The sequence below is a fragment of the Streptomyces sp. NPDC049837 genome (assembly GCF_040674455.1).
Taxonomy (GTDB): Bacteria; Actinomycetota; Actinomycetes; order Streptomycetales; family Streptomycetaceae; genus Streptomyces.
This window is the reverse complement of the sequence record NZ_JBFAMP010000004.1, coordinates 282,832-339,934: the sequence shown is the minus strand read 5'-3', so window position 1 is coordinate 339,934 and position 57,103 is coordinate 282,832. Positions and strand designations below refer to the sequence as shown.

General features: G+C 72.0%; 48 protein-coding genes (2 of these 48 running past the window's edge). 20 read left to right on the top strand and 28 right to left on the bottom strand.

The window, feature by feature from the left end; genetic code table 11:
* From AB0J57_RS12975 to AB0J57_RS12965, 3 genes are all read left to right on the top strand, one after another.
* Positions 1 to 1,296, top strand: the 3' portion of a protein-coding gene (locus AB0J57_RS12975) for an FUSC family protein (protein ID WP_366128114.1). 654 nt of this gene lie to the left of the window's left edge; the window shows 1,296 of its 1,950 coding nt (coding positions 655–1,950); its start codon lies off the left edge, out of view; the stop codon is at positions 1,294 to 1,296.
* A 165-nt stretch (positions 1,297 to 1,461) separates the two neighbouring features.
* Entirely contained in the window at positions 1,462 to 2,988 is a 1,527-nt protein-coding gene (locus tag AB0J57_RS12970) for an APC family permease (protein WP_366128113.1), read from the top strand.
* A gap of 48 nt (positions 2,989 to 3,036) precedes the next feature.
* Entirely contained in the window at positions 3,037 to 4,014 is a 978-nt protein-coding gene (locus AB0J57_RS12965) for a hypothetical protein (protein WP_366128112.1), read from the top strand.
* 9 nt (positions 4,015 to 4,023) lie between these two features.
* Here the strand turns inward: AB0J57_RS12965 and AB0J57_RS12960 are convergent, their stop codons facing one another.
* The gene (locus tag AB0J57_RS12960) at positions 4,024 to 6,072 is read right to left on the bottom strand and encodes a PhoX family protein (protein WP_366128111.1); all 2,049 of its coding nucleotides are present in this window, start codon (positions 6,070 to 6,072) and stop codon (positions 4,024 to 4,026) included.
* 259 nt (positions 6,073 to 6,331) lie between these two features.
* Between AB0J57_RS12960 and AB0J57_RS12955 the strand changes: the two genes are divergently transcribed.
* Positions 6,332 to 7,837: a VWA domain-containing protein gene (locus tag AB0J57_RS12955; protein WP_366128110.1), complete on the top strand. Its 1,506-nt coding sequence runs from the start codon at positions 6,332 to 6,334 to the stop codon at positions 7,835 to 7,837.
* Here the strand turns inward: AB0J57_RS12955 and AB0J57_RS12950 are convergent.
* The gene (locus tag AB0J57_RS12950; protein WP_366128109.1) at positions 7,834 to 8,931 is read right to left on the bottom strand and encodes an ATP-binding protein; all 1,098 of its coding nucleotides are present in this window, start codon (positions 8,929 to 8,931) and stop codon (positions 7,834 to 7,836) included. The two genes, AB0J57_RS12955 and AB0J57_RS12950, sit on opposite strands and share 4 nt — an antisense overlap.
* A complete protein-coding gene (locus AB0J57_RS12945) occupies positions 8,928 to 9,584 on the bottom strand; it encodes a response regulator transcription factor (RefSeq protein ID WP_366128108.1) in 657 nt (218 codons plus the stop codon). Before AB0J57_RS12945 ends, AB0J57_RS12950 begins: the two co-directional genes overlap by 4 nt.
* 92 nt (positions 9,585 to 9,676) lie before the next feature.
* On the opposite strand from AB0J57_RS12945, the gene metG reads away from it, so the two are divergent.
* Together metG and AB0J57_RS12935 are read left to right on the top strand one after the other, a co-directional pair.
* Positions 9,677 to 11,284, top strand: a complete 1,608-nt coding sequence (gene metG / locus AB0J57_RS12940) for a methionine--tRNA ligase (RefSeq protein ID WP_366128107.1) — start codon at positions 9,677 to 9,679, stop codon at positions 11,282 to 11,284.
* Positions 11,285 to 11,403: 119 nt separating this feature from the next.
* The gene (locus AB0J57_RS12935) at positions 11,404 to 11,988 is read left to right on the top strand and encodes a hypothetical protein (RefSeq protein WP_366128105.1); all 585 of its coding nucleotides are present in this window, start codon (positions 11,404 to 11,406) and stop codon (positions 11,986 to 11,988) included.
* Positions 11,989 to 12,031: 43 nt separating this feature from the next.
* Here AB0J57_RS12935 and AB0J57_RS12930 read toward each other — a convergent pair whose 3' ends face one another.
* Positions 12,032 to 12,415, bottom strand: a complete 384-nt coding sequence (locus AB0J57_RS12930; RefSeq protein ID WP_366128104.1) for a MerR family transcriptional regulator — start codon at positions 12,413 to 12,415, stop codon at positions 12,032 to 12,034.
* 66 nt (positions 12,416 to 12,481) lie between these two features.
* Between AB0J57_RS12930 and AB0J57_RS12925 the strand changes: the two genes are divergently transcribed.
* Positions 12,482 to 13,591 carry an alkene reductase gene (locus tag AB0J57_RS12925; RefSeq protein ID WP_366128103.1) on the top strand — a complete coding sequence of 370 codons (1,110 nt, stop codon included), beginning with the start codon at positions 12,482 to 12,484 and terminating at the stop codon, positions 13,589 to 13,591.
* 54 nt (positions 13,592 to 13,645) lie between these two features.
* Here AB0J57_RS12925 and aspS read toward each other — a convergent pair whose 3' ends face one another.
* Entirely contained in the window at positions 13,646 to 15,412 is a 1,767-nt protein-coding gene (aspS, locus tag AB0J57_RS12920; protein ID WP_366128102.1) for an aspartate--tRNA ligase, read from the bottom strand.
* Between the two features lie 131 nt (positions 15,413 to 15,543).
* Here aspS and AB0J57_RS12915 point away from each other — a divergent pair, with 131 nt between their 5' ends.
* The gene (locus AB0J57_RS12915; protein WP_366128101.1) at positions 15,544 to 17,637 is read left to right on the top strand and encodes a SpoIIE family protein phosphatase; all 2,094 of its coding nucleotides are present in this window, start codon (positions 15,544 to 15,546) and stop codon (positions 17,635 to 17,637) included.
* Between the two features lie 381 nt (positions 17,638 to 18,018).
* On the opposite strand, the gene AB0J57_RS12910 is transcribed toward AB0J57_RS12915, so the two are convergent.
* The 3 genes from AB0J57_RS12910 to AB0J57_RS12900 all read right to left on the bottom strand — a co-directional run bounded on the left by AB0J57_RS12910 (position 18,019) and on the right by AB0J57_RS12900 (position 21,105).
* Positions 18,019 to 18,825 (bottom strand): class I SAM-dependent methyltransferase, encoded by an 807-nt coding sequence (locus AB0J57_RS12910; protein ID WP_366128100.1) that lies wholly within the window; start codon positions 18,823 to 18,825, stop codon positions 18,019 to 18,021.
* A gap of 141 nt (positions 18,826 to 18,966) precedes the next feature.
* Positions 18,967 to 20,004 (bottom strand): AI-2E family transporter, encoded by a 1,038-nt coding sequence (locus AB0J57_RS12905; RefSeq protein ID WP_366128099.1) that lies wholly within the window; start codon positions 20,002 to 20,004, stop codon positions 18,967 to 18,969.
* A gap of 108 nt (positions 20,005 to 20,112) precedes the next feature.
* The gene (locus AB0J57_RS12900) at positions 20,113 to 21,105 is read right to left on the bottom strand and encodes a pirin family protein (protein WP_366128098.1); all 993 of its coding nucleotides are present in this window, start codon (positions 21,103 to 21,105) and stop codon (positions 20,113 to 20,115) included.
* Between the two features lie 196 nt (positions 21,106 to 21,301).
* On the opposite strand from AB0J57_RS12900, the gene AB0J57_RS12895 reads away from it, so the two are divergent.
* Positions 21,302 to 22,549 carry a histidine kinase gene (locus AB0J57_RS12895; RefSeq protein ID WP_366128097.1) on the top strand — a complete coding sequence of 416 codons (1,248 nt, stop codon included), beginning with the start codon at positions 21,302 to 21,304 and terminating at the stop codon, positions 22,547 to 22,549.
* Here AB0J57_RS12895 and AB0J57_RS12890 read toward each other — a convergent pair.
* The 10 genes from AB0J57_RS12890 to AB0J57_RS12845 form a co-directional block, all read right to left on the bottom strand.
* The gene (locus AB0J57_RS12890) at positions 22,495 to 23,235 is read right to left on the bottom strand and encodes a methyltransferase domain-containing protein (RefSeq protein WP_366128096.1); all 741 of its coding nucleotides are present in this window, start codon (positions 23,233 to 23,235) and stop codon (positions 22,495 to 22,497) included. The two genes, AB0J57_RS12895 and AB0J57_RS12890, sit on opposite strands and share 55 nt — an antisense overlap.
* Positions 23,236 to 23,277: 42 nt before the next feature.
* Positions 23,278 to 23,979: a response regulator transcription factor gene (locus AB0J57_RS12885; RefSeq protein WP_366128095.1), complete on the bottom strand. Its 702-nt coding sequence runs from the start codon at positions 23,977 to 23,979 to the stop codon at positions 23,278 to 23,280.
* A gap of 95 nt (positions 23,980 to 24,074) precedes the next feature.
* Positions 24,075 to 24,473 carry a hypothetical protein gene (locus tag AB0J57_RS12880; protein ID WP_366128093.1) on the bottom strand — a complete coding sequence of 133 codons (399 nt, stop codon included), beginning with the start codon at positions 24,471 to 24,473 and terminating at the stop codon, positions 24,075 to 24,077.
* Between the two features lie 11 nt (positions 24,474 to 24,484).
* Positions 24,485 to 25,492, bottom strand: coding sequence for an LLM class flavin-dependent oxidoreductase (locus AB0J57_RS12875; RefSeq protein ID WP_366128091.1), 1,008 nt, complete (start codon positions 25,490 to 25,492; stop codon positions 24,485 to 24,487).
* 32 nt (positions 25,493 to 25,524) lie between these two features.
* Positions 25,525 to 27,363 (bottom strand): ABC transporter ATP-binding protein, encoded by a 1,839-nt coding sequence (locus AB0J57_RS12870; RefSeq protein ID WP_366128090.1) that lies wholly within the window; start codon positions 27,361 to 27,363, stop codon positions 25,525 to 25,527.
* The gene (locus tag AB0J57_RS12865) at positions 27,356 to 30,505 is read right to left on the bottom strand and encodes a lantibiotic dehydratase (protein ID WP_366128089.1); all 3,150 of its coding nucleotides are present in this window, start codon (positions 30,503 to 30,505) and stop codon (positions 27,356 to 27,358) included. The genes AB0J57_RS12870 and AB0J57_RS12865 overlap by 8 nt, the downstream gene beginning before the upstream one ends.
* Positions 30,506 to 30,523: 18 nt before the next feature.
* A complete protein-coding gene (locus tag AB0J57_RS12860; RefSeq protein WP_366128088.1) occupies positions 30,524 to 31,816 on the bottom strand; it encodes a lanthionine synthetase LanC family protein in 1,293 nt (430 codons plus the stop codon).
* Positions 31,817 to 31,884: 68 nt separating this feature from the next.
* Positions 31,885 to 32,067 (bottom strand): hypothetical protein, encoded by a 183-nt coding sequence (locus AB0J57_RS12855; RefSeq protein WP_126884103.1) that lies wholly within the window; start codon positions 32,065 to 32,067, stop codon positions 31,885 to 31,887.
* A gap of 169 nt (positions 32,068 to 32,236) precedes the next feature.
* Entirely contained in the window at positions 32,237 to 32,824 is a 588-nt protein-coding gene (locus AB0J57_RS12850) for a hypothetical protein (RefSeq protein WP_366128087.1), read from the bottom strand.
* Positions 32,825 to 32,900: 76 nt separating this feature from the next.
* Entirely contained in the window at positions 32,901 to 33,344 is a 444-nt protein-coding gene (locus AB0J57_RS12845) for an SseB family protein (RefSeq protein ID WP_073756645.1), read from the bottom strand.
* A gap of 1,041 nt (positions 33,345 to 34,385) precedes the next feature.
* On the opposite strand from AB0J57_RS12845, the gene AB0J57_RS12840 reads away from it, so the two are divergent.
* Positions 34,386 to 36,212 carry an acyl-CoA dehydrogenase gene (locus AB0J57_RS12840; protein WP_366128086.1) on the top strand — a complete coding sequence of 609 codons (1,827 nt, stop codon included), beginning with the start codon at positions 34,386 to 34,388 and terminating at the stop codon, positions 36,210 to 36,212.
* Between the two features lie 109 nt (positions 36,213 to 36,321).
* Here AB0J57_RS12840 and AB0J57_RS12835 read toward each other — a convergent pair whose 3' ends face one another.
* Positions 36,322 to 36,768 carry a DUF6083 domain-containing protein gene (locus AB0J57_RS12835; protein WP_366128085.1) on the bottom strand — a complete coding sequence of 149 codons (447 nt, stop codon included), beginning with the start codon at positions 36,766 to 36,768 and terminating at the stop codon, positions 36,322 to 36,324.
* Between the two features lie 133 nt (positions 36,769 to 36,901).
* Between AB0J57_RS12835 and AB0J57_RS12830 the strand changes: the two genes are divergently transcribed.
* The 3 genes from AB0J57_RS12830 (at position 36,902) to AB0J57_RS12820 (ending at position 38,912) form a co-directional block, all read left to right on the top strand.
* Positions 36,902 to 38,194 carry a M18 family aminopeptidase gene (locus AB0J57_RS12830; RefSeq protein WP_366128084.1) on the top strand — a complete coding sequence of 431 codons (1,293 nt, stop codon included), beginning with the start codon at positions 36,902 to 36,904 and terminating at the stop codon, positions 38,192 to 38,194.
* A gap of 69 nt (positions 38,195 to 38,263) precedes the next feature.
* Positions 38,264 to 38,488: a DUF6458 family protein gene (locus AB0J57_RS12825; RefSeq protein WP_366128082.1), complete on the top strand. Its 225-nt coding sequence runs from the start codon at positions 38,264 to 38,266 to the stop codon at positions 38,486 to 38,488.
* Between the two features lie 52 nt (positions 38,489 to 38,540).
* Complete coding sequence (locus AB0J57_RS12820) at positions 38,541 to 38,912, top strand: hypothetical protein (RefSeq protein ID WP_366128081.1); 372 nt, start codon at positions 38,541 to 38,543, stop codon at positions 38,910 to 38,912.
* Positions 38,913 to 38,915: 3 nt separating this feature from the next.
* Here AB0J57_RS12820 and AB0J57_RS12815 read toward each other — a convergent pair whose 3' ends face one another.
* Complete coding sequence (locus tag AB0J57_RS12815; RefSeq protein ID WP_366128080.1) at positions 38,916 to 40,766, bottom strand: NHL domain-containing thioredoxin family protein; 1,851 nt, start codon at positions 40,764 to 40,766, stop codon at positions 38,916 to 38,918.
* A gap of 31 nt (positions 40,767 to 40,797) precedes the next feature.
* Positions 40,798 to 41,862: a cobalamin-independent methionine synthase II family protein gene (locus AB0J57_RS12810; RefSeq protein ID WP_366128079.1), complete on the bottom strand. Its 1,065-nt coding sequence runs from the start codon at positions 41,860 to 41,862 to the stop codon at positions 40,798 to 40,800.
* Between the two features lie 248 nt (positions 41,863 to 42,110).
* On the opposite strand from AB0J57_RS12810, the gene AB0J57_RS12805 reads away from it, so the two are divergent.
* Positions 42,111 to 42,593 carry an LURP-one-related family protein gene (locus AB0J57_RS12805; RefSeq protein ID WP_366128078.1) on the top strand — a complete coding sequence of 161 codons (483 nt, stop codon included), beginning with the start codon at positions 42,111 to 42,113 and terminating at the stop codon, positions 42,591 to 42,593.
* Positions 42,594 to 42,768: 175 nt separating this feature from the next.
* Here AB0J57_RS12805 and AB0J57_RS12800 read toward each other — a convergent pair whose 3' ends face one another.
* Positions 42,769 to 43,566 (bottom strand): carbon-nitrogen family hydrolase, encoded by a 798-nt coding sequence (locus AB0J57_RS12800; protein WP_366128077.1) that lies wholly within the window; start codon positions 43,564 to 43,566, stop codon positions 42,769 to 42,771.
* Positions 43,567 to 43,701: 135 nt separating this feature from the next.
* Here AB0J57_RS12800 and AB0J57_RS12795 point away from each other — a divergent pair, with 135 nt between their 5' ends.
* Entirely contained in the window at positions 43,702 to 44,526 is an 825-nt protein-coding gene (locus tag AB0J57_RS12795; RefSeq protein WP_366128076.1) for a maleylpyruvate isomerase family mycothiol-dependent enzyme, read from the top strand.
* Positions 44,527 to 44,551: 25 nt separating this feature from the next.
* Here the strand turns inward: AB0J57_RS12795 and AB0J57_RS12790 are convergent, their stop codons facing one another.
* Positions 44,552 to 45,850: an MFS transporter gene (locus AB0J57_RS12790; protein WP_366128075.1), complete on the bottom strand. Its 1,299-nt coding sequence runs from the start codon at positions 45,848 to 45,850 to the stop codon at positions 44,552 to 44,554.
* Positions 45,847 to 46,488, bottom strand: a complete 642-nt coding sequence (locus AB0J57_RS12785; protein WP_366128074.1) for a GntR family transcriptional regulator — start codon at positions 46,486 to 46,488, stop codon at positions 45,847 to 45,849. Before AB0J57_RS12785 ends, AB0J57_RS12790 begins: the two co-directional genes overlap by 4 nt.
* Before the next feature lie 249 nt (positions 46,489 to 46,737).
* On the opposite strand from AB0J57_RS12785, the gene AB0J57_RS12780 reads away from it, so the two are divergent.
* On the top strand, positions 46,738 to 47,667 hold the full coding sequence (locus AB0J57_RS12780; RefSeq protein ID WP_366128073.1) for a serine hydrolase: 930 nt from the start codon (positions 46,738 to 46,740) through the stop codon (positions 47,665 to 47,667).
* 65 nt (positions 47,668 to 47,732) lie between these two features.
* Here AB0J57_RS12780 and AB0J57_RS12775 read toward each other — a convergent pair whose 3' ends face one another.
* From AB0J57_RS12775 to pdhA, 3 genes are read right to left on the bottom strand one after another with little or no spacing between them, the layout of a single operon-like run.
* Positions 47,733 to 49,166: a dihydrolipoamide acetyltransferase family protein gene (locus tag AB0J57_RS12775; protein WP_366128513.1), complete on the bottom strand. Its 1,434-nt coding sequence runs from the start codon at positions 49,164 to 49,166 to the stop codon at positions 47,733 to 47,735.
* A gap of 29 nt (positions 49,167 to 49,195) precedes the next feature.
* Positions 49,196 to 50,176: an alpha-ketoacid dehydrogenase subunit beta gene (locus AB0J57_RS12770; protein WP_366128072.1), complete on the bottom strand. Its 981-nt coding sequence runs from the start codon at positions 50,174 to 50,176 to the stop codon at positions 49,196 to 49,198.
* A gap of 2 nt (positions 50,177 to 50,178) precedes the next feature.
* A complete protein-coding gene (gene pdhA, locus AB0J57_RS12765; protein ID WP_366128071.1) occupies positions 50,179 to 51,342 on the bottom strand; it encodes a pyruvate dehydrogenase (acetyl-transferring) E1 component subunit alpha in 1,164 nt (387 codons plus the stop codon).
* A gap of 357 nt (positions 51,343 to 51,699) precedes the next feature.
* Here pdhA and AB0J57_RS12760 point away from each other — a divergent pair, with 357 nt between their 5' ends.
* From AB0J57_RS12760 to AB0J57_RS12750, 3 genes are all read left to right on the top strand, one after another.
* Complete coding sequence (locus tag AB0J57_RS12760) at positions 51,700 to 52,362, top strand: response regulator transcription factor (RefSeq protein ID WP_366128070.1); 663 nt, start codon at positions 51,700 to 51,702, stop codon at positions 52,360 to 52,362.
* Between the two features lie 112 nt (positions 52,363 to 52,474).
* The gene (locus tag AB0J57_RS12755; protein ID WP_366128069.1) at positions 52,475 to 52,933 is read left to right on the top strand and encodes a pyridoxamine 5'-phosphate oxidase family protein; all 459 of its coding nucleotides are present in this window, start codon (positions 52,475 to 52,477) and stop codon (positions 52,931 to 52,933) included.
* A gap of 15 nt (positions 52,934 to 52,948) precedes the next feature.
* Positions 52,949 to 53,971: a phosphotransferase gene (locus tag AB0J57_RS12750; RefSeq protein ID WP_366128067.1), complete on the top strand. Its 1,023-nt coding sequence runs from the start codon at positions 52,949 to 52,951 to the stop codon at positions 53,969 to 53,971.
* A gap of 23 nt (positions 53,972 to 53,994) precedes the next feature.
* On the opposite strand, the gene AB0J57_RS12745 is transcribed toward AB0J57_RS12750, so the two are convergent.
* The gene (locus AB0J57_RS12745; RefSeq protein ID WP_366128066.1) at positions 53,995 to 55,677 is read right to left on the bottom strand and encodes a protein kinase; all 1,683 of its coding nucleotides are present in this window, start codon (positions 55,675 to 55,677) and stop codon (positions 53,995 to 53,997) included.
* Positions 55,678 to 56,037: 360 nt separating this feature from the next.
* On the opposite strand from AB0J57_RS12745, the gene AB0J57_RS12740 reads away from it, so the two are divergent.
* Positions 56,038 to 57,103: the 5' portion of a protein kinase gene (locus AB0J57_RS12740; RefSeq protein WP_366128065.1), read on the top strand. The gene runs 539 nt beyond the window's last position; 1,066 of the gene's 1,605 nt are visible here — the first part of the coding sequence; it begins with the start codon at positions 56,038 to 56,040; its stop codon lies off the right edge, out of view.

Below are 57,103 nucleotides of genomic sequence, written 5' to 3'. Positions count from 1 at the left end.
GTACGCCAACTCGCCCAGCTCAACGCCCTGATGCCGATCGTCGAGGCGGCCCCCGCCGCCCACCTGGCCGCCCAGGGCAGTGGCCGGCCACTCCCGGCGGAGGTCCCGGCGGCGGTCCGCGCCCTCGCGGCGGCCGTCGAAACCCCCGGCCGGGGCCACCACGACCGCCCCGGCACGCCCGGCGGCATCGACCCGTTCTCCCTCCCCCCGCCCGCCACACCCTCCGAACGGGCCGTCGACCAGGCACTGCGGCACGCCGCCACCGTCATCCACGGCGCCGAGCCCGACCCGCACAACATCGACGACCTCCTCGGCCGCCCCGCCTCCCTCCGCGTCCGCGCCCGCCGAGCCGTCCGCGACGCGCTGCTCTCGCGCGGCTCCTGGCGCTACGGGCTGCGCCTGGCGCTGTGCATCGGGCTCGCCCAGGCGCTGGTGTCGCTGATCGCCGTGCCACGCTCGTACTGGGTGGCCCTCACCGTCACCTTCGTCCTCAAGCCCGACTTCGGCTCCGTCTTCTCGCGCGCCGTGCTGCGCGCGCTCGGCACGGTGGCCGGGCTGGTCGTCGCGGCGCTCGTCCTCGCCGAGGTGCCGCGCGGGTGGTGGGACGTGCCGGTGATGCTGGTGCTGGCAGCGCTGATCCCGGCGTCCACCGCGAAGGGGTACGCCTTCCAGACCGCCGCCATCACACCCGTCATCCTGCTGCTGTCCGACTGGCTCAACCGGCAGGGCTTCGACCTCGTGCTGCCGCGCCTGTACGACTCGCTGCTGGGCTGCGCGATCGTGCTGGTCGCCGGGTACCTGCTGTGGCCGGAGAGCTGGCACACCCGCATCGGTGACCGGCTCGCCGACACCGTCGCGGACGCCGCCCGCTATGTGGCGTGCGCGTTCGGTCCGGAGGCGGAGGCGGACCCGGCGGCGCGCGGGCGGGCCAGGCGGCGGCTGTACCGGGACCTGTCGACGGTACGCAGCGAGTTCCAGCGCGCCCTGACCGAGCCACCGCCCACCGGGACGCGCGCCGCCGCGTGGTGGCCGCTGTGCGTGGCGGTCGAGCGGATCGTGGACGCCACGACGGCCGCCCGGGTACGCGTCAGCCATGGCGCGCCGCCGCCCGCGCCGGAGGAAGTCGCGGACGTCGAGCGGCAGTTGCGCGAGCTGGCGGCGGGGCTGCGCACCAGCCACGTCCTGGTGGAGGTACGGACGGACCTGGAGGGCGACGACCAGGGCGTACTGGCCGCGCTGCGCCAGGAGGTGAAGGCGGCGCGCGCCATCGCCTCACCACGGCCGGACCGGCCCTGAACCGGCGCGCGGCGCCCTTCCGGACGTCATCCTTCCGGGTGCCGTCACCGCACCGCGTCCGCCCGACTACGATGCGCACGACTCACGCGTGCCGCCACATGCCGCAGCATGCGCGGTCTGCTCCTGCTCTACCGCCATATGCCGTGCCATACAAGGACATTCGCCATGCGCAGCGTTTCCAGCAAGGCTCACAGCGGGGCTCCCGGGCGGAGTCCTGGGCGGGGCCCCGGGCGGGGGCTCCAGCCCAATGTCCTCGGCACGTTCGACACGATCGTGATGGCCGTGGCGGGCAGCGCGCCCGCCTACTCCGTGGCGGCCACCACCGCCGTACTCGTCGGGGCCGTCGGCCTGGCCGCGCCCGCCGCGCTGCTGTACTGCGCGATCCCGATGCTCGGCATCGTGCTGGCGTTCAGCCGGCTCGGCCGGATCGACGTCAACGCGGGCGCCAGCTACTCCTGGGTGGGCCGGACGCTCCACCCCGCCCTGGGTTTCCTGTCCGGGTGGGCACTGATCGTCGCCGCGACGATCTTCATGGTGGCCGGGTCGCTGCCGGCCGGGCAGCTCACCCTGGCGCTCGTCGCCCCCGGCACGGCCGACGACACCGCACTGGCCACCGCCGTGGGTGCCGGCTGGTTCCTGCTGATGCTGCTGGTGGTACTGGGCGGCGCCCGGCTCACCGTGCGGGCGCAACTTCTGCTCACGGGCGTGGAGTTGCTGATCCTGCTCCTGTTCATCCTGGGCGTGGTCATGCACCGGGGCGCCGCCACCGCCTTCGACTGGTCCTGGCTGGGCTTCGGGCACTTCGACGGGGTGTCCGGCTTCGCGTCCGGGGCGCTGATCGCCGCGTTCTACTACTGGGGCTGGGACGTCACCAGCAACCTGAGCGAGGAGACCCGCGACAGCCGCCGCACGGCCGGGCTCGCGGCCCTCGTCGGCATCGGGGTCGTCTTCCTCCTCTTCGAGGCGTTCACCATCGCCGTCAACGTCGTCCTGTCGGCGGGGGAGATCCGCGCGGGCGGCGCGAACGTGCTGGTGCTGCTCGGCGACGCCGTGTGGCCCGGCGTCGGCGGCAAACTGCTGATCGTGGCGGTGATGCTGTCGAGCATCGCCACCCTGGAGACCACGCTGATCCAGGTCACCCGGTCGCTGTTCGCGATGGGCCGGGACCGGACGATGCCGGCCGCCCTCGGAGCCGTGCACCGCCGCTGGAACACCCCGTGGGTGGCGATCACCGTGGTCGGGGCGGTGGCGCTGGTGATGTTCGTGGCGGCGACGGCGCTCGGCTCGGTCGGCGACATCCTGGGCAGCGCGGTCAACGCGATGGGGCTCCAGATCGCCTTCTACTACGGGCTCGCCGGCATCGCCGCCGTGGTGGCCTACCGTGGGATGCTGCTGAGGTCCGTACGCGACTTCGTCCTGGGCGGCGCGTGGCCGCTGCTCGGCGCCGCCTTCATGTTCTGGGTCTTCTTCGAGTCGCTGGGCGGGCTGACCGGCACGGCCGTCGCGATCGGCCTGGGCGGGCTGGGGGCCGGGGTCGTGCCGATGATCTGGTACTGGCGCAAGGGCAGCTCGTACTACCGTCCGGCACGGCTGGACGCGGCCCGCGCGATGGCGGCGGCGGGGCCGTACGACGTGCCGCGGCAGCACCACCACCGGGCCGGTGGGAACGAAACGCTGTCGACGGACTTCTAAGAGGGCAACCGGGCTCGTACACCGCCTTTCTGACGGGGGGACAGAGAATTGGCCGTACGCCGCAGCCGCCGCTCCACACGTTTCGAGCCGGACTTCGACCCGGACTTCGGCGACCGGGCGCTGAGCCACGCCCGGCACGACATCGTTATCGGCCGCTGGCAGGGCGTACGCGACCTGCTGCGCGACACCGGCGACGACTGGGCCCTCCGCACGCACCGGCTGCGGCTGCTGTCCCACGCGGCCGCCGGGAGCACCGCCGTCGAGGCGTGGCGGGCGGCCGAGCCCGGCGACCCGGACGCGGCGGTGCTGCGGGCGGCGACCGAGGTCGTCCGCGTCTTCAACGAGGCCATCGCGGTGGGGCGCGGCGGGGCGGTGGACCGGGCGCGGCTCGACGTCACGGTCATGGCCTGCCTGGGCGCCGCCGACGCCCGGCCGACCGACCCGATGCCGTGGGTGTCGCTGCTGACGGTGGCGCGGCTGTACGAGGGCGGGGTGGGCCGGGCGGAGCTGCGGCGCTGGTGGGACGAGCTGCGGCGGCGGGACCCGCACAACCTGGAGGGCCATGTGCAGGTGCTGCGGTACCGGTCGGCGCGGTGGCACGGTACGCACGGCTCGATGTACGACTTCGCGCGGGACGCGGCGGGGGCGGCGCCGCCCGGGTCGCCGCTGCCGGTGCTGGTGCAGATCGCGCGGGTGGAGGAGTACCGGTACATCGCGGACGCGGCGCGCGGCAAGGGGCCGGTGCGGGGCTTCGACCAGCACTGGAAGCACGAGCTGGCGGCGACGGAGGTACGGCGCACCCGGGAGCGGTGGCTCGGCGGGCGGCCGCCCGGACCGGTGCGCCCGGAGGAGGTCGAGCCGCTGAACTACCTGGCGCACGCCGCCTGTTACGCGGGCCTGCCCGAGGTGTACGGGGAGCTGTTCCGGCTCCTGGAGGCGCGGGCCTCGTGGGTGCCGTGGGCGTACACGGGTGACCCGGCGGAGCAGTTCACGAGGTGGCGCGGGGACGGCCGCGCCACCTCGTGACCCCGTGCGTCAGACGCCGATGTCGCGGCCGTCCTTGCGGTACACGGCGACGACCGACGGGCGGACGAGCTTGCCGGGGCCGTCCGGCCAGGCGGACGCCGGCTTCTCGACGGACGCCCCGTCGACCTCGCCCGGGTGCTGTACGGCGACGAGGACGCGGCGCTCCTGGATGATCGGGCCGCACGTCTCGGCGCCGGCCGGCACGGTCAGGAACTGCTTCAGCTCACCGCGCCGCTCGCCCTGCACGGCCACACCGAACAGGCCGTCGTGCGAGCCGAGCTGGTTGCCGTCCGTGGAGATCCACAGGTTGCCGTACGGGTCGAACGCCACGTTGTCGGGGCAGGAGATGGGGCTGACCTTCTCCTTGGGGTAGCCCGCGAAGTACGTGGCCGGGTCCTCCGGGTCGCCCGCGACGAGGAACAGCCGCCAGGCGAAGCCGTCGGAGGCGGGGTCGTCCCAGTGCTCGGCCAGCTCCAGGACCTGGCCGTGCTTGTTGTTGTTGCGCGGGTTGGCCTCGTCCGCGCCGGCCTTGCCCGCCGCGCCACGGTCCTTGTTGTTGGTGAGGGCGACGTACACGCGGCCGGTGCGCGGGGACGGCTCGACGTCCTCGGGCCGGTCCATCTTCGTGGCGCCGACCTTGTCACCGGCGACGCGCGTGAAGACGTACACCTCTTCGGCGGTCATACCGGGGACGTGGCTCTTGTCGCCCGTCGCGAGCGGGATCCAGTGACCGCTGCCGTCGAACTCGCCGTCGTTCGGGAGCTTGCCGGTGCCGTCGATGTCCTGCGGGCTGTCGCCGGTGAGCTTGGCGACGTACAGCGTGCCCTCGTCGAGGAGGGTGAGGTTGTGCTCGCGGGCGCGGCGGGAGTCGCCCTTCATCATCCGCTTGGACGAGACGAACTTGTAGAAGTAGTCGAACCGCTCGTCGTCGCCCATGTAGACGACCGGGCGGCCGTCGGCGGTCAGGCGCGGCTGGGCGGCCTCGTGCTTGAAGCGGCCGAGCGCGGTGCGCTTGCGGGGTGTGGAGTCCGGGTCGTACGGGTCGAGCTCGACGACCCAGCCGAAGCGGTGCGACTCGTTGGGCTCCTGCTTGGCGTCGAAGCGCTTGTCGAACCGCTCCCACTTGCGCTCGGTGGCGCCGGAGCCGATGCCGTACCGCTTGTCGGTCGCGGACGACCCGTTGGCGAAGTACTGGTTGAAGTTCTCCTCGCCGTGGAGCGTGGTGCCCCAGGGGGTGGTGCCACCGGCGCAGTTGTTGAGCGTGCCGAGGACCTTGCGGCCGGTCGGGTCGGCGCTGGTCCGCAGCAGCGCGCTGCCCGCCGCCGGGCCGGTGAGCTCGAACTCGCTGGTCGCGGTGAGGCGGCGGTTGAGCGGGTGGCGGGTGACCGGGGTCAGCCGGCCGTCACGGTGCTGTTCCTGGACGACGACCACGGACAGGCCGTGCGCGGCCCAGGCGATCTCGGCCTGCTCGCGGGTGGGGTTCTCGGGGTCGTACCCCTTGAACATCAGCACTTCGTCCGTGTACTCGTGGTTCGCCACGAGTACCTGGCGGCCGTGCTCGCCCTTGAGCGGCAGCAGGGACAGGAAGTCGTTGTTGTACCCGAACTGCCCGGCCTGCGCCTTCGCGGTCTGCTTGTCCGGGTCGAAGGCGGGCGCGCCACGGAGAATCGGTTCGCCCCAGCGGATGACGACGCTCTGGGCGTAGCCCTCGGGGACGGTCACCTTGTCGTCCGTGTTGGGCGCGACGGGCGTGAAGCGCAGCCCCCGGGCGCCGGCGCTCTTCCCCGCGGTACGGGGCGTGGCGGCGGCCGCCTCCGGCCCGGCCGCCGCCTGCGCGACGACGGCTCCGCCGGCCGTGGCGGCGACGGTGACGACGGCGGCGGCACGCATCATCGAACGGCGCGACAGGGCACCGGCTATGACGTCACCGACGTACTCGTTGTCGCTGGTGTTGGGCACCTCGTGGAAGCAGGCGTCACCGCACCGGTAACGGCAGGTGAGGGCGGACCTGCCGCCCCCGTGCGGGTTGGTGCTCAGCAGCGGGAGCAGCTTGCGCACTTCGTCCTCCTCCGGCGCGGGCTGCGCCGACATGGTGTCGGGAATCGGTCCGGCGGTGACGTTAGGCGCGTAGATGTGCAGGTCGGCGGCTGCGGGGTGAACGGTGGATGAATCCGGTGCGTCAGGGGTGGGGTTGACGCGAATGCCCCTTGCCTTTACGCGCCACTCGGGGCGGCTAACCTTACGTGTCCGCCCTGGCCAGGGATGATTCCTAGCAGTACGGACATACACGGCACCCAACATGCGAAAGGCCTCGCCCATGGGCATTCGGAGCTTGCTGCGCAAGGTGTTTGGACGCGACCGTGCGGAGCGCAACGAGACGGCAGCCGCCTCCGTCCCGCCCCAGACGGAACGCACGGTGCCCCAGGAGGAGCCCACGGCGACGGTTCCGTCCCCGTCCGCCCCCTCCCCGGCGGAGACGACGGCCGAGCGGACGGCCGAGAAGTCCGCCGAGCGGTCCGCCGAACGGTCCGCCGAACGGTCCGCCGAGCGGTCTGCCGAGCAGACGGCGGCGGAACTGGTGGCGGCGTCGTTCGACAACCCCCAGCCCCGCCGCGCCTCGGTCCCGGCGGCCCGCGAAGCCACCCAGGAACCGGCCACCACCCCGAAGGCCGACATCCCGCCCCAACCGGACGCGTCCCCCACGACGGAGGCCCCTTCCCCGGCCGAGGCCCCGGAACCGGAGGCCGCCGCCCCGGCGGAAGAGCCGGAGGCGAACGCCGAGGCCACCGCCCCCGAGCCCGCCGCAGCCGCCACGCCGGAGCCCGAGCCCGAGCCCGAGCCGCAGCCGGAAGCCGCCGTCACCGCCGCGGAACCGGAGCCGCAGGCCGAGGCCACCGCCCCGGAACCGGCCCCCGAGCCGGAGGCCGCCGCCGAGACCGCCACCGAGCCGGCAGCCGAGCCCGAGCCCACCGCCCCCGAGCCCGTGCCCGCCACAGCCGCAGCCGCAGCCGCCACCGACGTCCCGCAGCCGGAAGCGACCGCCCCCGAGCCGGAAGCCGAAGCAACCACCCCGGAGGAGCCCGCCCCCGCTCCGGAGGTGAACGTCCCGGAGGCCGAGCCCGCCGAGGCCACCACCCCCGCCGACGGCCCGGCGCCCAAGCCGGCGCTGTCGGGCGCGCGCGTCAAGGCGCGGGCGCCGCAGCTCAGCGAGGCGTACAAGGCGGCCGGGGCGGCCCTCCGCAAGCGCGGGCTCGTGGGGGCGCGCGCGACCGTGTACCTGGTGCTCGACCGGTCCGGGTCGATGCGGCCGTACTACAAGGACGGCAGCGCCCAGCACCTCGCCGAGCAGGCACTCGCGCTGGCCGCGCACCTCGACGACAAGGCGACCGTCCCGGTCGTCTTCTTCTCGACCGAGATCGACGGCACCGGTGAGGTCACCCTCGACGACGTCGACGGCAGGATCGAGGCGCTGCACAGCGCGCTCGGCCGGATGGGCCGGACCAACTACGACCGCGCGATCCGCGAGGTGCTGGCCCACCACGAGAAGTCGGACGCGGCGGACCGCCCCGCTCTCGTCCTGTTCCAGACGGACGGCGCGCCCGAGTCCAAGACGGCCGCCACCCAGGCGCTTGCCGACGCGGCGACCAGCGCCAAGGACGTGTACTGGCAGTTCGTGGCGTTCGGCGAGGAGGACTCCAAGGCGTTCGACTACCTCCGCAAGCTGGAGGCGCCCAACGCCGGGTTCTTCCACGCGGGCCCCGCCCCCCGGGACGTCCCGCACGCCACCTTCTACCGCGAGGTCCTCGCGACCTGGTCGGTCTAGGGCCGCACGGGGGCCTGGTCGTCGACGGGCAGCCGTACCGTCACGACCAGGCCTCCGCCGTCCCGGGCCACGGCCGACACCGTCCCGCCGTGCGCGGCCGCGATCGACCGGACGATGGACAGCCCGAGCCCCGCGCCAGGCCCCATCCGGTCCCGCCCCTCACCCCGCCGGAAGGGCTCGAAAAGCCCGGGTATGTCCGCCTCCGCGACCACCGGCCCGGTATTCGCGACCGTCAGTACGCCCCCGTCGACGGTCACGCGGACCCACCCCGCACCGTCCGGAAGGTTGTACGCGACCGCGTTCGCGACGAGGTTCCGGGTGAGCTGTGCGAGCAGCACCCGGCTGCCGCGCACCACCCCACCCGTACCGGACACCTCCACCCCATACGCGTCGCACTCCTCCGCCACCACATCCCCCAGCCGGACGGCCTCCCGCTCCTCCAGGCCGCGCTCGCTGCGCGCCAGAACCAGCAGCCCGTCGATGAGCCGCTCACTGCGCCGGTTGCTGTCCAGCAGCACCTGCTTGACCGACGCCGGGACCGAGTCGTCCAAGCCCACCTGGATCGCCGTGCGCTGCGTGGCCAGCGGCGTCCGCAGCTCGTGGGAGGCGTTCGCGATGAACCGCCGCTGGCTGTCGAACGCCGCCTCCAGCCGCCCCAGCAGCGCGTCGATCGTGTCGCCCAGCTCCTTCAGCTCGTCGTCCGGCCCGCGCACGCCGAGCCTCTCGTGCAGGTTCCGCTCCGAGAGCCGCCGCGCCCGGGCCGTCATCTCGTGTACGGGGCGGAGGACGCGCCCCGCCGTCCACCACCCGACCACCACGGCGCACAGCGCCATGACCAGCAGCGCGCCACCGGACCAGATCAGGAGCTGCTCGGAGGCCGCGCGGCTGATGTCACCCGTGACCTGTTCCACCCGGATGACGTCCGGGCCCTCCACCCGCGCCGCGATCGCCTCCGCCTCACCGCGCGTCCCGGCCCCGGAAAGCAGGTTCACCACGCCCAGCAGACAGCCGCCCAGCACCAGGAAGACAGCGCCGTACACGAGGGCGATCCGGGTCCGTATCGTCGACCCGGAGCCGATGCCCGGCCCGATCACAGCGCGTACCCCACGCCCTGCACGGTACGGATGACCGCCGGCTCCCCCAGCTTCCCGCGCAGCTTGCTCATGCACACCCGCACCGCCCCCGTGAACGGGTCGGCGTGCGCGTCCCAGGCCCGCTCCAGCAGCTCCTCCGCCGACACGACCGCGCCCTCCGCCTCCAGCAGGATCTGGAGCACCGCGAACTCCTTCGGCGACAGTTCCAGGTCCCGCCCGTCCCGCTCGGCGGTCCTGCGGACCGTGTCCAGCCGCACCCCGTGCCGTTCCAGCAGCGGCGGCACGGGCGGCCGGGCGTTGCGCCGCCGCAGCGCGCGCACCCGCGACACCAGCTCGGGAAACTCGAACGGCTTCCCCAGGTAATCGTCAGCACCCAGATCCAGCCCCCGCACGCGGTCCTCCAGCCCCGCCGCGGCGGTCAGCATCAGGATCCGGGTCCGCGCCCCGCCGGCCACGAGCCGCCGCGCCACCTCGTCGCCGTGCACCCGGGGCAGGTCGCGGTCGAGGACGACGACGTCGTAGTCGTACAGCCCCAGGTAGGCGAGGGCGGCGTCCCCGCTGTAGACGGTGTCGACGGCGAATCCGGCACGCCGCAGCCCGGCGGCGACGAGCTCGGCGAGGACGGTCTCGTCCTCGGCAACCAGTACACGCATGCCCCCACTCTCCATCCCCCGGCATTTCGCAAACGTCTCTCCCCTCGAAACGAAGGTGAGGGCAGTTCCCGCGGCCGGATAGGATTTCGACCATGGCGGCCACTGGATCCGAGAAGCAGGGGGCGAAGGCGTACTACGTCTCGACCCCCATTTACTACGTCAACGACGCTCCTCACCTGGGCCACGCCTATACGACCGTCGCAGGCGACGTGCTCACCCGCTGGCACCGTCAGCGCGGCGAGAAGGTGTGGTACCTCACCGGCACGGACGAGCACGGTCAGAAGATCATGCGCACGGCCGACGCGAACGGCGTCACTCCCCAGGAGTGGTGCGACAAGCTCGTCGAGGAGGCCTGGAAGCCCCTCTGGGAGCACCTGAACATCGCGAACGACGACTTCATCCGCACGACGGAGAAGCGGCACACGGACCGTGTGCAGGAGTTCGTGCAGGACCTGTACGACAAGGGCGAGATCTACAAGGGCGGGTACGAAGGCCCGTACTGCGTGGGCTGCGAGGAGTACAAGCTCCCCGGCGACCTGATCGAGGACGAGCAGGGCGTGAAGCTCTGCCCGGTCCACAAGAAGCCGGTGGAGATCCTCAAGGAGGAGAACTACTTCTTCAAGCTCAGCGAGTACGGCCCGAAACTGCTCGACTTCTACGAGAAGAACCCCGGCTTCATCCAGCCGGAGTCCGCCCGCAACGAGGTCGTGAACTTCGTCAAGCAGGGCCTCGAGGACCTCTCCATCTCCCGCTCCACCTTCGCCTGGGGCATCCCGATCCCCTGGGACGAGAAGCACGTCATCTACGTGTGGGTCGACGCGCTCCTGAATTACGCGACGGCCGTCGGCTACAACGAGAACCCGGCGAAGTTCGACGAGACCTTCCCGGCCAACGTCCACCTGATCGGCAAGGACATCCTGCGCTTCCACGCGGTGATCTGGCCGGCGATGCTGATGGCGCAGGGCCTGCCCGTGCCCGGCAAGGTCGCGGCGAACGGCTGGCTGATGGTCGGCGGCGAGAAGATGTCGAAGTCGAACCTGACCGGCATCAAGCCGCAGGACCTCACCTCGCACTTCGGCGTGGACGCCTACCGCTGGTACTTCCTGCGGGCCATCGCCTTCGGCCAGGACGGCTCGTTCTCGTGGGAGGACTTCACCGCCCGCTACACCTCCGAGCTGGCCAACGACTACGGCAACCTCGCCTCGCGCGTCGCGGCGATGGTCGGCAAGTACTTCGAGGGGTCCCTCCCGGAGGCCACCGCCTCCGGCGAGGCCGAGCAGGCCATCCAGGAAGGCCTGGCCAAGGCCGTCGCCGAAGCCGACCGGAAGATCGGCGAGGAGCTGGACTTCCAGGGCGGCATCCTGGCGATCTTCGACTTCGTGAAGCAGGTCAACGGCTACATCACGGAGCAGGAGCCCTGGAAGGTCGCCAAGGACGACTCCGACGAGGGCCGCGCCCGCCTGGCGACGATCCTCTACACCGCCGCCGAGTCGCTCCGCGCGGTCGCCGTGCTCCTCAACCCGGTCATGCCGGAGACCTCCCAGAAGCTCTGGGACTCCCTGGGCGCGGAGCCCGTCCTCGGCCCCCTCGCCGACCAGCACATCCAGTCCACCGCCACCTGGGGCCAGCTCCCCACCGGCGCGACGGTAACCAAGGGCGCGGTCCTCTTCCCCCGCCTGGAGGACCCGAAGAAGGCCTGACGTCCCCCCGCACCCCCAGGACCGCCGCCCTCCCCGGAGGCCGGCGGTCCTGTGGCGCGGCTGCTGGATTTACTGGTGCCGAAGCTGGGTGTTCCGGCGGGGCAGAGAGGAGTTCGAACGTGCGGGAATTCCTTTCCTCCGGCGACTCTTACGGCACCCGCGATCCTTGGACGCCGGTCAATGGGACGGTCAGCGTTTCGATCAGTGATTTGGAGCGGCAGGTCACTGATCTACCTGCCACGGCCACGTCACCGGAGTCCTGGGAGCAGCTCCGCGACTGGTGCGTAGGCCGGATGCAGTCTCCTGTCTGCTCCGCGGCCCTTCGCGCACGGTGGGGGCATCTTGCCCTGATCGCGATCTCCAGGCAGCACAAGGCGGGCACCGATGACGCGCAGAAGGCAGTGGCCGACACGGCTCGCATACGCGCATACATGATCCAGGAGCTGGGGGTGAGCGCCTCCGACGAGGCGCGACAGCCAGCCGCGCTGTGTGCGTATGTATTGGAGAGCATCGGCCTGCCCATCGACGAGGTGACCCGCCTGGCCGGCGAATGGCGCACCGCACCAAGGGAACAGGCCCTCCTATTGCGCCGCCTGAAGAATATGCTCACGCCCTTGGTGCACATTCAGGATCTCGTGAACCCGGATGACGCCGTTCGGCATGAGATCACGCCCTGGTTGGCGCTGATTCCGAAGCTGCCCTGATCCGAACGCGACAGGGGCCACGACGGCCGGGTTTCAGCACGGGTCAGCTCGGCCCGGCCCCACGGAGGGGGGCCTCCGACGCCGTGGCGATCGCCTCGTCGAGGATGTCGCGGGAGCGGAGGAGGTCGGTGATCAGGCGGTCGAGGCGGGAGCGTTCGGTGGTGAGGTCGGCGACGAGGCGGGCGGTGGCGATGGCGGAGGGGCCGCCGTCCGTGTCGCGCATGCAGGGGAGGAGTTGGGCGATCTTCTTGCTGTGGAGGCCGGCCGCGTAGAGCGCCTGGATGCGGATGACGCGGTCGACGGCCCATTCGCCGTAGGTGCGCTGGCCGCCCGGGGTGCGGTCGGCCGTGAGGAGGCCCTGGGTCTCGTAGTAGCGGAGCGACCGCTCGCTCACGCCCGTGCGACGGGCCAGTTCACCGATACGCATTGCCCACCTCGCCTGCCCGTCAGGGGACTTGAACCTGACATTGATGTCAACTCCTACCGTACCGGCATGACGAACACACCGGAGAAGTCCCGCCTGTTCCAGCCCGCCCGGCTCGGTGCGCTGCACCTGCCCAACCGCCTGGTCATGGCGCCGTTGACCCGTAACCGCGCCGGTGCCGACGGGGTGCCACAGGCGATCATGGCGACGTATTACGCACAGCGCGCCTCCGCCGGGCTGATCATCGCCGAGGCGACGACGCCCAACGCCGTGGGGCAGACGTACCCCAACATCCCCGGGATTCACAGCGACGCCCAGGTGGGTGGATGGCGGCGGGTCACCGACGCCGTGCGCGACGCGGGCGGGCGAATGTTCCTTCAGCTCCAGCACGGCGGCCGGGTCGGGCACCCGGACAACAGCGGGCTGGTACCGGTCGCGCCGTCGCCGGTCCCGCTCCCGGAGACCATCCACACCCCGGGTGGGCGCAAGGATGCCGTGGTGCCCAGGGAGATGTCTCTCGACGACATCCGGTCCACCGTGGCGGACTTCGCCTCCGCCGCCCGCAACGCCATCGACGCCGGTTTCGCCGGGGTGGAGGTGCATGCCGCGAACGGCCACCTGCTGCACCAGTTCATGGCCAGGAACACCAACCACCGCACCGACGCCTACGGCGGCCCGGTCGCCGCCCGCATCCGGTTCGTGGTGGAGGTGGTGCGGGCCGTGGCCGCGGCCGTCGGCCCCGAGCGGATGGGGCTGCGGATCTCCCCCCGGGTCACCGTCAACGGCATCGAGGAGGGCGACACCGAGTACCTCTACCCGGCTCTCCTCGACGCCCTAGCCGACGACGGCCTGGCCTACCTGCACACCGTGTTCGCCGACCCGGACGACGCCCTGTGGCAGGACCTCCGCAAGCGGTGGTCCGGCACGCTGATCGCCAATCCGGCGCTCGGCTGGGGCGGTCCGCTGCCCGCCGACGGCGGCAAGGAGGCGGGCGAGCGGCTGCTGGCCGCCGGTGCGGACCTCATCTCGCTGGGCCGGGCGTTCCTCGCCAACCCGGACCTGGTGGAGCGGCTCCGGATCGGCGCCCCGCTCAACCCGCTGCGGGACGAAGGCTGGATGTACGCCGGCGGCGAGACCGGGTACACCGACTACCCGACGCTCGCCGCACAAGCCGCATGAGAGCGAAAGGGCCCCGGGACCGTGTGTACGGTTCCGGGGCCCTTCGCGTGAGGCTTACTTGTCCGCGACCGGCTTGCGGAGCGCGATGTTGAGCTCCTTGAGGCGGGCCTCGTCCAGCTCCGTCGGGGCGCCCATCATCAGGTCCTGGGCGTTGCCGTTGAGCGGGAAGGCGATGGTCTCGCGGATGTTGGGCTCGTCGGCGAGGAGCATCACGATGCGGTCGACGCCCGGGGCGATGCCGCCGTGCGGGGGGGCGCCGTACTGGAAGGCCTTGAGCATGCCGGAGAACTCGCGCTCGACCGTCTCGCGGTCGTAGCCCGCGATCTCGAAGGCCTTGAACATGATGTCCGGCTCGTGGTTCCGGATGGCGCCGGAGGACAGCTCGACGCCGTTGCAGACGATGTCGTACTGCCAGCCGAGGATGTCCAGCGGGTCCTGGGTCTCCAGGGCCTCAAGCCCACCCTGCGGCATCGAGAAGGGGTTGTGCGAGAAGTCGATCTTGCCGGTCTCCTCGTCCTTCTCGTACATCGGGAAGTCGACGATCCAGCAGAAGCGGAAGACGTTCTCCTCGAAGTGGCCGGCCCGCTTGGCGGCCTCGACGCGGACCGCGCCCATGATCTTGGAGACCTCGTCGAAGTCGCCCGCACCGAAGAAGATCGCGTGGCCGGGCTCCAGGCCGAGGCGCTCGGTGAGGACCTTGACGTTCTCCTCGGTGAGGAACTTGGCGATCGGGCCGGTGAGGGTGCTGTTCTCACCGACGCGCACCCAGGCCAGGCCCTTCGCGCCCTGCTCGACCGCGAAGTCGCCCAGGCCGTCGAAGAACTTGCGCGGCTGGTCGCCCGTGTTCGGCACCGGCAGGGCGCGGACGTGCTTGCCGGCGAAGGCCTTGAACTCGGAGCCCTCGAAGACGTCGGTGACGTCGACGAGCTCCAACTGGGCGCGCAGGTCCGGCTTGTCGGAGCCGTACTTCAGCATGGCCTCGCGGAACGGGATCCGCGGGAACGGCGAGGTGACGTGGCGGCCGCCGCCGAACTCCTCGAAGAGCTCGGTCATCAGCTTCTCGATCGGCTGGAAGACGTCCTCCTGCTCGACGAAGCTCATCTCGACGTCGAGCTGGTAGAACTCGCCCGGCGAGCGGTCGGCGCGGGCGTCCTCGTCGCGGAAGCAGGGCGCGATCTGGAAGTACCGGTCGAAGCCGGAGATCATCAGCAACTGCTTGAACTGCTGCGGAGCCTGCGGCAGCGCGTAGAACTTGCCCGGGTTCAGGCGGGACGGGACGACGAAGTCACGGGCGCCCTCGGGGGAGGTCGCGGTGAGGATCGGGGTCGCCATCTCGTTGAAGCCGAGGGCCGTCATCTTGTGACGGATGGCGGAGATGACCGCCGTACGCAGCATGATGTTGCGGTGCATGCGCTCGCGGCGCAGGTCGAGGAAGCGGTACTCCAGGCGCCGCTCCTCGTTGACGCCGTCGTCCGTGTTGATCGTGAACGGCAGCGGGGCGGACGCGCCCAGCACCTCGACCTCGGAGACCTCGACCTCGATCTCACCGGTCGGGAGGTCGGAGTTGATGTTCTCGGCACCGCGCGAGACGACCTTGCCGTCGACGCGGACGACCGACTCCTTGGTCTGCTTGTCGAGCGCCTCGTACGCGGCGGTGCCGGGACGGGCGACGAGCTGCGTGATGCCGTAGTGATCGCGCAGATCGATGAAGAGGATGCCGCCCAGGTCGCGCCGATTGTGCAGCCAGCCGCTCAGCCGGACGTCGCTGCCGACGTCAGAGGCGCGGAGCTCGCCGCAGGTGTGGGACCTGTACCGATGCATCGTCGTTCATCCAGTCTTCGCGGATCGGGGTCTGTGTTTCACGTGAAACTTCACCCAGGGTACCGGTCGTCCCGTGATCGCCGGGCGCAGCTCGGTGGCGGTTGATCCGTTCATCTTCTTAGAGTGGGGCAATGCGCACCGAGGACGTCCTGGCCGCCATCGCGACCGGCCTGTGGCGCTGGGACAACGCATCCGGGATCGTCACCCTCGACGCGGAGGCCGCCCGGCTGCTCGGGCTGCCCGCCGAGCCGGCCGAGCTGACCGAGGCCGCCGTGCGCTCCCGATTCCACCCCGTCGACTGGAACGAGATCGACGGGATCGTGAACCTCGCCGTGGCGGAGGGCACCCTCGCCGAGGCCCGGCTGCGGATCATGGACGAGAACGGCCGGGTGATCCGTACCGTACGCAGCAGGTCGAAGCCGTTCGTCGAGGGGAACGACTACCAGCTCGTCGGCACCCTCCAGGAGGTCGCCGAGCCGCAGCCCGGCACCGCCTCCCGTACGCCCGTCACGGGTGACTGGCGCCGCTCGCGCGAGGCGTTCCTGCTGGACGCGGGGCGGGCGCTGGCGGAGGCGCGGTCCACGGCCGAGGTGCTGCGGGTGGCCGCCTCCCTGTCGATGCCCGGGTTCTCGCCGGACGGGCTCGCGGTCTTCGGCGTCTCGGGCGACCGGCTGACGATCATCGGCCACCACGGGCACAACGCGGGCGACGACGGGCCGTTCTCCGACATGCCGCTCGACACCGACTACCCGGCGGCCGAGGTGGTACGGACCGGGCGGGCGATCTACCTGCCCTCGCCGGAGGACTACCGGAAGCGGTTTCCGGCGACCTGGCCCCTGGCGCAGCGTTTCGGCAGGGAGTCGTGGGCGTTCCTGCCGCTGATCGTCGCGGGGCGCACGATGGGCGCCTGGATGGCGGCGTTCACCTACCCGGTGTCGTTCACGCCCGACGAGCGGTCCGTGCTGACGACCGTGGCGCGGATGCTGGCGCAGGCGCTGGCCCGCGCCGGGGTCGCCGAGTCCGAGCGGGAGCTGTCGCTGGGCCTCCAGCGCACGATGATGCCGGTCCTGGGGCCGGCCATCCCCGGCATGGAGGTGGCCGCGCGGTACGTCCCGACCGGCGGCGGGCTCCAGGTCGGCGGTGACTGGTACGACATGATCCAGCTCCCGGGCGGCCGCATCGCGCTCGTCATCGGCGACGTCCAGGGCCATGACGTGCGGGCGGCCGGGCTGATGGGGCAGCTCCGGATCGCGCTGCGCGCCTACGCCTCCGAGGGCCACCGTCCCGACGCGGTGCTGTCCCGGGCCTCCCGGTTCCTGTACGGGATCACGGACGGGGCCGAGGGGGACCACGGGGGGCGGTTCGCGACCTGCCTGTACCTGGAGGTCGACCCGGCGACCGGGACGCTGGACATCGCGCGGGCGGGCCACCCAGACCCGGCGATCCGGATGGCCGACGGGACGGTGATGCTGCGGCCGACGGCGGGCGGCCTGCCGCTCGGGATCGTCCCGGACACCGACTATCCGACGACCCGGCTCACCCTGGAGCCGGGCGAGACGCTGATGATCTGCACGGACGGGCTCCTGGAGACCGGCGGGCACGACCTGGAGACCGGCTGGACCCGCATCCGCACGCTGCTGGAGCTGCACGACGCCGAGGGCGAGTCGCTGGAGGTGCTGGCCGACAGCCTGGTCCAGGCCGTGCACGGGCCCGGTTCGCACCACACCACCGGCCCGCTCGCCGACCGCCGCGAGGACGACATCGCGGTGCTGCTGCTGTCGCGGACCGGCGCGCCGCTGCGGAGTGCGGCGGCCCGGCGTACGGCGATGACGGTCGCCCAGGCGGAGCCGGAGCGGATCGCGGCGGCCCGACAGCACCTGCGGGAGCTGCTGCACGACTGGGCGGACCCCGAGCAGGTCGACTCGGCGGTCCTGATGGTCTCCGAGATGGTCACGAACGTGCTCGTCCACACCGACGGCGACGCGCTGCTGGTGGCCGAGGCGAGAGGGGACCACGGCAAGCGGCGGCTGCGCGTGGAGGTCGCGGATGCCAGCGACGAGCTGCCGCACCGGCGCAGGCCCGGCGAGATGGCCTCGTCGGGGCGCGGGCTGGTCCTCATGGAGATGCTCGCGCACGAGTGGGGTGTGGACCCGCGCGGCGAGGGCAAGTCGATCTGGTTCGAGCTGCACGAGGAGCGGGACGGGGACGGGGAGGTCCCGCTCTAGGCGACGGCTTGGGAGGTACTCCCGCCCGGTACCCCGAGCCGGGCTCACGCACGGGCCGGGCTCACGCACGGGCCGGGCTCATGCTCGGGCTCTGGCTCGCGCCCGGGCTCAGGCGGGCGCCGAGGCCGGGGCTCAGGCTGGGCTCATCCTCGGGCGCAGGCCGGATGCCCAGGCCGAGGCTCGTGCTCGGGCTCGCGCCCGGGCTCAGGCCGGGTGCCGAGGCCGGGGCTCGTGCTCGGGCTCGCGCCCGGGCTCAGGCCGGGTGCCGAGGCCGGGGCTCGGGCTCGGGCTCGGGCTCGGGCCGGGTGCCGAGGCCGGGGCTCGGGCTCGGGCTCGGGCTCGGGCTCGGGCTCGGGCTCGGGCTCGGGCTCGGGCCGAGGCTCAGGCGGGCGTCGTCGCGTGCCTCAGGCGGAGCTTGGACTGGCCGTGCGGCAGCCGCTCCCAGTCGTCCATGAAGTGGGCGACCAGGCCGTGCTTCTCCGCCAGCCGCACCAGCGTCTCCGTGCGGTAGTAGAAGTCCTCGCCCAGCACCTGGTGCTCATGGCCCTCGGTGCGGTCGAAGGTGAAGTCGAAGAAGCCGCCGGGCGCCAGCACCCGCCCGACGTGCGCGAGGCACTCGTCGATGATCTCCAGGGGCGAGTGGGAGAACACGCTGTGCGCGTGGACCACGGTGAACCAGTCGTCGGGCAGGAAGTCGAGCTTCAGGTTGTCGACGGGCGTCAGGTACGGCACCTTCCGCTGGAGCCCGTACCGTACGAGGGTCTTCTTGGCCTCGATGAGGATGTCGGGCGAGATGTCGATCCCGTAGTAGTGGCCCGGCTCCAGGTGTTCGATGAACCGCCACCCGGCGCGCAGGTTGCCGCAGCCGATCTCCAGCATCCGGTCCTCGGGCCGCAGCCCGTGCTCGACGAGGTAGTCGTACTGCATCTGCCCGATGGCAAGCCAGCGCGCGTGCGACGGCCCGCCGCCCACCGCCGCCTCCGGGCTGCGGGCGGTGTCGGACGCCATCACCGCCCGGTAGTAGGCCACGTGGTCGTTGCCGTGCTTCAGCCGGAGCTGGCCGTTGCGGGCGGCCCGGCGGAGGTGGGGCACCACGCGCTGGGGGTGCGTCAGCGCGTACCGCACCTTGTGGCCGAGCCGGGACCGGTTCTTCAGCAGGCGTGGGTCGGGTGGTGTCTGGTGCTGCATGACGGCCTCCGTGCGTCCCCCGTGGCTGCCCCCTGTCGCGGATGCTAGCCAGCCGGGGGCGGCGCGGGCGGCCGACCGGGCCCGGGGCTCCCCCGGACGGCCGGACCCGGACCCGCACCCGGACCGGGCCCCGACCAGGTCCTAGGCGGTCCCGGCCGCGTACAGCCGCCGCAGCTCGCCGATCACCCCGAACGCGGCGGCCGTGAGCGGCACGGCGAGCAGCATGCCGAGGATTCCGGCGACGGACGCGCCGGCGGTGATGGCGAGCATGACGACGGCCGGGTGCATCTGGACCGTACGGCTCTGGATCACCGGCTGGAGGACGTGCCCTTCGATGAGCTGTACGGCGAGGACGACGCCGACCGCCCACAGCGCGATGGCGACGCCCCGGTCGGCGAGCGCGACGAGGATCGCCACGGCGCCGGAGATGAACGCGCCGAGGTACGGGATGTACGCGCCGACGAAGACCAGCGCGCCCAGGCCCACCGCGCCGGGGACGCGCAGGATGAGCAGCCCGGCCGTGATGAGGAGGGCGTCGATCAGCGCGATGAACGTCGTGCCACGCATGAAGCCCTCCATCGCCCCGAAGGCGCGGCGGGCCATGGCCTCGACGTGGTCGGCGCTGCCGCGTGGCACGAGGTCGCGCAGGGCGCGCATGGCGCGGCCGGAGTCGCGGAGGAAGAAGAAGACGAGGAGCAGGGCGAGGACGGCCATGGCGATCACCTCGCCGACGACGCTGAGCCCGCTGATGACGCCGGACGCCGCCGTGCCGCCGAACCTGCCGAGGAGGTTCTTGGCGTTGGCGGCGAGGTCGTCCAGCGAGGTGCCGGCGGCGCCGAAGTGTTCGGCGAGGTCGGTGGCGGCGCGGCGCAGCGAGGTGATGATCTGGTCGCCGGTGTCGATGAGCGCGGCGACCACGATGTAGGTGGCGCCGCCGACGACGGCGATCACCGCCGCGCAAGTCAGCCCGGCGGCCAGGGACCGCTGGACCTTCATGGCGACGAGCCGCCGGTACAGGGGCCCGAGCAGCGCGGTCCCGAGCAGGGCGAGCAGGACGGGCGTGACGGCCGTCTGGAACGTCACGCACAGCCATACGCCGACGGCCGCCACGCCGGTGACGAGCAGGATGACCACGCACCAGGCGGCGAAACGGCGGACGGGCTCGGGGAGCGTGTGCACCCCTCCACGGCATCACGCACGGCCGGGGCCCGCCCGTGGACGGACCCCGGCCGGGTGACGCTACGTCAGAGCCGTCAGAGCCGTGGCGCTGTCAGAGCCGTAGCGCCGTCACGCGCCCGGCGTGATCTCCCGGCCGGTGCCGTCCTGCATGCCGTGGACGGCGGGGATGCGGCCGAGGCGGCCGGCCTGGAAGTCGTCGAAGGCCTGCTGGAGCTCCTCGCGGGTGTTCATCACGAACGGCCCGTAGTGCGCCATCGGCTCCCGGATCGGCTGCCCGCCCAGGAGGATGACCTCCAGGTCCGGGGCGTGGCCGTCCTGCTTGTCGTCGGCGCGGACGGTCAGCGAGCCCCCGTCGCCGAAGACGGCCGTCTGACCCATGTGGACCGGTCGCCGCTCGCCGCCGACGGAGCCGCGTCCGGCGAGGACGTACGCGAGGCCGTTGAAGTCCTGCCGCCACGGGATCGTGACCTCGGCGCCGGGGCGCAGGGTGGCGTGGATCATGGTGATCGGGGTGTGGGTGATGCCGGGGCCCTGGTGCCCGTCGAGCTCGCCGGCGATGACGCGCAGCAGCGCGCCGCCGTCGGGGGAGGTGAGGAGCTGGACCTGGCCACCGCGGATGTCCTGGTAGCGGGGGTCCATCATCTTGTCCTTGGCGGGCAGGTTCACCCAGAGCTGGAGCCCGTGGAAGAGGCCGCCGGACATGACCAGGTTCTCCGGCGGGGCCTCGATGTGCAGCAGGCCCGACCCGGCGGTCATCCACTGGGTGTCGCCGTTGCGGATGGTGCCGCCGCCCCCGTTGCTGTCCTGGTGGACGAAGGTTCCGTCGATCAGGTACGTGACGGTCTCGAAGCCCCGGTGCGGGTGCCAGGGCGTTCCCTTCGCCTCACCGGCTCCGTAATCCACCTCGCCCATCTGGTCCATCATGATGAACGGGTCGAGGTAGCGGTAGTTGATCCCGGCGAACGCGCGGCGCACCGGGAAGCCCTCCCCCTCGAAGCCGCTGGGTGCGGTGGTCACGGCCAGCACCGGACGCGGCACGGCACCCGCCGGCGCGCCGACGCGGGGCAGGGTGAGCGGGTTCTCGACGGTTACGGCAGGCATGGCGGGTCCTCCTCGGGGCCGCCCCTGCGGGCGGCATACCCCCAGATTAGTTGAACACTGAACTTCCTGCCACTGGAACGCACCCCGCCGACCGGGCATTCCCACGGTCGCGGCACCCCCACGCAGTACCCCCGAAGGGCTCGGTGATACTGCATGGCGACATCGCAGCGATCAGTAGCGATCAGTGAGGAAGACCGTGTCCGACCCCGCGCGCCCCTCCCTGCCCACGCCGGTACGCCCCCGCCGGCGCCCCACGGTCCGGGTCGCCCTGCGGGGCACCGTACGGCCCGCCGACTGGGCGATCGCGGCGGCCGCGTCCCTGGAGCTGCTCACCCTGGTCGGCGCCCTCGACGCCGAGTCCGCCGCCGTGTGCCCGCCGGCCCTGCTCGGGCTCGTCCTGCGCCGCCGGTTTCCCGTCCTGGTCCTGCTCGCGACCCTGCCGTCCATGGCCACCGGCCACCTCTGGCTGGCCCCCATGATCGCCATGTTCACCGTGGCGTCCGAGCTCTCCCGCCGCCCGGCCGTCATCGGTTGCGCGGCGGCGGTGTTCGCGTCGGCCATGTGGTGCGGGCTGGCCGCGGAGCCCGGCATGACCTGGTCCGACCACCTCATCACCGTCCAGATCGCCCTGATGTTCAGCATCGGGCCGACCGGCCTGGGCCTGCTCGCCCGCACCCGCTCCGAGCTGCGCTCCCGGCTCGCCGAACTCACCGAGAGCCAGGCGCGCGGGCGGCGGCTGGAGGCCGAACAGGCCGTGGCGCGCGAACGCGCCCGCATAGCCCGGGAGATGCACGACACCGTCTCGTACCACCTGGGCATCATCGCCGCCCAGGCCGGAGCCCTGTGGGCCACCGCCCCCGACGACACCGTCAGGGAGGACGCCGAGACGATACGCCGCCACGGCGCCGACGCCATGCGGGAACTGCGCGACGTCGTCGGGGTGCTGCGCGGCGGAGGACCCGGCACCGACGACGAGGACGACGCGGGCCACGCCCGCCTGGACAACCTCCCCGCCCTGGTCGACGACAGCCGGCTCGGCGCCACCCTGGACCTCGCCCTGCCGGGCGACGGCGCGCAATGCGCGCCCGCCGTCGAGCGGGCCGCCTACCGGACCGTGCAGGAAGCACTCACCAACGTACGCAAGCACGCCCCCGGCGCCCCGGTCACCGTCTCGGTGGGCCCCTCGGACCGGCACGACGCCCTCGTCGTCGAAGTGCGCAACGGCGCGGCCGCCGCCCCGCCGGCCGCCGTTCCCTCCAGCGGGTTCGGGCTGCGGGGGCTGAAGGAGCGCACCGCCCTGGCCGGGGGCAGGCTGGAGGCCGGGCCCACCGGGGACGGCGGCTTCCTCGTCCGCGCCCTACTGCCGCTCGCTCCCGGCACCGGGACGCGTCAGGCGGCGTCCCGCTCGTACACCGACACGTGCCGCAGGCTGGAGGCCGTGTAGGGCGCGCCCGTCCAGTCCTCGAAGCGGTCCACGAGCCGCAGCCCCGACAGCTCGGCCAGCAGGTCGATCTCGAACGGGAAGGCGTAGCGCAGCACGTGCTCGCGGGTCTCCGGCGGCCCGCCGTCGATGATGGTGTGCGTCCCCAGCATCAGTTGCTGCGAGCGGTCCACCGTGAGGGTGTCCAGCATGATGGCGCCCTCGTCGAGGTGGCGCATGGAGAAGTCCGGCTTGTCCATGGTGTGGTACGGAGCCGGGTCGAACGCCTCCAGGACGAACCTGCCGCCCGGCGCGAGCTGTTCGCGCACCAGCCGCAGGCAGTTGCGCTGCTGCTCCTTGGTAATCGCGACGAAGAACGTGTTGAGCACCAGGGTCACCACGTCGAAGGTCAGGCCCGTGCCCTCCTCGGTGAAGTCGCCCACGACCGTGGTCACCGCGCCGTCCGGGTCGCGCTTGCGCAGCTCGGCGAGCATCGCCTCCGAGCCGTCGATGCCGTGCACCCGGAACCCGCGCTCGGCCAGCGGCAGCGCGATCCGGCCCGTACCGACGCCGACTTCGAGGACGCGGCCGCCCGGCGGTGCCAGGTCGGCGATGAAGTCCACGGCCAAGGCGGTGTCGTGGTCGATGGGGTACATCCGGTCGTACACGCTCGCCAGCTTCTGGTCGTACAGCGCGTTGCCGAAGGTCATGGGTGTCTCCACGGAGGGTCGGGCCCGCCGGCCCTGGCCGCCTCAGTGAGACGCCGCCATGGCCGGCGGGTGGGATGAAGAGGGTGAAGAGGGAGCAGCGGCGGCGGCCGAGAGGCTGTGCGCCAGCACCGCCGCCTGGACGCGATTGGCCAGGCCGAGCTTGGCCAGGATCGCGCTGACGTGTTCCTTGGTCGTGGACGGGCTCATCAGCAGCCTGCGCCCGATGTCGGCGTTGGTGAGCCCCTCGGCGAGCAGCTCCAGCACCTGGTGCTCCCGCTCGGTGAGGGTGTCCAGGCGCGGGTCCCTCGGCGCCGCCGGCCGCGGACCGCGCTCCAGGTATCCGCCGACCACGACCCGGGCCGCCGCCGACGACAGCACCGTGCCGCCCGAGGCCAGCACCCGTACCGCGTCGGCCAGTTCGTGCGGGGTGGCGTCCTTGAGGAGGAAGCCCGACGCACCCGCGCCCAGCGCCGCCGCGATGTCCTCGTCGGCCGAGAACGTCGTCAGGACGGCGACCGCCGGCCTCGGGGAGCGGGACCGGAGCGCGGCGAGTACGGACAGGCCGTCGACGTCCGGCATGCGCAGGTCGAGCAGGACCACGTCGGGCCGGTGGGTCTCCACCGCTTCGACGGCGCCCCGGCCGTCACAGGCGGCGGGCACCTCGATGTCCGGTTCGCTCTCCAGGATGCGCTGCATGCACGACCGCAGCAGGACTTCGTCGTCGACAATCAATACGCGGATCATCACGCCCCCTTGCGAGCGGCCTCCCCGTTCGGCCGCTTGGCGCGATCAACATACCAATCGTGCCGGAGGGCATGATTCAGCCGAGACGTCCGGGTTCAGACGCGTGCCGCCATGGTGTCGGTGATGAGCTTGACCAGCGCCGGGTCCCAGGTCGGCACCAGCAGCTCCACCGTGCCCGCGCCCGCCGCCTCGCAGACGACGGTCGTGCCGCCCCGGCCGCCGCCCGTGGCGACGTCACCGGGCGAGGTCAGGCGCAGGTTCTGCGCACCGGTGCGGTTCAGCACGGCACCCGCCCGCGTCAGCGTCAGCTTCCCGCGCCGCATGGCGCCCGGGCCATCGGCGCGCACGCGGTAACGGCAGCGCAGCACCGCTCCCTCGCCGCGCCGGAAGGACGCGATGCGCCGGGCGGAGACCGACTTGTCGAAGGTCCTGCCGAACAGCCACAGGGCCAGGTCCATCAGGCAGTGCAGGGCGAATTCGAGCAACAACAGCATGCGACCGCTCCTCAGCTAGAACGAATGGGTGTCGTCCGACGCTGGTCGGGCGCCGGACCGCCCAAGGCGGCCGGGCGTGCCCGCACCGCGTCCACGATGTCCCGCACGTCGGTGAGCGCCGCCTCCACGCCCTCGGTGAGCAGGACCCCCGCACAGCTCAGTGCGATATCCGTCGCCCCCGCCTCACCGTAACCGGTCAGCCGCTCGGCCACCTCCTCGGGTGTGCCGTAGCAGAACACCCCGGCGTCGACGAGCGCGCCCGCCCCCGCCCACGGGTCGGAGGCGTCCACGTCGAGGCCCGCCGTGCGCAGCATGGCCGCGTAGTGCTCACCGCCGAGGTGGAGCTCGTGCGCGGCGAACGCCAGTCGCCTGGCGTCCCGGCCGGGCCTCCGCACCGCGCACGGCACGATCGACGTCACCCGGGGCACCGCCCGCTCCCGTGACCGGGCGCCCCGCTCCAGCGCGGGCACGAGCTGCTCGCGGAGGTAACCGGCGGGCGTCAGCAGCGTGATGGCCACGTCGGCGACCTGACCGGCCGTGTACGCCATGCGCGGCCGCAGCACGCCCACGCCGAGCGACACGGGCGGGTGCGGCACCTGGAGCAGCGCCTCGTCGAGGCCGACGTACCGGCCGCGGAAGTCCACCGGCTCGCCGTCCAGCAACTGCCGTACGACCGTGAGGTACTCGGCGATCGCCGTGCGCGGGCTCTCGTAGGGCTCGCCGCGCAGCGCGGCGACGAACTCCGGGTCGCCCGTGCTGAATCCGGCGACCACCTCGGTGCCGGTGAGCAGCGCCAGGGACCGCGCCTGGACGGCGGCGTCCAGGGGGTGACGCAGCGCGGTCAGGGAGACGCTCGTCCCCACCGGCACCGTGAGGCCGCGCCCGGCGAGGTACGCGAACGCCTGGTGGGTGTCGACGAGCACCGACTGGCCCATGAACAGGCGCCGCATCCCCAGGTCGCGCACGGTGGCGGCGAAGGCGGCGACGTGGTCGGGCTCGTACGCCATCAGGGGATACATCAAGGAGAGCTTCACTGGGTCTTCCGTGGTCGTCATGAGGGAGTGGGGAGGTAGGCGTCGGCCTGGAGGCGGAAGAGGCGGGCGTACGTGCCGTCGCGGGCCAGCAGTTCCTCATGGGTGCCCTCCTCGATGAGCGAGCCGCCCTCCATCACGAGGATCTTGTCCGCGATGCGTACCGTGGAGAACCGGTGCGAGACGACCAGCGAGGTCGCCTGCCCGCAGATGGTGCGCAGCCGTCCGAAGATGTCCGCCTCCGCCTCCGGGTCGATGGCGGCGGTCGGCTCGTCGAGGACCGCGATGGGCGCGTCGCGCAGGAAGGCGCGGGCGAGGGCGATCTTCTGCCACTGCCCTCCGGACAACTGCTGCCCGCCCTCGAAGTGCCGTCCCAGCGTGGTGTCGTACGCCTCGTCGAAGCGCTCGACGAACCCGGCCGCGCCACTGGCCTCGGCGGCGGCCCGGATGCGGGCGGTGTCGTCGAGGTGCTCGACGCACCCGAAGCCGATGTTGTGCCGGACGGGCAGCTCGTAGCGGATGAAGTCCTGGAAGACGACGCCGATGTTCCGTTGCAGGTCGGTGGTGTCGTACTCCTCGATGGGCACGCCGTCGACGAGGATCTGCCCGCTGGTCGGCTCGTACAGGCGGGACAGCAGCTTGACGACGGTGCTCTTGCCCGCGCCGTTCTGGCCGACGATGGCGCAGCAGGTGTTGGCCGGGATGAAGCAACTGAAGCCGTCGAGGGCGACCCGCTCCGTCCCGGGGTATCGGAAGGTGACGTTCCGGAACTCGATGCCGTGGACCAGCCGCCGGGGGAACGGCCGCGTCCCGCCGGTGATCCGCCCCTCCGGCAGCGAGAGGTAGTCGAAGAGGTTCCCCGTGAACAGCGTGTTCTGGTACAGCGTCGCCACACCGAGCAGCAGCCCGGACGCCGCCACGTGCACCGCGCCCAGCGCCTGCAAGTACCCCGCCAGCTCACCGACCCGGCCGGTGGACGTCGTCGAGCGCAGCGCGAAGACCAGCGCCCCGGACGAGGCGAGCACACTGACCAGCCCGAGCGCCGCCGACCAGGCGTGCCGGCGCCGGGCCAGCGAGCGGTCCACCCGGAAGAAGCCGCGCACCAGCGAGCGGTACCGGTCCACGAAGTACGGGCCGAGCTGGTACAGCTTCACCTCCTTGTACGAGGAGTCCGTCGTCGTCAGGTCCTGGTAGTAGAAGGCGCGCCGCCGGTCCTGGGCGCGGTGGTACTCGATCGCGTAACCGCGCTTGCTGAAGACGATGTGCGCGGCGAGCGCGGGCAGTGGCGCGAGCAGGATCGCCAGGGCCAGCCAGGGGTTCCAGGAGAACAGCACCGAGCTGACCATGACCAGGGACGCCAGCGAGGTCAGCGTCCGCATCATCTCGTCGAAGACCTCGAACGCCGTCCCGCTGCCGCTCTCGCGCAGCGCGCGCTGCAACCGGTCGTATGCCTCGGGGTCCTCGTAGGCGCTCAGGTCCATCCTGGTGCCCTTGACCATGACCCGTTCGCCGATCTTGGCCGAGAACTCCAACTGGAGCAGCGTGTTCAGGTACTGCGCGCCGGACGACACCACGTGCTCCGCCACCGCGAGCAGGACCAGCCCGGTCCCGGCGCGGGTCAGCCGGTCCATGGCTCCCGGTACGCCGGTGAAGGCGTCGGCGACCGCCTGGACGGCCCCTGCGGTCAGCCAGATGCCGGCGGCCGGCACGGCCGCGGTGAGCAGGGTCAGCACCGCGAAGGCGCCGACCCGCGCCGGGCTCAGGCCCCAGAAGGTGCGCAGCGCCAGCCACCAGTAGCGCAGGTCGCGCGAGAGCCGCCGGTTCTCCGCCAGGGACTCGGGGGTGTCGTGGTCAGTCACGGGGCCTCCCCCGCAGGCAGCCCAGCACATGGCCCCACACCAGGTAGCAGCGGTTCTCGGCGGGCCGGTCCATCGGCAGCAGCCGGTTGACCTGCATGTGGGCCAGGCTCGCCAGGATCGCGTCGCGCGTCCCCCACAGCGTGCCCGCCGCCTCCGCGCCGGCGACCGCGTGCGCGGCCCGGCGTACGGCGTCGGCCTGCCGGTCCAGGACGGCGGCCAGCCGCTCGTGGTGGGCGCGGCCGAGCGGGTGCGGGCGGCGGTCCCACGGGGCGAGCAGCTCGCACAGGTAGTCCCGGTCCTTCTTGTACCGCTCGCGCGCCTCCTTGTCCTCGGCCGGCCGGGGCATGGCGGCCAGCCGCTCCCGGACGTCGAGGCCCCACTGGGCGTACAGGGCGTCCACGGCGGCGATGGTGACCGCCTCGGGGTCGAGTTCCCCGTCCCACACCAGGCGCAGCAGCTCGGTGCTCACCTCGCTGTTGGCCTCGAAGAACCGCTCGACGGCGTCGTACGCGGCCGGGCCGCCGTACCGGCTGATCTCCGGGTGGTAGGTGGCCAGTTCGAGCCGGGACGCCAGGCCCCGCCTCACCAGGGACTCGCCCCAGACGAGGAGCGTGTGCGCCGCCGTGCCGGACTGGCAGGCGGACCAGGTCCGCACCCTGATCCGCAGGTGCGGGTCCGGGTCGGCGTACCGGATGTAGAACCACCGGTCGAGGTCGACCGCCCCGCGCAGGTCCCGCACCAGCACGGGCAGTTCGGTGGCGGCGATCTCGTCGTGCAGGTCCCGGGCCGCGTACAGCTTGAGGTACGACCAGGCGGAACCGGGCAGGTGGCTGACGTGCGCGGCGGGGTCGGCCTTGCGGGCGATGTCCACGGCCGCCGTCCGGGCCTCCTGGTGTACGGAGATGAGCGGGATCACCACCTCCGACAGGTACCCGCGCCCTTCCGCGTCCCGCAGCCACAGCTCGTCGTCCGCCGGCCCGGGCAGCGCCTCCTGGATGGTCACCGCCCCGGTGGCCGCGCGGAGGTCGGTGAGCAACTCGGCGACACACGCGGGGTGTTCCAGGTCCAGCAGCAGCCGGTTGTCGTCGTCGGCCAGGTAGACGTGGCGCGGCACGTTCCACCGGCGGCGCCACCGCTCCACCTCGCCGGCCGTGCGCGGCACGTCACCGTCCTTGGGGTGCAGCGTCCACTCGGCCGCCCGCAGCACCACCCGGCCGCGTACGACACGGGGCAGGTACGGGGCACCCTCCACGGGGCCCCAGGTGAACCCGGCGGGGATGCGGTAGCGGGCCCGGGACACCTCCAGGAGGAAGCGGCACGCGTTGGGCGCGCCGAGCGGGCTGAGCATGTGGTTCTGGACGACGACCAGTTCACGGCCCAGGCGGGCCGAGTACAGCCGCAGCCCGTCGTCGGTGGCGCCGACGTGGATGTCCGCCAGGTCGATGACGTACTCGGGGGCCACCGAGGCGGTGACGTTGACCGGTATCTCGTGGTCGTGCACGGCCGGCCGGATCGCCACGTTCGCGCCGCGCCCGTGGGCGGGCACGTACGACAGCTCGGCGAACACGACGTCCGGCTCCAGGGCCTCCCGGGCACGGGCGTAGGCGCGGAGGCGGTCGGTGACCGACGCGTCGAAGAGGTGGAAGAACCGGCCGAAGGTGCGCCCGCCCTCGCCGAGCCCGTCACTGTTCAGGACGGCCCGCCAGCGGCCCTCGTCGATGGCCTCGGGGCCGGCCGCCCGGATCTGTACGTACGCGTCGACGGCGGGACAGGTCGTGCGGGAGCCGGTGTCCTCCGGGCCGGGCGGCAGGAGCCCCTCCAGCACGGCGTCGGTCAGCTCGACCTCCTCCGCGCCCCGGTGCCAGGCGTCGGCGGCGAGCGCCACGAGGGCCCGCGCGGTGTGCTCGGAGCCGCTGCCGCCCGGCTGGGCCATGACCATGGCGCGGGGCGGGTTCATATACCCGTTGGGGGCGTCCAGGCCCCGCTCGGGGCTGAGGAGTTCGAGTACGGGTACGAGGGCGTCGGAGCCGTACCGCTCCAGGAACGCCTGGTGGTACGGCACGAGGTGCTCGTACCCACCGGGGTCGGCCACGCTCAGCCGGGCCAGGCAGCCGACCGCCTCCGCGACCTCGTCGGCGACCTGTGCGCCCAGCCGCGTCCCGGTCAGGCCGAGGCGCGAGTCGACCTGGAACGGCTGGGCCTTGTAGTCGGGGACCAGGGCGCGCTGGGTGGCGCGAAGCCGCTCCAGGGTGCCGGTGTCCCCGGCGGTCGCCCGGCGGGTCAGCTCCACGACCTCGCGCAGCGGAGCGGTGGTGGCCTCCGGGAGGCCGGCGGCGACGAGACGCCCGAGGACGTGCTCCTCGGGGCGCGGGTCGGTCACGGCGGGGCGCAGGTCGGTGACGAGGAGGCCCAGCTCGACGAGTTCGGTGACGAACGCGGTGGTCCGCTCGGGGCCCGCCTTGGGGAACCGTTCGTTCAGCTCCGCCACCACGCGGGCGAACGGCACGGGCGCCTTGGCCACGTGCCGGACGTGGTCCAGCGCCGCGGTGGCGCGCACCCGGACCGAGCGGCGGTCCGCCTTGCCGTGGACGTCCGACGACGGCAGGACGAGCCGGTCGCCGACCTGGTGGGCCATGGCGTTCATGGTGACGTTCAGCAGGGCCAGGTTCTCCGGGTCGGACTCCACCCGCTTGATCAGGGCGAGGAGCCAGCCCATGTCGGCCCGTACGCGGGCGGCGGCGACGGCCGTGCGCGCCAGCGCCGCGGTCGTGCGGTCGCCGAACTCGCCCACGGCCACCCCGGAGAAGGCCCCGAAGGGCGTGGGCCGGGTGCTCATGCGGGTGAGGTAGCGAAGGGCGCGGGAGAAGACCCGCCGCCGGCTCTTGTCGTCGCCGGCCGGCTTGGCGAGCCCGTCGAGGAGCCCACTGCCGGCCGCCACCAGCCCGTGGCGCACCCGCTCGTCGTCGGCCGGCGCCCGGAGGGGCCCGTCCGGAGTGGCGAGGGCGGCGTGCCAGGCGGCCACCGGGAGTGCCGGTGCCCGCAGCAGGCAGAAGTCGAGGGCGTCGTACCGGGGCATGGCGTTGATGGGAAGTCCTTCGCTGGTCACGGGGTCGGTGCCGGGGTCGGTGCCTGGGGCGATCACGTGTGGATCAGGTACGGATCACTGGGGGACGAGCGCTTTCCACCAGGTGGGCCGGTGGCCGGTGACGATCGCCCGGAGCGTCATGGCGATGCCCGCCGCGCCGGTCAGCAGGCCCGGGTTGTCAACCAGGTGGCCGGTGGTCTCCCGGTCGCGGAAGACCAGCGGGTGGCGCCCCGGCTCCGCCGCCGCCACGAGCCGCTCCACCAGGCCGGGCAGGGCGCGGGCGGCTCCGGCACTGCCGCGCGCGGCGAACTCGTGCGCCAGGGCGGCGAGGCCGGCCACGCCGTGGCACACGGTCGGCGTGGCATGGCCGCCGCCCCGGGCCAGTACGCCGTCGAGGGCGGCGAACGCCTCCGCCGCCAGGGCGCGGTCCCCGGTCGCCTCGGCCACCGTCAGCAGGGCGGCCGCGACCCCGGCGGTGCCGTGGCACCAGGCGGGCACCGCCTCGGCGCCCTCCGCCGTCCCCTCCCGCCCCTGTGCGGTGACCGGCACGGCGCGGGGCCACTGCCGGTCGCGGCCGCCGGCCGTGCCGACGGCCAGGAGCCAGTCGGTGAGGCGGGCGAGCGCCTCCCGGTGGCCGGGCCTCCGGTGCCCCTCGCGCCAGGCCACCGCGAGCGCGGCGGCCATTCCGGCCGCCCCGTGGGACATTCCGGTGTCGAGATATCCGTACGGATACGTCACCGCGAGGTCACCGTAAGCCGAATAGCGTTCCGGGGAAATCATCCAGCGCGCCGGAACGCCCTCATCCGATTCCGTCCCCAGCCACACGAGGTGATCCAGACAGTGGTCGACCGCCTGCACCACGAGCGGGGTTTTGTGGGGCGTCGTGCTCAGATGGCTGAGAATTCCGGCGCTGCCGTAGACGAGGTCGTAATCGTGGTCGGAGACCGTGCCTTCCCGGCGGGGCCACGCCGTGTGCAGCACCTGCCCGCAGAGCCGCTCACGCAGCGCGCGCAGGCTGGGAAGGAAACGCGGCTCGGCCGCGCAGCAGTCCTCCAGTACGAGGGCGAGCCCGGCCGTACCGTCGAAGAGCCCGGGATGCGTCAGCGGACTGCGGGCCGTGGCGTCGAACGCGGCACGCAGGAACCGGAACGCCGCCTCGTGGTCCCCGGCGTGCAGGTGCAGCAGCGCCAGCCCCGCGTGGCCCTCGCTCAGTGAACTGCCGGACCACATGGGCAGATCGGTCTGCTCGCCCGCCCGTGCGGCGTGCGCCTCCGCGCGCCCCGGTGTGTCCAGGCGCTCCCTGACCAGGGTCGCAAGGCTGTCCGCCCGCTCGGCGAGGCCGGCGGGGAGGAATGGTGCGGAATTCATGTGAGCGATACCGGCGCCGGCGGTTCCCCCGACCGTTCGCGGAGGAACCGCCTTGACCCGTCAGACCGTCAGCACTTGCCGTTGGTGCGGACCGCGGCGCAGGCAGCCGTCATCTTGATCGTCTGCTTGATGGTCTGCTTGACGACCCACTTGCTGGCGACACGGGAAGCGACGCTGGCCACCGGGGAAAGCGACGTCTCGGCCGGGTCGGCGGAAACGGTCACGCGGGCGTCGAGGTGAAACTCGTCCATGAAAAAACAGCACCTTTTCTGCGAAAAACGGAAGGCTGATATGCCCCCGGTGCAGAAAATTACCGACGCCGTCCGGTTCCGGGGTACCCACCGAGTTTCCGTTTCCCCTCCCCCCGTCCGGGGGGTCCGACCGGCCGGTCGGCGGGCCTTCACCGGCCTCAACCGGCCTTCACCGGGCCTGGAGGGCGTCCAGGGCGACGGCCATGCAGAAGGCGAGCGTGCGATCGAGGGCCGGGTCCTGGATCCTTATCGCGTACTGGTCGCGGAACCCGATCTTCCGCTCCACCGACATGACAGGCTCCCCGTCCCGTACGAAGTCGAAGTGGTAGACGAACGGCACCGGCAGCGGGAACGGCAGCACCGCGTCGACCACCTCCCAGCCCCGCCGCGCCAGCGCGATCCCCAGGCTGCGCTCGGTGCCCTTGGCGGCCGGCACCTCGTCCCCGGTTCCCTGGGTCAGGTGCCAGGTGGACCGGAGCAGAGACGCCTTGGCGTCCTTCCGGAACGTCCCTATGGGGGCGCCGTCCGGCCCTGTCACGTCATACGTCGCCCCCAGGTCGATGACCTGCCGGGCCTTGAAGCCACCGAGCACCTCGGAGCGGTCCTCGCCGGTCCAGAGGGTGACCTCCTCCTTGACCATGAACCGCTTCTGCTCGGCGAAGGCGACGACATCACCGCCGCCGGGATCGGTGATCACATACCGGTTCACCAGAGCGGTGATCTTCTGCGTCATCAGGAACTCGCTCGACTGCTGCATACGAGGACCGTAAGCAGCGCCGGCCGGGCCGTTCGTACGCCTGAAGTCGGATCGTCACCCCGACAAGTGGCGGGGATCAGCCGTACATCCGCCGCATGGCGAAGTCGACCATCTGCTCCACGGCCTTGGCGTCGAAGACCATCCGGTGGTCGCCCTCCATGTCGAGGACGAAGCCGTACCCGGTCGGCAGCAGGTCGATCACCTCGGCGCCGGTGATCACGAAGTACTTGGACTCCTTGCCCGCGTACCGGCGCAGCTCCTTGAGCGACGTGAACATCGGGATGACCGGCTGCTGGGTGTTGTGCAGGGCGAGGAAGCCGGGGTTGTCACCGCGCGGGCAGTAGACCTTCGAGGTCGCGAAGATCTGCTGGAAGTCCTCGGCCGACAGCGACCCGGTGGTGAACGCCCGCACGGCATCCGCGAGCGAGGGCGGCGACGGCTCGGGGTACAGCGGCGGCTGCTGCGCGTACCCCTGCTGCGGCGGGGCGTACGCGCCCTGATTCTGCTCGTACCCGTACATGCCCGTAAGCGTACCGAGAGGCCGCCACCCGAACGCCACGTATGGCCCCACCCCGCGCCCGCCACGGTCACCCTGTGGGCCGCCCTCTCTCCGAGTGTGGCGGGTGGGCGGCAGTGGAGTGGGGCATCGGGGACGGCTCGGCGGGCGCGGGCCGGTGGCGGGCTGGGGTGGGGCTGGGGTCATGGGGGCACCAGGGAGCTCGGATGCCTCGCCTCCTGCGCCTCTCCAGTCACACCCGTACCGGATGGCCGGACTTGTGCATGGAAAGGGACACCCTCGGGCGAGCCTCCAAGGGCAGAGGGGTGTCCCTTCCCGCCCACAAGTCCCCGATCCCGTGGTGTCACTGAGACCTCCACCCGCCCCGGCCCGCTGGGCCACCCACCCGCCTGCACCCCAGCCCGCCACCGGCCCGCGCCCGCCGAACAGAGACACGCCGCCCCACACCACTGCCGCGCACCCACCACCGGCCTGCGGTCGGCGACGCGGCCCGACCAACCGCGATCGGGAGCCGTGGACCCCGCTCCCCCGGGCCGCCCTCCGAGTGTGAAAAGGCGGGCGGAGGCGGCCGGTCAAGGGTGGGCGAAGCCCATCGCGAAGCGACGCGACCGGAGGGAGCGCCCTTGAGGGGGCGCCGGAGCCCGCCACACTCGGAGAGAGGGCGGCCCACACGGCCCACCATGAACAGGGCACACGTTGCGCAACCGAAACCCCTTCCACGGTTCGCCGCCATGGCGCCACTCTGTGACCGGTTCGTCACACCCCCCACAGAGGGGCGCCCGCCCTCCGCACCGCGCTCGCCGCCCAGGGGATCACGCTCCCGTCCCTCGGGAGCGACTTCGGCACCCCGCCGCTCGTCATCCTCGGGAACACCGCCGTCCTGCTCAGGGCCGCCGAGCGGTGATCGCCGCCCCATCCCACGCGTAACGCGTCACAGATCGCCCGATAGGGGTTGCTCTTATTACCGGCGGGTAGCATCATCGTAGCTACTTGCTGGTACGTCTAAGAGGATTCCGCCTCCCCGAGCCTTACGGAGCCGTCGCCATGGGGCACTACAAGTCGAATCTCCGCGACATCGAGTTCAACCTCTTCGAGGTCCTCGGGCGCGACAAGGTCTACGGCACCGGTCCGTTCGAGGAGATGGACGTCGAGACCGCGAAGAGCGTCCTCGACGAGATGCGCCGTCTCGCCGAGAACGACTTCGCCGAGTCCTTCGCGGACGCCGACCGCAACCCGCCGGTCTTCGACCCGGAGACGAACACCGCGCCGATCCCGGAGACGTTCAAGAAGTCCTACAAGGCCTTCATGGACTCCGAGTACTGGCGCCTCGGCCTGCCCGAGGAGATCGGTGGCACCACCTCGCCGCGCTCGCTGATCTGGGCGTACGCGGAGCTGATCCTGGGCTCGAACCCGGCCATCTGGATGTACTCCTCCGGCCCGGCCTTCGCGGGCATCCTCTTCGAGGAGGGCAACGAGGCGCAGAAGAAGATCGCCGAGATCGCCGTCGAGAAGCAGTGGGGCTCCACGATGGTGCTCACCGAGCCGGACGCCGGCTCGGACGTGGGCGCCGGGCGCACCAAGGCCGTGCAGCAGGAGGACGGCTCCTGGCACATCGAGGGCGTGAAGCGCTTCATCACGTCCGGTGAGCACGACATGTCGGAGAACATCCTCCACTACGTGCTGGCGCGCCCCGAGGGCCACGGCCCCGGCACCAAGGGCCTGTCCCTCTTCCTCGTGCCGAAGTTCCACTTCGACTGGGAGACCGGCGAGCTGGGCGAGCGCAACGGCGTGTACGCGACGAACGTCGAGCACAAGATGGGCCTGAAGGCGTCCAACACGTGCGAGATGACCTTCGGCGACAAGCACCCCGCCAAGGGCTGGCTGATCGGCGACAAGCACGACGGCATCCGCCAGATGTTCCGCATCATCGAGTTCGCCCGCATGATGGTCGGCACGAAGGCGATCGCCACCCTCTCCACCGGCTACCTGAACGCGCTGGAGTACGCCAAGGAGCGCGTGCAGGGCACCGACCTGGCGAACTTCATGGACAAGACCGCGCCCAAGGTCACCATCACGCACCACCCCGACGTGCGCCGCTCCCTGATGACGCAGAAGGCGTACGCCGAGGGCATGCGCGCCCTCGTCATGTACACCGCCGCGGTGCAGGACGAGATCCAGATCAAGGAGGCGGCCGGCGAGGACGCCAAGGCGCTGCACGGCCTGAACGACCTGCTCCTGCCGATCGTCAAGGGCTACGGCTCCGAGAAGTCCTACGAGCAGCTCGCCCAGTCGCTCCAGACCTTCGGTGGCTCCGGGTACCTCCAGGAGTACCCGATCGAGCAGTACATCCGTGACGCCAAGATCGACACCCTGTACGAGGGCACCACGGCGATCCAGGGCCAGGACTACTTCTTCCGGAAGATCGTCCGCGACCAGGGCGCCGCGCTGAACACCCTCGCCGAGGAGATCAAGAAGTTCCTGGCGGTCGGTACCGGCGGCGACGAGCTCGCCCCGGCGCGCGACGCGCTCGCCAAGGCGGCCGTCGACCTGGAGGGCATCGTCGGCGCGATGCTGACGCACCTCACCGCCACCGGCGAGGACGTCAAGAACATCTACAAGGTCGGGCTCAACACCACCCGCCTCCTGATGGCCTCCGGTGACGTGGTCGTCGGCTACCTGCTGCTGCGCGGTGCCGCCGTCGCGGCCGAGAAGCTGGAGACCGCCTCCGCCAAGGACAAGGCGTTCTACCAGGGCAAGATCGCCGCCGCGAAGTTCTTCGCCGAGAACATCCTGCCCGGCGTCTCCACCGAGCGCGCCATCGCCGAGGGCGTCGACAACTCCCTCATGGAGCTGGACGAGGCCGCGTTCTAGTCCCAGTCCGCGACCGTCCATGGCGGCCCGCTCCCCGAGTCCCCGGGGAGCGGGCCTCCGTCATTCACGGAGCCGGACCGGCGTCACGGACCGGCGTCACGGACCGGCGTCACCGAGCCGGCCGGGCCGCGCACACCGAGAAGTGGCTCACCCGGCACACGCCCGACGGCACCGCCCCGCGCAGTTGGACCGCCGTGCCGTCACCCGCCACGTACCACCGCTCACCGCGCGGGACGCCCGCGACGGGACGCGTCCCCGGCTCCATCGCCACCCACCGGCCGTGCACCGTACGGTGCCACCGGGCCTGTGCCCCGCAGAACCGGCAGGTCATGAGCGAACCGCTACGCGGCGGACGCGGCGCGGGTATGGAGGCGCGCAGCGTCGCGGCGGTCACCGGCAGGATGTCCCCGAGGCGCACCGGGTCCCGGTCCGGGGTGCCCGTCGCCGCGGTCGTGCACGCCGCGCACAGCGGCATCCCCAGCGGGGCGCTCCACCTGGCCCCGGGTGTCTCGCATGCGGCACAGACGGGCGAAACGGGCGAAGTCGTCGTGGTCACCAGTGCACCTCCGGTCGCGACCGGCGAGTCAGCGGACTGCTGTCCCGCTACGTTCTCCGATAGTCGCAGCCACCACTGACAATGGGCCGTTCGCGCAGGTCCCTCTCAACTGACCCGACCGTAAAGTGAGGGCATGAGCAGCTCACCCCCCCGCTTCGACCGCGGCCACACCGACGACCTCATGACCTTCCTGGCGGACTCCCCGACGCCGTACCACGCCGTGGCCAACGCCGGTGAACGGCTGGAGAAGGCCGGCTTCCAGCAGCTCGACGAGACCGCCTCCTGGGACGGTACGAGCGGCGGCAAGTACGTCGTCCGCGGCGGCGCGATCATCGCCTGGTACGTACCGGAAGGCGCCTCCCCCCACACCCCGTTCCGGATCATCGGCGCCCACACCGACTCGCCCAACCTCCGGGTCAAGCCGCAGCCCGACATGGGCGCGCACGGCTGGCGGCAGGTCGCCGTCGAGACGTACGGCGGAACCCTGCTCAACACCTGGCTGGACCGTGACCTGGGCCTGTCCGGCCGGCTGACGCTGCGCGACGGCAGCCACCGGCTGGTGAGCGTGGACCGGCCGCTGCTGCGCGTGCCGCAGCTCGCGATCCACCTGGACCGGCAGGTCAACGAGGGCCTCAAGCTGGACCGCCAGCGGCACATGCAGCCGATCTGGGGCCTGGGTGACGACGTGCGCGAGGGCGACCTGATCCGGTTCGTGGCCGAGGAGTCGGACGTGGCGGCCGCCGACGTGGCCGGCTGGGACCTCATGGTCCACGCCCTCGAAGCGCCCGCCTACCTGGGCCGGGACCGCGAGCTGCTCGCCGGTCCGCGCATGGACAACCTGCTGTCGGTGCACGCGGGCGTGGCCGCCCTCGCCGCCGTATCGGCCGCCGGGGACCTGGAGTTCATCCCCGTGCTCGCCGCCTTCGACCACGAGGAGAACGGCTCGGAGTCCGACACCGGCGCCCAGGGTCCCCTCCTGGGCGGCGTGCTGGAACGGTCCGTCTTCGCGCGCGGAGGCGGCTACGAGGACCGGGCGCGCGCCTTCGCCGGGACGGTCTGCCTCTCCTCCGACACGGGCCACGCCGTGCACCCCAACTACGCCGAGCGCCACGACCCCACGCACCACCCGCGCGCGGGCGGCGGTCCCATCCTGAAGGTCAACGTCAACCAGCGGTACGCGACCGACGGCAGCGGCCGGGCCGTCTTCGCGGCGGCCTGCGAGAAGGCGGGCGTGCCGTGGCAGACGTTCGTGTCCAACAACGACATGCCCTGCGGCACGACGATCGGCCCGATCACCGCCGCCCGCCACGGCATCCGGACCGTGGACATCGGCGTGGCGATCCTTTCCATGCACAGCGCCCGTGAACTGTGCGGCGCCGACGACCCGTTCCTGCTCGCCAACGCCCTTGTGGCGTTCCTGAAGTAGCCCTCCCCGCGTAGGTGTTGCGGGCCGGGGTACCCGCAACACCTACGCATCGACGAGGAGGCGGGAATCATGGGCCTTGGTGGCTGCATCATTCTCATAGCGGTCGGGGCGATCCTCACCTTCGCGACCGACTGGGAAGCACAGGGCGTGAATCTGGACATGGTGGGGCTGATCCTCATGGCGGTCGGCATCATCGGTGTCGCCACGTTCACCAGCATCGCCAGGCGCCGTAGGGCGGTTGTGCCGCCGGTGGCCCCGACGGTGGTCGACCCGACGGACGAACGGCGCTACTGAGCCGTTCCCGATCGAAACATCCGCGAAAGGCCGTGCCTGACACCGTGTCGGCATGGTTCTGCTGGGACAACAGACGGCTCTCGTGCGCCACCGGGGGCCGAAGCGGCGGGTGTTCTGGAGCGCCGTCGCCGCCGCCGTGACACTGGCGCTGGCCGTGGGCGGCTACACGATCCACACCTACGACGAACGCCCCCCGTGGGGCACGGACATCGCCTATGAGGCGGGTTTCCTCCAGGGCAACCGCGTCCGCCACTACGACATGACCGGCGAGCGGGTGCGGGACCTGCTCGGGGGCGGCTGCGCCCGCATGGAGGCCGAGGGGATGGGCGGCCGGAAGGCCACCCACAACCCGGCGCTGTGGGTGGCCGGTTGCCTGGACGGGGCGGCCGGCAGGCCCTCCCGGCACCAGGGCCTCGCGTACTGAGCCCTACTGGGCGGGCTCGTCCATCCCCGCGAGGATCAGCGGCAGCCGGTTGGCGCCCGACTCGGTGACCTTCACCGGGACGCCCCAGTCCTGCTGGTGGACATGGCAGGCGGGGTACTCGTTGGCCGGGTCGTCGTCGCAGGACGCGGCCATCGCGGAGACGTGCAGCACGCCCTCCGTGACGTCCGGGTCCAGCGTCAGCTCCCGGGACAGGTCCGTGCCGGTGCCCTCGCCGGAGGCGAGCAGCCCGGGCGGCGTGGCCGACACCAGGAGGCGGGTGGAAGGGCCGTACCGCTCGTCGAGCTTCTGGCCGGCCGGCGCCCGGAAGATGACGTCCAGCCTCAGCGTGCCGGGCGCGATCTCGGTCGCCTCGCGCCGCGTACGGTGCGCCACGGCGTCCACCCGCACGGCTTCCTCGGGCAGCCGCAGCCGGGTCAGCCGGTGGCGGGCCGACTCGACGACCACGATGTCGTCGCCGGCGAGCACGGCGTCGCTCGGCTCGCGCAGATCGGTCGCGAGGGTCGTGACCTCGCTCGCGACCGGGTCGTAGCGGCGCAGGGCGTGGTTGTACGTGTCCGACACGGCGACCGACCCATCGGGCAGCGCGGTGACGCCCAGCGGGTGCTGGAGCAGTGCCTGGGTGGCCGCGCCGTCGCGGTGGCCGAAGTCGAACAGGCCGGTGCCCACGGCGGTGTGGACGGCGCCCTCGGCGTCGACCCACCGCAGGGCGCTGGTCTCGGAGTCGGCGACCCAGAGCCGGTCACCGGCCGCCGCGAGCCCCGACGGCTGGGCGAACCAGGCCTCGTCCGCCGGCCCGTCGACGAGCCCCTCGTTCGTCGTGCCGGCCGCCACCCGCACGGTGCCCTTGCCGGGGTCGTACGCCCAGAGCTGGTGGACGCCCGCCATGGCGATCCACACCTCGCCCCGCCACCAGGCGACGTCCCACGGTGACGACAGGGACACCTCGCGGGCGGGCCCGGCGGTGGGGGAGCCCTGCATCCACTGCGCGCCGGTCCCGGCGACCGTGGACACCTCACCGGAGCCGGGGTCCAGCACCCGCAGCGCGTGGTTCACCGTGTCGGCGACCACCACCCTCCCATCGGGGAGGACACACAGCCCCTGCGGCTCGTTGAACCGCGCCTCGTCCGCCTTGCCGTCGGCGAGGCCCCGCTCACCGGTGCCGTACCGGCGTACGACGGTCTCGCCGTCCGCCGCCAGCTCCACCACCTGGTGCCGGGTGGTGTCCGTCACCAGCAGATTGCCGCTCTCCAGCAGGAGCGCCTTGCCGGGGAAGCGGAGGTGCGTGGCCACGGGCTCGGGCGCCACGTAGGGCCCGTCCCCGCGCCGCAGGGTGCCCTTGGCCTCGTGCTCCGCCTCCAGCTCCTCGACGAGCCTCTCGATGGCCGTGGCGTGCCCCTCGCCCGCGTGCTGCGCGACGACGTACCCCTCGGGGTCGATGACCACGAGCGTGGGCCACGCCCGCACGGCGTACTGCTTCCAGGTGGCGAGCTCGGGGTCGTCGAGCACGGGGTGGTGCACCTCGTACCGCTCGACGGCGTCGACCACGGCCTGGTGCTCGGCCTCGTGGACGAACTTCGGCGAGTGGACGCCGACGATCACGACGGTGTCCCGGTGCTTCTCCTCCAGCTCCCGAAGCTCGTCCAGGACGTGCAGGCAGTTGATGCAGCAGAACGTCCAGAAGTCGAGGATGACGATGCGTCCTCGCAGGTCGGCGAGCGTGAGCTGGTCACCGCCCGTGTTGAGCCATCCCCCCTTGCCGGTCAGCTCGGGGGCACGGACACGGGCACGGCGGGCGGCGGGCGCGGGGGTGGGCGCCGGGACGGCATCGTTCATGGTTCAAGCTTGCCATTCGCCCATGAACGGCTCACCGGCCGAGGGCCTCGGAGGCCAGCGCTGTCCCCTCCACCCTGGCCCGGATCTTGGCGAAGGCCAGGTCGCGGGAGGTGGACGTGTCGTCGGCGAACGGCGAGAAGCCGCAGTCGTCGCAGGTGCCGAGCTGGTCGGCCGGGATGTGGCGGGCCGCGAGCAGGACGCGGTCGCGTACCTCCTCCGGCGTCTCCACGCGGGGACTGATCGGATCGGTGACCCCGATGAACACCCGGATGCCCGGACGGAGCTGTTCGGCGATGATCCGGAGCACCCGCTCGGGGTCGGGCTCGCTGGCGAGCTGGACGTAGAAGTTGCCGGCCTTCAGGGCGAAGAGCCCGGGCAGCAGACCGGCGTAGTCGACGTCCAGGCTGTGGGTGGAGTCGTGGTCGCCGCCCGGGCAGGTGTGCACGCCGAGGCGGGTCCTCTCGTCCTCGCCGAACCGTCCGAGGACCTCGTTGTTCAGGGCGATGAAGTCGTCGAGCACGCCTCCGGACGGGTCCAGTTTGAGGGACAGCCGCCCCTCGGTGAAGTCGAGCTGTACGCGGTGGGCGCCCGCTTCCAGGCAGCTTCGGATGTCGGCCTCCGCCTCGTCGGCGAGGTCGCGGAGGAAGGCGTCGCGGGGGTATCCGTCGATGGGCTCGCCCGGGTAGAGCAGGCTGAGGGCGGACGGTGCGATGACCGCCTGCTTGAGCGGTCGGTCGGTGTGGCGCAGGGCGCCGCGTACGTACGTCTCCGCGCGGACCTGGTAGCGGAAGGGCCCCGAGGTCAGGCGGGGCAACTGCCGGGTGTGGCCGTCGGCGAAGGGGATGACGGCGCCGTCGGGGTGGAGGGCGGTGAGCCCCGCGACGGGGTAGGTGACGAAGCTGGGCTTGGACTGCTCGCCGTCCACCAGTACGGGGCAGCCGAGCTGTTCCAGCGTGGCCAGGGTCTCGGCGGTGGCCTGTTCCTGGAGCTTGGCCAGTTCGGCCGTGTCCAGTCGCCCTACGGCGTGCTCGGCGAGGGCCTCCTGCAAGGCGCGGGGCCGGGGGATGCTGCCGATCGGCTCGGTGGGGATGCTCATGATCGAGACCATAGGGCGGGGGTGGCGCCGGCAGCCGGGGCGGAAAGGCGCCGGCGGACGTCGCGCGCGGCCCGTGATGATCGGGATCGTCGCAGGTCACGGAGGTGCCGAGCACCCGAAGGGGTACAGGTGCGACAGGTGTGACATGTCGGGCCCCGAGGACCGCCGGGGAAAGTTCACCGGATCGCGTGCGGTGCGGGCTCGGGTTGACGCCGCGCGACCGGGGCCGGGGCGGGTACGCATCCCGCATGAGATACCTGGTACGCGACAAGATCTTCGCCATCGGTGACGACTACTGGATCGAGGACGAGAACGGCCGGCACGCCTTCCTCGTCGACGGCAAGGCGCTGCGGCTGCGCGACACCCTGGAGCTGAAGGACCCGGCGGGGCGGGTGCTGGTGACGCTGCGCGCGAAGATGCTCAGCCTGCGCGGCGCGATGACCGTCGAGCGGGACGGGCGCACGCTCGCCACCGTCCGCCGCAAGCGCCTGTCGCTGCTGCGCAACCACTACCACGTGGCCATGGAGGCAGGCCCGGACCTGGAAGTCGCGGGCCGCATCCTCGACCGCGAGTTCACCGTCGAACAGGACGGCCGCCCGGTCGCCCACATCTCACGCAAGTGGCTGAGCGTGCGCGACACGTACGCCGTCGACGTCGTACGGGAGGACGCCGACGCGGCACTGCTGATCGCGGTGGCGGTATGCGTGATCCGGATGGCGGAGAAGGAGTGACGTCCGGCCGCGGGGCCGGCAGCCGCGCGGCCGACCGCACCAGCCCCGCCTGCTGGGCCTCAGCGGCGGGGGCGGCCACGCCCGGCCGTCGGCCGGCTGCGGACCATGGGGGCCGGAACGGGCCGGAAACACCACCCGTTGCGCCCACCGGCGGGGACGCGCCTCGGTCAGGGCCTCAGCGGCGAGGCGGGGCCACGCCCAGGACGCGGTCCTTGAGGGCGGGGAAGCGGTCGCGGGTCGCGGCCACGAGGGCCGGGTCGAGGTCGACCGTGAGGACCTCCTCCGCCTCGCCCGCCTCCGCGAGGACCTCGCCCCAGGGGTCGACGACGAGGCTGTGGCCCGCCTGGGGAACGCCCGCGTGGGTGCCGGCGGTGCTGCACGCGAGGACGTACGCCTGGTTCTCGACCGCGCGGGCGCGGGCCAGCAGCGTCCAGTGCTCGCGGCGGCGCGCGGGCCAGCCGGCCGGGACGGCGAAGGCGAGGGCCCCGGCGTCGACCAGGCCGCGGAAGAGTTCCGGGAAGCGGAGGTCGTAGCAGGTGGCGACGCCCAGGGGGAGCCCGGGCAGCGGCACGGTGACCAGCTCGTCGCCCGCCGACATCATCACGGCCTCGCCCTGGTCGAAGCCGAAGCGGTGGATCTTGCGGTACGTGCGGACGAGGTCGCCGGCCGGGGAGAAGACCAGCGCGGTGTTGTACAGGGCGCCGTCGGGCGCGCGCTCCACGATGGAGCCCGCGTGCAGCCAGACGGCGGCGTCGGCGGCCGCCTTCGCCATCGCCTCGTGCGTCGGGCCGTGCAGCGGCTCGGCCTCGGTCTCGAACGACTCGTACGCGAAGGCCCCGACGGGCCACAGCTCGGGGAGGACCACCAGGTCGGCGACCCCACGCTGTTCGGCCACCAGGGAACTCACGCGCCCTCGGCGGGAATTCGGCGATTCGTCCGGATCTACGGCGATCTGGATCAGCGAGGCGCGCACACTACCACCGTCCTGGCATTCGAGCCGTCAACACGGGCCTACGATCGTCACACGAAAGCACTGCCGGGGTGCCCGCGTGCAGCGTAACTTAGCTGCACAGCACCCAGCCCGCGTACGAACCGCCCGAGGGGTCCCGTGACCGTCCATCCCAGCCTCCAGCCCTACGCCGATGCCTGGACCCACTCCATCGAAGCGATATCCGAGCTGGTGCAGCCACTCGTCGAGGGAGAGTGGAATCGAGCCACGCCCTGCCCGGGCTGGTCGGTGCGCGACATCGTGTCGCACATCATCGGCATGGAGTGCGAGATGCTCGGCGACCCGCGCCCGATCCACTCGCTGCCGCGCGATCTCTACCACGTACGCAGTGACTTCGCGCGCTACATGGAGATGCAGGTCGATGTGCGCCGGCACCACACCGGGCCGGAGATGACCGCCGAGCTGGAGTACACGCTCATCCGCCGGGCCCGCCAGCTCCGCAACGAGAACCGCTCCCCCGACACCCTGATCCGCGCCCCGCTCGGCGCCGAGCAGTCCCTCGAACTGGCCTACCGCATGCGGGCCTTCGACGTCTGGTGCCACGAGCAGGACCTGCGCACCGCGCTGGGCAAGCCGGGCAACCTCGACTCCCCCGGCGCGTACGTCGCCCGCGACAACTTCCTGACCGTCCTGCCGAAGGTCGTCGCCAAGGACGCGGGCGCCCCGCCGAACACCGCGGTCGTCTTCGACGTCCACGGCCCGGTGGAGTTCCTCCGTACGGTACGGGTCGACGCCGACGGGCGCGGCACCATCGACGGCGCGCCCTCGCTGGGCCCGGCCGCGACGATCGCGATGGACTGGGAGACGTACGTACGCCTCGCCTGCGGGCGGGTGCGCCCGGCGGCCGTGGCGGACCGGGTCAAGGTGGAGGGCGACACGGAGCTGGCGGGGGCGATCCTCGCGGCGTTCCCGGTCACCCCGTAGCAGCCCAGGGCGGTCCGGGGCCGTGTTACGCCGCCGGGACGTGCACGGCCTCCACCCGGCTCGCCACCAGCCGCTCGCGCTCCAGTCGCGCGGTGCGCGCCCGCAGCCGCAGGATCTGCGCGACGCCCAGCGCCTGGAGCACGAAGACCGAGGAGAAGGCGACCCGGTAGTCGTCACCCGTCGCGTCGAGCAGCACACCGACGGCGAACAGGGTCGTGATGGAGGCCGTGAAGCCGCCCATGTTCACGATCCCGGACGCGGTGCCCTGCCGCTCCGGCGGGTTCGCCGGCCGGGCGAAGTCGAAGCCGATCATCGAGGCGGGCCCGCACGCGCCGAGGACGACGCACAGTGCGGCCAGCACCCACATCGGGGCGTGATCACCCGGGTAGGCGAGGGTGGCAGCCCAGACGACGCCGGTCGCCGCGACCGTGCCGAGCGCGAGCGGCACCCGCGCCCCGTGGTGCCGGGCGATGATCTGGCCGTAGGTCATGCCGAAGACCATGTTGGACAGCACCGTCAGCGTCAGCATGTCGCCGGCCGCGCCCCGTGACAGGCCCTGCTCCTCGACGAGGAACGGCAGGCCCCACAGCAGCAGGAACACCATCGCAGGGAACTGGGTGGTGAAGTGCACCCACATCCCGAGCCGGGTGCCCGGCTCCCGCCAGGACTCGGCGATCTGGCGGCGGACGTACGCCACGCCCGCGTGCTGCGCGGGCTCCGGCTCGTACCCCTCGGGGTGGTCCTTCAGGAAGAGCACGACCAGCACCAGGACGACCAGTCCGGCGAGCGAGCTGCCGGCGAACGTCGCCGTCCAGCCCAGCCCGTCCAGCGTCCGGGCGATCACGATCGTCGAGACCAGGTTGCCGACGACCCCGAAGAGCCCCGCGACCTGCGCGATCAGCGGCCCGCGCCGGGCGGGGAACCAGCGGGTGCCGAGCCGCAGCACGGAGATGAAGGTCATCGCGTCGCCACAGCCGAGCAGCGCGCGGGAGGCCAGCGCCATGCCGTACGAGGGCGAGAGCGCGAAGCCGAGCTGGCCGAGGGTGAACAGCACCACGCCCAGGGTGAGGACCTTCTTGGTGCCGAGCCGGTCGACCATCAGGCCGACGGGTATCTGCATGCCGGCGTAGACCAGCAGTTGGAGTATGGAGAAGGTGGACAGGGCGGAGGCGTTGACGCCGAACCGGTCGGCGGCGTCGAGGCCGGCGACGCCCAGGGACGTACGGAAGATGACGGCGACGAGGTAGACGCAGACGCCGACGCCCCAGATCAGGGCGGCGCGACGGCCGCCCGGGGGATCGGACGGGAGGGTGACGTGGCTCACCGGTCCTCACCCCGGACCAGGTCCTTCACGCGGCTGACGTGGCGGTGCACGCACCGGGCGGCGCCCTCGGCGTCCCCGGCGCGGATGGCGTCGAGGATCTCGGCGTGCTCGGTGATGTTCTTGGCGACGCGGTCGGGGTGGGCCTCCATCACGGCGACACCCATGCGCAGTTGGCGGTCGCGCATTTGGTCGTAGAGGCGCGAGAGGATCTCGTTGCCGGCGTGGCGGACGATCTCGGCGTGGAAGCTGCGGTCGGTGACGGCGACGGCCGCCAGGTCGCCCTCGTCGGCGCGCCGCCGCTGCTCGTCCAGCAGCTCCTCCAGCCGCTCGACGAGCCGGGCGGGGGCGGGGACGGCCTTGCATACGGCGAACTCCTCGACCAGCAGCCGGGTTTCGACGACGTCGGCGATCTCCTGCGCGGAGACGGCGAGGACCAGGGCGCCCTTCTTCGGGTAGAGCTTCAGCAGCCCTTCCATCTCCAGCTTGAGCAGCGCCTCGCGCACCGGCGTGCGGGACACCCCTACGGCCTCGGCGAGCTCGCCCTCGGTGAGGAGCGTTCCACCCTGGTAACGGCGGTCGAGGACGGCTTGCTTGACATGGGTGTAGACGCGGTCGGCCGCGGGCGGGGCGGAAGGCATGCACACAGCATAGATACAAAAGGGGTGCATCAGGGGCCGTTCGGCGGGGTGTAGGACCGATCTCACATACGACCAAGCCCCATGTGACCCACGTCCTATGACGCGCATCACGTGGCCCGCGTCACGCTCCCGTACATCCCTTGGCCGGGTTCGAAGGTCTCCTCATGGGCACTGGTTTTCCAGCCCGCCAGGTTGAGGCGTTTTCGACGCACTTGAGACTCGAACTCGGAGCGTTTTCCTTTGATATCGATGAACACGGCCGTGCGCCGCACCGCCACGGTCGCCCTTGCGGGTGGTCTGATGCTGACCGCCTCCCCGCTCGCCGCACCCGCCGCGCACGCGGCGACCCCGATCCCGTCCATCAGCGCCAAGGGCGGCTTCCTGCTGGACCAGGCGGACGGCAAGGCCATCTACGGCAAGGCGAACACCACCCGCCGCCAGATGGCCAGCACCACGAAGATCACGACCGCGATCGTGGTCCTCACCACGCCGGGCGTGGACCTCAACCGCAAGGTGACCATCAAGCAGGAGTACCGCGACTACGTGGTCCGCAACGGCGCGAGCACCGCCGACCTGCGCACCGGTGACAAGCTGACCGTCCGGCAGCTCCTGTCCGCGATGATGCTGCCGTCCGGCAGTGACGCCGCGTACGCCCTCGCCGACACCTTCGGCACCGGCACGACCAGCGCCGCCCGCACCAAGTCGTTCATCAGCAAGATGAACGCCAAGGCGAAGCAGCTCGGCCTGACGAACACGATGTACGACTCGTTCGACGGCATCTCGGCGGCCGGGTACAACTACACGACCCCGCCCGAGCTGGCGAAGATGGCCCGCCACGCCTTCAGCAGCGCCACCTTCCGCGAGATCGTCAAGGTGACCTCGTACAAGGCCGCGGCGACCACCAGCACCGGCGCCACGCGCACGTACACCTGGTACAACACCAACAAGCTGCTCGGCTCCTACAGCGGCGCCAACGGCATCAAGACCGGCACCGGTACGGCGGCCGGCCCGTGCCTCGTCTTCGCGGCCACCCGCGGCACCAAGACCTACGTGGGCGTCGTCCTGAACGCCCCCGACCGCTTCAACGACGCGGCCAAGCTCCTGGACTTCGGCTTCGGCTCGACGACCGCCAGGACCATGGAGCTGCGCTCCCTGCCGTCGGGCGCCCAGCGCGACTGACCGGCACGCACACAAGGACGAGGGCCCGGACGCGACAGCGCGTCCGGGCCCTCGTACCTGGTGGCTCAGCCCCAGGTGATCAGCCGCTTGGGCTGCTCCAGGATCGCGGCGATGTCCGCCAGGACCTTGGAGCCCAGCTCCCCGTCGACCAGCCGGTGGTCGAACGACAGGGCCAGGGTGGTCACCTGACGGGGCTTCACCTTGCCCTTGTGCACCCACGGCTGGAGCTTGATGGCCCCGACCGCGAGGATCGCGGACTCGCCCGGGTTGAGGATCGGCGTACCGGTGTCGACGCCGAAGACGCCGACGTTGGTGATGGTCACCGTGCCGCCCTGCATGGCCGCGGGCGTCGTCTTCCCCTCACGGGCGGTGGAGACCAGCTCGCCGAGCGCCTCCGCGAGCTGCGGCAGCGTCTTGTCGTGCGCGTCCTTGATGTTCGGCACGATCAGACCGCGCGGCGTGGCGGCCGCGATGCCCAGGTTGACGTAGTGCTTGAGCACGATCTCCTGGGCGGCCTCGTCCCAGGAGGCGTTGATCTCCGGGTTGCGCCTGATCGCGACGAGCAGGGCCTTCGCGATGATCAGGAGCGGGTTCACCCGGAGCCCGGCCATGTCCTTGTCGGACTTGAGCTCCTCGACGAGCTTCATCGTGCGGGTGACGTCGACCGTGACGAACTCGGTGACGTGCGGCGCGGTGAAGGCCGACCCGATCATCGCCTGGGCGGTGGCCTTGCGGACGCCCTTGATGGGGATGCGGGTCTCGCGTGCGCCGGCCGCCACGGGCTCCGGTGCCGGGGCCTGCGGCCGCGGGGCCTCGGCGGGCTTCGGCTGTACGGGTACGGCGGCGGGCGCGGCGACCGAGGCGGCTGCCAGCGACACCGCCGCGTGCACGTCCTCGCGGGTGATGATCCCGTCCGGCCCGGTCGGGGTCACCGTGGCCAGGTCGACCCCGAGGTCCTTGGCCAGCTTCCGCACGGGCGGCTTGGCGAGCGGCCGGGGGGCGGCGGGCGCGGCGTGGTGGCCGTTCAGTTCGCCCTGGACGGCGGCCCGGGCGGCCGGCTGCTCGGCGGGAGCCGTGGCGGCGGGGGCGGCCGTGGTGCTCTTGCGCGGGCGGCGCTTGGTGGACGAGGCGGCGACGCCGTAGCCGACCAGCACGGGCTGGCGGCCCGTCGGCTCCTCGGCGGCCTCGGCAGCCTCAGCGGCCGCACCGGCACCGGCGTCCTGGGCGGCCGGTTCGGCGGCCGCGGGCTGCGCGGTCTGCGGCTGCTCGGCGGCGTCACCGCCGACGTTCACCGAGATGATCACCTCGCCGACATCGACGGTCGTGCCCTCGGGGAAGCGCAGCTCGTGCACGACGCCGTCGTACGGGCACGGCAGCTCGACGGCCGCCTTCGCCGTCTCGACCTCGCAGACGACCTGGCCGTCGGTGACGGTGTCACCGGGCTGGACGTACCACTTGAGGATCTCGGCTTCGGTGAGCCCCTCGCCCACGTCCGGCATCTTGAAATCGCGGATCACAGCGGGTCTCCTCAGTACGCGAGCGAGCGGTCGACGGCGTCGAGCACCCGGTCCAGGCCCGGCAGGTATTCCTCTTCCAGCCGTGCCGGCGGATACGGCGCGTGGTAGCCGCCCACCCGGAGGACGGGCGCCTCCAGGTGGTAGAAGCACCGCTCCGTGATGCGCGCGGCGATCTCCGCGCCCGAGCCGTAGAACACCGGCGCCTCGTGGACGACGACCAGCCGTCCCGTCTTCTCGACCGACGCCTGGACGGAGTCGAAGTCGATCGGGGACATCGAGCGCAGGTCCAGGACCTCGATCGACTTGCCCTCCTCGGCGGCGGCCGCGGCGGCCTCCAGGCAGACCTTCACCATCGGGCCGTACGCCGCGAGGGTCAGGTCGGAGCCCTCGCGGACCGTGCGGGCCTTGTGCAGCTCGCCGGGGATGGCCTCGGTGTCGACCTCGCCCTTGTCCCAGTACCGCCGCTTCGGCTCGAAGAAGATCACCGGGTCGTCGCTCTGGATCGCCTGCTGGAGCATCCAGTACGCGTCCGACGAGTTCGACGGCGAGACGACCTTGAGACCGGCGACGTGCGCGAACAGCGCCTCGGGCGACTCGCTGTGGTGCTCGACGGCGCCGATGCCGCCGCCGTACGGAATGCGGATGACGACCGGCAGCTTGATCTTGCCGAGGGCGCGGGCGTGCATCTTGGCGAGCTGCGTGACGATCTGGTCGTACGCGGGGAAGACGAAGCCGTCGAACTGGATCTCCACGACGGGCCGGTAGCCGCGCAGCGCGAGGCCGATCGCCGTGCCGACGATGCCCGACTCGGCGAGCGGGGTGTCGATGACCCGCTCCTCGCCGAAGTCCTTCTGGAGTCCGTCGGTCACCCGGAACACGCCACCGAGCTTTCCGACGTCCTCGCCCATGATGAGGACCTTGGGGTCGGTCTCCAGGGCCTTGCGCAGCGACTCGTTGAGCGCCTTGGCGAGGGGGAGCTTCTGTACAGCCATGGTTACTTGACCTCCCCGTCCGCGAAGGACGCCTGGTAGGCGGCGAACTGCGCGCGCTCCTCGTCGACGAGGGCGTGCCCGTCGGCGTACGTGTGGTCGAACATCGCCATGTGGTCGGGGTCGGGCATGGCGCGCACGGCCTCGCGGACACGCTTGCCGAGCGTCTCCGACTCCGCCTCCAGCTCCTCGAAGTACGCGGCGTCGGCGAGGCCCTGCTTCTCCAGGTACGTACGCAGCCGCAGGATCGGGTCCTTGGCCTCCCAGGCCGCCCGCTCGTCGTCGAGCCGGTAGCGGGTGGGGTCGTCGGAGGTGGTGTGGGCGCCCATGCGGTAGGTGAACGCCTCGACGAGGGTCGGGCCCTCGCCCCGGCGGGCGCGCTCCAGGGCCCACCTGGTGACGGCGAGGCAGGCCAGCACGTCGTTGCCGTCGACGCGCACGCCCGGGAAGCCGAAGCCCTGCGCGCGCTGGTAGAGCGGGACGCGGGTCTGCTTCTCGGTGGGCTCGCTGATCGCCCACTGGTTGTTCTGGCAGAAGAAGACGACCGGGGCGTTGTAGACCGCGGAGAAGGTGAACGATTCGGCGACGTCGCCCTGGCTGGAGGCGCCGTCCCCGAAGTACGCGATGACCGCGCTGTCGGACCCGTCCTTGGCGACACCCATGGCGTAGCCGGTGGCGTGCAGGGTCTGCGAGCCGATGACGATCGTGTACAGGTGGAAATTGTTGCTGGTCGGGTCCCAGCCACCGTGGTTCACGCCACGGAACATTCCGAGCAGATTGGTCGGGTCAACGCCCCGGCACCAGGCCACTCCGTGCTCGCGGTAGGTCGGGAAGACGTAGTCGTCGTCCCGGAGGGCACGGCCGGAGCCGATCTGGGCGGCCTCCTGGCCGAGCAGCGAGGCCCACAGGCCCAGCTCGCCCTGGCGCTGGAGGGAGGTGGCCTCGGCATCGAACCGGCGGGTCAGCACCATGTCGCGGTACAGACCGCGCAGCTCTTCGGCGCTGAGGTCGATGTCGTACTCCGGGTGCTGGACGCGCTCACCCTCGGGCGTCAGCAACTGTACGAGCTGGGGCTCGGCGCCCTGGGCGCCGGATGCCTTGGTTCCGCTCGCGCTGGTGCGCTTACTGCTGCGTCGCGGCTTGCGCGCGGCAGTGCCTTCCACGGTCACGTGCGTGCTCCTCCGTCTGTCCGGCCCCCGGGGTCTGCCGGGAAGCTGGGGGTCCCCCCTGCTCAGTTAGAGCGTGGGGGAGGGACTCGCCTGTCTCCGTACGTGTGCACGGGGTGGGTGCCTCTCGGCCGGGAACAGGCGTGACAGGTGCCCCGGCGAGCCCCCTGTCATAGGCACGTTACCCAGTGCACCGCATTACTGCGAAACCCCCTTTGACCAGCGATTTTGCTTGGATTTCCAAGTAAATCGAGAAAGGGGGGACAAATGACTGGTCACAGCCTTGTGAGCCGCCGGAACAGGGGCACGGTATCCCGCGCACCCCGGGCACGGGAAGAGTGAGTATGTGAGACTGATTCCGTGCGCGAAGAGGGAAAAATCACCGTATTTCTGCTGGATGACCACGAAGTCGTCCGGCGTGGCGTCCACGAAATGCTCTCCGTCGAGGGCGACATCGAGGTCGTCGGAGAGGCCGGTACGGCGGCAGACGCCCTGGTCAGGATTCCGGCGACCCGGCCTGATGTCGCCGTTCTCGACGTCCGGCTCCCCGACGGCAGCGGTGTCGAGGTGTGCCGGGAGATCCGGGCGCAGGACGAATCCATCAAATGCCTGATGCTCACGTCCTTCGCGGACGACGAGGCACTCTTCGACGCGATCATGGCCGGTGCCTCCGGGTACGTCCTGAAGGCGATCCGGGGCAACGAGCTCCTGACGGCGGTACGGGACGTGGCGGCCGGCAAGTCGCTGCTGGACCCGGTGGCGACCGCCCGGGTGCTGGAGCGGCTACGGGACGGCAACAGCCCGAAGGGCGACGACCGGCTGGCGGCCCTCACCGAGCAGGAGCGCAAGATCCTCGACCTGATCGGGGAGGGGCTGACGAACCGCGCGATCGGCGAGCGGCTGCACCTGGCCGAGAAGACGATCAAGAACTACGTCTCCAGCCTGCTGTCGAAGCTGGGCATGGAGCGGCGCTCGCAGGCGGCGGCGTACGTGGCCCGGATGCAGGCCGAGCGGCAGCACTGACGTAGGCGTACGAGCGGCAGCACTGACGGGGGTGTACACGGGACTTACGTCCCGGGGCGGCGGGCCGAGGGACCTCTTTCAGGCGGCGGTCGGCGTCGCCGAGAGTGGAGGCATGTCCTCCACCCCCGACGCGATCTCCTCCGACGCGATCGCTCCCGGCGCGATTACCTCCGACGCGATCGAACTGCTCGGCCGGGTCCGCTACGGCCGGGTCGCGACGAGCATGCGGGCGATGCCCTTCATGGCGCCCGCCCGGCACATCCTGGTCGACGGCGGTGTCGTCCTGCGGATGCACAGCGGCCTGGGCTGCCACCAGGTGTGCGACGGTGGCGTCGTCGCGTACGGCGCCGACAACCTCAACTCGGGGGCGGACGTCCTGTGGTCCGTGCAGGTCACGGGCACCGCTCAGGTCATCGAGCCGAGCGAGCGGGAGGTGGCGCTGTTCGGGCCGGCGCCCCGGCGGACGGACGGGGCGGCATTCGACCCGGCGTACATCCGAGTCGAGCCGCAGTTCGCGACTGTTCACTCCCTGGACTGTTCCGGGGAGCGACCTCCTCACCACGCTCCGTGATCTAACATTTGGTGAGTGCCGCGCTCATCTGCAACCGCCGCCCCACCCGTGAGTGCGCTCCTGCGCCGCTACGACGACCCGGGCGAGCCCCTCTCCTGCGAGCCCGTCACCCAGGGCCTGCTCAACCGCGGTTACCGGCTCGCCACCACCCACGGCGCCTACTTCCTCAAACAGCACCTGGACGCCCCCACCGCCGACCGCGACACCATCGTCCGCCAGCACCGCGCCACCCAGCGGCTGCACGACCTCGGCGTCCCCGTCGCCCCGCCCCTCGCGGACGCCGAGGGCCGCACGGTCGCGGTGATCGGCGGCCACTGCTACGCCCTGCACCCCTGGGTCGAAGGGCGCCACCGGGGCGGGGCGCAGCTCAGCACGGCCGGGTCCCGGCGCCTCGGCGCGCTGCTGGGACTGGTCCACACGTGCCTGGAGCAGGTCATGGGCCCCCAGGACCCGCGCGCCGGCCAGGAGCACTCCAGCGCCGACCCGGACGAGACGTTCCGGGTGATCGACCGGCTGCTCGCCCTCGCGCGGGCCCGCCGGCCCCGCGACGCCTTCGACGAGCTCGCCGAGCACCGGCTGCTGGAGCGCCGGCGGCTGCTGGCGGAGCACTCCCACCGCCGTCCGCCCCCGGCGTCGGCCGGCGGCTGGGTGCACGGGGACTTCCACCCGCTGAACCTGCTCTACCGGGGCGCGGAACCCGCCGCGATCATCGACTGGGACCGGCTGGGCGTGCAGCCGCGGGCGGAGGAGGCGGTACGGGCCGCCGCGATCTTCTTCGTACAGCCGGCCGGGGGTCTGGAGCTGGCCAAGGTACGCGCGTACGCGCGCGCGTACCGGCGGGCGGCGGGGGCGGACGCGGAGGAGCTGGCGGCGGCGGTGCACCGAGTGTGGTGGGAGCGGCTGAACGACTTCTGGATACTGCGCTGGCGCTACCAGCTCCACGACGGCAGGGCCGACCCGCAGTTTCCTGCGGCGTCGGCCCTGGCGGTGTGGTGGACGCGGGAGTACGAGGCGGTGTGCGACGCCTTCGCGGGGTGAGCGGTCCCGGCCGGGCGTACGGGTCAGGCCCCGCTGCCCTGGGCCGTGCCGCCCGTGTCGGTGCTGCCCGTGGTGGTGCCGCCCTGGTCGGTGCTGCCGGTCGTGGTGCCGCCCTGGTCGGTGCCGCCGTCGGTGGTCCCGCCCTGGTCGGTGCCGCCGTCGGTGGTCCCGCCCTGGTCGGTGCCGCCGTCGGTGGTCCCGCCCTGGTCCGTGCCGCCGTCGGTCGTCCCGCCCTGGTCCGTGCCGCCGTCGGTCGTCCCGCCCTGGTCGGTGCCCTCGGTGGTGCCGGGGGTCGACGGGTTGCCGCCGGTCGGCGGGGGCGGGTTGTTGGTCTGGGGGTCCGTCGGGGGCGGGTTCCAGTTGCCGCCGTTGCCGCCGTTGCCGCTGCCTCCGCCCGTGGAGCCGCCCGGGTCCTCCGTCTGCTCGTCCGTCTTCTCGTCGGACGGCGAGGGGCTGGTGGTGTCACCGGGCTTGGAGGGCGCGGTGGTGGCCGGGGGCTTCGGGTTGTTGTCGTCCTGCGGCTTCTTGGTCTGGTCGAGCGCGTACGCCACACCCGCGACGATCGCGATCAGCGCGAGCGCCACGAACAGCCAGGTCTTGCCGCGGCCGCCCCTGCGGCCCTGCCCGTCGTCGTACGCGTAGGCGCCGTCCTCCGGGTTCGGCGGCGGCAGGAGCGGGCCCTGCGAGGTGTCGCCGTGCATCGGGTGACCCATGGCGGTGGTCGCCGCGACGCCGCCGGCCGGGGTGCGGACGCCCTCGTGCGTCTCGACCGGGCCGGTGTTCCAGGTGCCGGTGTGGCTGCCCTGCTGCTGGAGCATCTGGAGCCCGTACTGGACCAGGCCGCGCATCTCCTCGGCGCTCTGGAACCGGTCGTCCGGGTCCTTGGCGAGGGCGCGCATGGCCAGGCCGTCCAGCTCGGGCGGCGCGACGTCGGAGACCTCGGACGGCGGCACCGGGATGTCCTGGACGTGCTGATAGACCACCGACAACGGTGTCTCGCCGGTGAAGGGCGGCCGCAGCGCGAGCAGTTCGTACAGCAGGCAGCCCGTGGCGTACAGGTCCGAGCGGTGGTCGACGGCCTTGCCGAGCGCCTGCTCGGGGGAGAGGTACTGCGGGGTGCCCATGACCATGCCGGTCTGGGTCATCGTCGACTGCGCGCCGTGCAGGGCGCGCGCGATGCCGAAGTCCATGACCTTGACGGCGCCGCTGTGCGTGATGATCACGTTCGCGGGCTTGATGTCGCGGTGCACGATGCCGTGCTGGTGGGAGTAGGCGAGGGCCTCCAGCACACCGGAGACGATGATCAGCGCCTGCTCGGGCGGCGGCGCCTCGGCGTTGATCAGCAGGTCACGGATGGTGCGGCCCTCGACCAGTTCCATCACGATGTACGGCACGGACTGGCCGTTCACGACGTCCTCGCCGGAGTCGTAGACGGCCACGATGGCGTGGTGGTTCAGCCCGGCGACGGACTGTGCCTCGCGGGTGAAGCGGGCCTTGGAGACCGGGTCCTCGGCGAGGTCCGCGCGCAGCAGCTTCACGGCCACGGTCCGGCCCAGCCGTACGTCCTCGGCCGCGAACACCTCGGCCATGCCGCCGCGGCCGAGACGATGGGTCAGCCGGTAGCGGCCGTCTCCGACGAGTCCGCCGACGCCCCACTCGGCGGCTTCCGGCCCTCCGCCGCCGCCTGCCTCGGATTCGGATGCCATCAGTCCTCGCCGTCGTTTCTGTCCGCTTGCTCTGCGCGTGCGGTGTGCCGCCGTGTCTTAAGGGGTACTACGTCACGTCACGCTACAGCCTTCGCGTGCCGCGCCGGTTCGAGATGGACCGGCCATCCAACCGGTTCCCCGTACACCTGTGCAAATTCCCCGCCGGTTCCATGGCGGTCCCGTACGAGTCCGGTAACACTTGCGAGACGCTTCTTGTGCGTACGGTCACGGAACGGGCACCCGGCTTGACGTGTCAGTGCCCTCGGGCAGACTTGGCCCGTAAAACCGGATCACCGCGGAGACCGGGTCACCGCGATTCACCGCGGCCACACGGACGCGCGCGCACGGGGGAGCAAGGACATGAGCCAGGACGGCACGCAGGGCCGCTATGCGGGCGGCTCGGTGGCGGGCGGCCGGTACCAACTGCGCGACCTGCTCGGCGAAGGCGGCATGGCGTCCGTGTATCTGGCGTACGACAGTGCGCTGGACCGGCAGGTCGCCATCAAGACGCTCCACACCGAGCTGGGGCGCGAGCAGTCGTTCCGCGAGCGGTTCCGGCGCGAGGCGCAGGCGGTCGCCAAGCTCCAGCACACCAACATCGTGTCGGTGTTCGACACGGGCGAGGACGAGCTGGACGGCTCGCTGATGCCGTACATCGTCATGGAGTACGTGGAGGGCCAGCCCCTCGGGTCGGTGCTCCAGGCGGACATCCAGAGTTACGGCGCCATGCCGGCCGACAAGGCGCTCAAGGTGACGGCCGACGTGCTGGCCGCCCTGGAGACCAGCCACGAGATGGGCCTGGTCCACCGGGACATCAAGCCGGGCAACGTGATGATGACCAAGCGCGGGGTCGTCAAGGTCATGGACTTCGGCATCGCGCGCGCCATGCAGTCGGGTGTCACGTCCATGACGCAGACCGGCATGGTCGTCGGCACCCCGCAGTACCTGTCGCCGGAGCAGGCGCTGGGCCGGGGCGTGGACGCGCGTTCGGACCTTTACTCGGTCGGCATCATGCTGTTCCAGCTCTTGACGGGCCGGATCCCGTTCGACGCGGACTCGCCGCTGGCCATCGCGTACGCCCATGTGCAGGAGGAGCCGGTCGCGCCGTCCTCCATCAACCGGTCGATCACCCCGGCGATGGACGCGCTGGTGGCGCGTGCGCTGAAGAAGAACCCGAACGAGCGCTTCCCGAGCGCGGCCGCCATGCGGGACGAGTGCCTGCGGCTGCTGTCGGCGGGCCAGGGCCAGACGGGCGCGCCGGTGATCGTGCAGGGCGCGCCGCACGCGAACAGCGGCGCGGGCGTGGGCTCGGCGGTGTTCCCGCCGGTCGACCACACGACCCCGGCGCCCGGCCCGCACAGCGTCCAGACGCCTTACCAGCCCTACGGCACGCCGGCGCCCACGCCTTCCTACGGGTACCCGCAGC

Bases quoted from the DNA above. Each gene is read 5' to 3' on its own strand.
- AB0J57_RS12970 (WP_366128113.1), top strand. From the start codon at position 1,462: ATGCGCAGCGTTTCCAGCAAGGCTCACAGCGGGGCTCCCGGGCGGAGT.
- AB0J57_RS12955 (WP_366128110.1), top strand. From the start codon at position 6,332: ATGGGCATTCGGAGCTTGCTGCGCAAGGTGTTTGGACGCGACCGTGCG.
- AB0J57_RS12945 (WP_366128108.1), bottom strand. From the start codon at position 9,584: ATGCGTGTACTGGTTGCCGAGGACGAGACCGTCCTCGCCGAGCTCGTC.
- metG (WP_366128107.1), top strand. From the start codon at position 9,677: ATGGCGGCCACTGGATCCGAGAAGCAGGGGGCGAAGGCGTACTACGTC.
- AB0J57_RS12930 (WP_366128104.1), bottom strand. From the start codon at position 12,415: ATGCGTATCGGTGAACTGGCCCGTCGCACGGGCGTGAGCGAGCGGTCG.
- AB0J57_RS12925 (WP_366128103.1), top strand. From the start codon at position 12,482: ATGACGAACACACCGGAGAAGTCCCGCCTGTTCCAGCCCGCCCGGCTC.
- aspS (WP_366128102.1), bottom strand. From the start codon at position 15,412: ATGCATCGGTACAGGTCCCACACCTGCGGCGAGCTCCGCGCCTCTGAC.
- AB0J57_RS12915 (WP_366128101.1), top strand. From the start codon at position 15,544: ATGCGCACCGAGGACGTCCTGGCCGCCATCGCGACCGGCCTGTGGCGC.
- AB0J57_RS12910 (WP_366128100.1), bottom strand. From the start codon at position 18,825: ATGCAGCACCAGACACCACCCGACCCACGCCTGCTGAAGAACCGGTCC.
- AB0J57_RS12900 (WP_366128098.1), bottom strand. From the start codon at position 21,105: ATGCCTGCCGTAACCGTCGAGAACCCGCTCACCCTGCCCCGCGTCGGC.
- AB0J57_RS12890 (WP_366128096.1), bottom strand. From the start codon at position 23,235: ATGACCTTCGGCAACGCGCTGTACGACCAGAAGCTGGCGAGCGTGTAC.
- AB0J57_RS12885 (WP_366128095.1), bottom strand. From the start codon at position 23,979: ATGATCCGCGTATTGATTGTCGACGACGAAGTCCTGCTGCGGTCGTGC.
- AB0J57_RS12880 (WP_366128093.1), bottom strand. From the start codon at position 24,473: ATGCTGTTGTTGCTCGAATTCGCCCTGCACTGCCTGATGGACCTGGCC.
- AB0J57_RS12875 (WP_366128091.1), bottom strand. From the start codon at position 25,492: ATGTATCCCCTGATGGCGTACGAGCCCGACCACGTCGCCGCCTTCGCC.
- AB0J57_RS12860 (WP_366128088.1), bottom strand. From the start codon at position 31,816: ATGAATTCCGCACCATTCCTCCCCGCCGGCCTCGCCGAGCGGGCGGAC.
- AB0J57_RS12855 (WP_126884103.1), bottom strand. From the start codon at position 32,067: ATGGACGAGTTTCACCTCGACGCCCGCGTGACCGTTTCCGCCGACCCG.
- AB0J57_RS12850 (WP_366128087.1), bottom strand. From the start codon at position 32,824: ATGCAGCAGTCGAGCGAGTTCCTGATGACGCAGAAGATCACCGCTCTG.
- AB0J57_RS12845 (WP_073756645.1), bottom strand. From the start codon at position 33,344: ATGTACGGGTACGAGCAGAATCAGGGCGCGTACGCCCCGCCGCAGCAG.
- AB0J57_RS12840 (WP_366128086.1), top strand. From the start codon at position 34,386: ATGGGGCACTACAAGTCGAATCTCCGCGACATCGAGTTCAACCTCTTC.
- AB0J57_RS12830 (WP_366128084.1), top strand. From the start codon at position 36,902: ATGAGCAGCTCACCCCCCCGCTTCGACCGCGGCCACACCGACGACCTC.
- AB0J57_RS12825 (WP_366128082.1), top strand. From the start codon at position 38,264: ATGGGCCTTGGTGGCTGCATCATTCTCATAGCGGTCGGGGCGATCCTC.
- AB0J57_RS12820 (WP_366128081.1), top strand. From the start codon at position 38,541: ATGGTTCTGCTGGGACAACAGACGGCTCTCGTGCGCCACCGGGGGCCG.
- AB0J57_RS12815 (WP_366128080.1), bottom strand. From the start codon at position 40,766: ATGAACGATGCCGTCCCGGCGCCCACCCCCGCGCCCGCCGCCCGCCGT.
- AB0J57_RS12810 (WP_366128079.1), bottom strand. From the start codon at position 41,862: ATGAGCATCCCCACCGAGCCGATCGGCAGCATCCCCCGGCCCCGCGCC.
- AB0J57_RS12805 (WP_366128078.1), top strand. From the start codon at position 42,111: ATGAGATACCTGGTACGCGACAAGATCTTCGCCATCGGTGACGACTAC.
- AB0J57_RS12785 (WP_366128074.1), bottom strand. From the start codon at position 46,488: ATGCCTTCCGCCCCGCCCGCGGCCGACCGCGTCTACACCCATGTCAAG.
- AB0J57_RS12780 (WP_366128073.1), top strand. From the start codon at position 46,738: ATGAACACGGCCGTGCGCCGCACCGCCACGGTCGCCCTTGCGGGTGGT.
- AB0J57_RS12775 (WP_366128513.1), bottom strand. From the start codon at position 49,166: ATGCCGGACGTGGGCGAGGGGCTCACCGAAGCCGAGATCCTCAAGTGG.
- AB0J57_RS12770 (WP_366128072.1), bottom strand. From the start codon at position 50,176: ATGGCTGTACAGAAGCTCCCCCTCGCCAAGGCGCTCAACGAGTCGCTG.
- AB0J57_RS12755 (WP_366128069.1), top strand. From the start codon at position 52,475: ATGTCCTCCACCCCCGACGCGATCTCCTCCGACGCGATCGCTCCCGGC.
- AB0J57_RS12745 (WP_366128066.1), bottom strand. From the start codon at position 55,677: ATGGCATCCGAATCCGAGGCAGGCGGCGGCGGAGGGCCGGAAGCCGCC.